The 56,764-nt window shown below is 63.9% G+C and carries 54 protein-coding genes, 1 tRNA gene and 1 pseudogene (2 of these 56 only partly in view); 23 read left to right on the top strand and 33 right to left on the bottom strand.

Annotation, left to right across the window (positions count from 1 at the left end; translation table 11 throughout):
• A protein-coding gene (locus H3Z74_RS05025) for an alpha/beta fold hydrolase (RefSeq protein WP_187762865.1) crosses the window boundary here: on the top strand, positions 1 to 861 show its 3' portion. It extends 186 nt beyond the left edge of the window; only the last 861 of its 1,047 coding nucleotides appear in the window; its start codon lies off the left edge, out of view; its stop codon occupies positions 859 to 861.
• 57 nt (positions 862 to 918) lie between these two features.
• A complete protein-coding gene (locus tag H3Z74_RS05020) occupies positions 919 to 1,452 on the top strand; it encodes a cytochrome P460 family protein (RefSeq protein ID WP_187762864.1) in 534 nt (177 codons plus the stop codon).
• A gap of 159 nt (positions 1,453 to 1,611) precedes the next feature.
• On the opposite strand, the gene H3Z74_RS05015 is transcribed toward H3Z74_RS05020, so the two are convergent.
• The 3 genes from H3Z74_RS05015 to H3Z74_RS05005 are packed head-to-tail and all read right to left on the bottom strand — an operon-like array spanning position 1,612 to position 4,133.
• Entirely contained in the window at positions 1,612 to 2,391 is a 780-nt protein-coding gene (locus H3Z74_RS05015) for an alpha/beta fold hydrolase (RefSeq protein ID WP_187762863.1), read from the bottom strand.
• Between the two features lie 25 nt (positions 2,392 to 2,416).
• Positions 2,417 to 2,830, bottom strand: a complete 414-nt coding sequence (locus tag H3Z74_RS05010; protein ID WP_187762862.1) for an organic hydroperoxide resistance protein — start codon at positions 2,828 to 2,830, stop codon at positions 2,417 to 2,419.
• Positions 2,831 to 2,858: 28 nt separating this feature from the next.
• Positions 2,859 to 4,133 carry an epoxide hydrolase family protein gene (locus H3Z74_RS05005; protein WP_187762861.1) on the bottom strand — a complete coding sequence of 425 codons (1,275 nt, stop codon included), beginning with the start codon at positions 4,131 to 4,133 and terminating at the stop codon, positions 2,859 to 2,861.
• 194 nt (positions 4,134 to 4,327) lie between these two features.
• Here H3Z74_RS05005 and H3Z74_RS05000 point away from each other — a divergent pair, with 194 nt between their 5' ends.
• The 3 genes from H3Z74_RS05000 (at position 4,328) to H3Z74_RS04990 (ending at position 9,235) form a co-directional block, all read left to right on the top strand.
• Positions 4,328 to 5,434 (top strand): redoxin family protein, encoded by a 1,107-nt coding sequence (locus H3Z74_RS05000; protein WP_187762860.1) that lies wholly within the window; start codon positions 4,328 to 4,330, stop codon positions 5,432 to 5,434.
• 13 nt (positions 5,435 to 5,447) lie between these two features.
• Positions 5,448 to 6,281, top strand: coding sequence for an oxidoreductase (locus H3Z74_RS04995; protein ID WP_187762859.1), 834 nt, complete (start codon positions 5,448 to 5,450; stop codon positions 6,279 to 6,281).
• A 71-nt stretch (positions 6,282 to 6,352) separates the two neighbouring features.
• On the top strand, positions 6,353 to 9,235 hold the full coding sequence (locus tag H3Z74_RS04990) for an ATP-binding protein (RefSeq protein ID WP_229726895.1): 2,883 nt from the start codon (positions 6,353 to 6,355) through the stop codon (positions 9,233 to 9,235).
• A 22-nt stretch (positions 9,236 to 9,257) separates the two neighbouring features.
• On the opposite strand, the gene H3Z74_RS24830 is transcribed toward H3Z74_RS04990, so the two are convergent.
• Positions 9,258 to 9,497, bottom strand: a complete 240-nt coding sequence (locus H3Z74_RS24830; protein ID WP_390901767.1) for a DUF3363 domain-containing protein — start codon at positions 9,495 to 9,497, stop codon at positions 9,258 to 9,260.
• A gap of 237 nt (positions 9,498 to 9,734) precedes the next feature.
• Positions 9,735 to 9,824: transfer RNA gene (locus tag H3Z74_RS04980), tRNA-Ser, on the bottom strand.
• Positions 9,825 to 9,992: 168 nt separating this feature from the next.
• On the opposite strand from H3Z74_RS04980, the gene hspQ reads away from it, so the two are divergent.
• A complete protein-coding gene (hspQ, locus tag H3Z74_RS04975) occupies positions 9,993 to 10,352 on the top strand; it encodes a heat shock protein HspQ (protein ID WP_229726894.1) in 360 nt (119 codons plus the stop codon).
• Positions 10,353 to 10,430: 78 nt separating this feature from the next.
• Here the strand turns inward: hspQ and H3Z74_RS04970 are convergent, their stop codons facing one another.
• Entirely contained in the window at positions 10,431 to 13,202 is a 2,772-nt protein-coding gene (locus H3Z74_RS04970; protein ID WP_187762857.1) for a TonB-dependent receptor plug domain-containing protein, read from the bottom strand.
• A gap of 241 nt (positions 13,203 to 13,443) precedes the next feature.
• Here H3Z74_RS04970 and rplU point away from each other — a divergent pair, with 241 nt between their 5' ends.
• From rplU to H3Z74_RS04955, 3 genes are all read left to right on the top strand, one after another.
• On the top strand, positions 13,444 to 13,821 hold the full coding sequence (rplU, locus tag H3Z74_RS04965; RefSeq protein WP_034156670.1) for a 50S ribosomal protein L21: 378 nt from the start codon (positions 13,444 to 13,446) through the stop codon (positions 13,819 to 13,821).
• Positions 13,822 to 13,834: 13 nt separating this feature from the next.
• Complete coding sequence (gene rpmA, locus H3Z74_RS04960) at positions 13,835 to 14,104, top strand: 50S ribosomal protein L27 (RefSeq protein ID WP_034156671.1); 270 nt, start codon at positions 13,835 to 13,837, stop codon at positions 14,102 to 14,104.
• Positions 14,105 to 14,271: 167 nt separating this feature from the next.
• Positions 14,272 to 14,817, top strand: coding sequence for a GNAT family N-acetyltransferase (locus H3Z74_RS04955; protein ID WP_187762856.1), 546 nt, complete (start codon positions 14,272 to 14,274; stop codon positions 14,815 to 14,817).
• 7 nt (positions 14,818 to 14,824) lie between these two features.
• Here H3Z74_RS04955 and H3Z74_RS04950 read toward each other — a convergent pair whose 3' ends face one another.
• On the bottom strand, positions 14,825 to 15,685 hold the full coding sequence (locus tag H3Z74_RS04950) for a metal-dependent hydrolase (RefSeq protein ID WP_187762855.1): 861 nt from the start codon (positions 15,683 to 15,685) through the stop codon (positions 14,825 to 14,827).
• 67 nt (positions 15,686 to 15,752) lie between these two features.
• Here H3Z74_RS04950 and H3Z74_RS04945 point away from each other — a divergent pair, with 67 nt between their 5' ends.
• The 9 genes from H3Z74_RS04945 (at position 15,753) to lptG (ending at position 25,525) form a co-directional block, all read left to right on the top strand.
• A complete protein-coding gene (locus H3Z74_RS04945; protein WP_187762854.1) occupies positions 15,753 to 16,340 on the top strand; it encodes a TetR/AcrR family transcriptional regulator in 588 nt (195 codons plus the stop codon).
• A 46-nt stretch (positions 16,341 to 16,386) separates the two neighbouring features.
• Complete coding sequence (gene obgE, locus H3Z74_RS04940) at positions 16,387 to 17,433, top strand: GTPase ObgE (RefSeq protein ID WP_187762853.1); 1,047 nt, start codon at positions 16,387 to 16,389, stop codon at positions 17,431 to 17,433.
• A 104-nt stretch (positions 17,434 to 17,537) separates the two neighbouring features.
• A complete protein-coding gene (gene proB / locus H3Z74_RS04935) occupies positions 17,538 to 18,644 on the top strand; it encodes a glutamate 5-kinase (protein WP_187762852.1) in 1,107 nt (368 codons plus the stop codon).
• On the top strand, positions 18,641 to 19,546 hold the full coding sequence (locus tag H3Z74_RS04930) for an NAD-dependent epimerase/dehydratase family protein (RefSeq protein WP_187762851.1): 906 nt from the start codon (positions 18,641 to 18,643) through the stop codon (positions 19,544 to 19,546). The genes proB and H3Z74_RS04930 overlap by 4 nt, the downstream gene beginning before the upstream one ends.
• A gap of 79 nt (positions 19,547 to 19,625) precedes the next feature.
• Positions 19,626 to 19,868, top strand: coding sequence for an acyl carrier protein (locus tag H3Z74_RS04925; protein ID WP_187762850.1), 243 nt, complete (start codon positions 19,626 to 19,628; stop codon positions 19,866 to 19,868).
• Between the two features lie 4 nt (positions 19,869 to 19,872).
• On the top strand, positions 19,873 to 21,135 hold the full coding sequence (spt, locus tag H3Z74_RS04920; RefSeq protein WP_187762849.1) for a serine palmitoyltransferase: 1,263 nt from the start codon (positions 19,873 to 19,875) through the stop codon (positions 21,133 to 21,135).
• A 51-nt stretch (positions 21,136 to 21,186) separates the two neighbouring features.
• Positions 21,187 to 23,133: an ATP-binding protein gene (locus H3Z74_RS04915; RefSeq protein ID WP_187762848.1), complete on the top strand. Its 1,947-nt coding sequence runs from the start codon at positions 21,187 to 21,189 to the stop codon at positions 23,131 to 23,133.
• Between the two features lie 95 nt (positions 23,134 to 23,228).
• The gene (gene lptF, locus H3Z74_RS04910) at positions 23,229 to 24,431 is read left to right on the top strand and encodes an LPS export ABC transporter permease LptF (RefSeq protein WP_187762847.1); all 1,203 of its coding nucleotides are present in this window, start codon (positions 23,229 to 23,231) and stop codon (positions 24,429 to 24,431) included.
• A complete protein-coding gene (gene lptG, locus H3Z74_RS04905; RefSeq protein ID WP_187762846.1) occupies positions 24,428 to 25,525 on the top strand; it encodes an LPS export ABC transporter permease LptG in 1,098 nt (365 codons plus the stop codon). The genes lptF and lptG overlap by 4 nt, the downstream gene beginning before the upstream one ends.
• Positions 25,526 to 26,032: 507 nt before the next feature.
• Here lptG and H3Z74_RS04900 read toward each other — a convergent pair.
• On the bottom strand, positions 26,033 to 27,133 hold the full coding sequence (locus H3Z74_RS04900) for a fatty acid desaturase family protein (RefSeq protein ID WP_187764173.1): 1,101 nt from the start codon (positions 27,131 to 27,133) through the stop codon (positions 26,033 to 26,035).
• A gap of 110 nt (positions 27,134 to 27,243) precedes the next feature.
• Here H3Z74_RS04900 and H3Z74_RS04895 point away from each other — a divergent pair.
• Positions 27,244 to 28,448: pseudogene (locus H3Z74_RS04895) on the top strand (N-acetyltransferase).
• 58 nt (positions 28,449 to 28,506) lie between these two features.
• Here the strand turns inward: H3Z74_RS04895 and H3Z74_RS04890 are convergent.
• The 7 genes from H3Z74_RS04890 to glnE form a co-directional block, all read right to left on the bottom strand.
• Positions 28,507 to 28,713, bottom strand: coding sequence for a hypothetical protein (locus tag H3Z74_RS04890; RefSeq protein ID WP_187762845.1), 207 nt, complete (start codon positions 28,711 to 28,713; stop codon positions 28,507 to 28,509).
• Positions 28,714 to 29,001: 288 nt separating this feature from the next.
• Positions 29,002 to 30,075: a transporter gene (locus H3Z74_RS04885; RefSeq protein WP_229726893.1), complete on the bottom strand. Its 1,074-nt coding sequence runs from the start codon at positions 30,073 to 30,075 to the stop codon at positions 29,002 to 29,004.
• Positions 30,057 to 30,827 carry an exodeoxyribonuclease III gene (gene xth / locus H3Z74_RS04880; protein WP_187762844.1) on the bottom strand — a complete coding sequence of 257 codons (771 nt, stop codon included), beginning with the start codon at positions 30,825 to 30,827 and terminating at the stop codon, positions 30,057 to 30,059. The genes H3Z74_RS04885 and xth overlap by 19 nt, the downstream gene beginning before the upstream one ends.
• Positions 30,828 to 30,833: 6 nt before the next feature.
• Entirely contained in the window at positions 30,834 to 31,175 is a 342-nt protein-coding gene (gene erpA, locus H3Z74_RS04875; protein ID WP_187762843.1) for an iron-sulfur cluster insertion protein ErpA, read from the bottom strand.
• An 86-nt stretch (positions 31,176 to 31,261) separates the two neighbouring features.
• The gene (locus H3Z74_RS04870) at positions 31,262 to 32,461 is read right to left on the bottom strand and encodes a M23 family metallopeptidase (protein ID WP_187762842.1); all 1,200 of its coding nucleotides are present in this window, start codon (positions 32,459 to 32,461) and stop codon (positions 31,262 to 31,264) included.
• 273 nt (positions 32,462 to 32,734) lie between these two features.
• Positions 32,735 to 33,205 (bottom strand): peroxiredoxin, encoded by a 471-nt coding sequence (locus H3Z74_RS04865; RefSeq protein ID WP_187762841.1) that lies wholly within the window; start codon positions 33,203 to 33,205, stop codon positions 32,735 to 32,737.
• Positions 33,206 to 35,890: a bifunctional [glutamate--ammonia ligase]-adenylyl-L-tyrosine phosphorylase/[glutamate--ammonia-ligase] adenylyltransferase gene (gene glnE, locus H3Z74_RS04860; RefSeq protein ID WP_390901768.1), complete on the bottom strand. Its 2,685-nt coding sequence runs from the start codon at positions 35,888 to 35,890 to the stop codon at positions 33,206 to 33,208.
• Positions 35,891 to 35,899: 9 nt separating this feature from the next.
• Between glnE and H3Z74_RS04855 the strand changes: the two genes are divergently transcribed.
• Positions 35,900 to 36,154 (top strand): hypothetical protein, encoded by a 255-nt coding sequence (locus H3Z74_RS04855; protein ID WP_187762840.1) that lies wholly within the window; start codon positions 35,900 to 35,902, stop codon positions 36,152 to 36,154.
• 37 nt (positions 36,155 to 36,191) lie between these two features.
• Here H3Z74_RS04855 and H3Z74_RS04850 read toward each other — a convergent pair whose 3' ends face one another.
• From H3Z74_RS04850 to H3Z74_RS04840, 3 genes are all read right to left on the bottom strand, one after another.
• Complete coding sequence (locus H3Z74_RS04850; RefSeq protein WP_187762839.1) at positions 36,192 to 36,833, bottom strand: sigma-70 family RNA polymerase sigma factor; 642 nt, start codon at positions 36,831 to 36,833, stop codon at positions 36,192 to 36,194.
• Between the two features lie 86 nt (positions 36,834 to 36,919).
• Positions 36,920 to 37,057: a hypothetical protein gene (locus H3Z74_RS04845; protein ID WP_187762838.1), complete on the bottom strand. Its 138-nt coding sequence runs from the start codon at positions 37,055 to 37,057 to the stop codon at positions 36,920 to 36,922.
• A gap of 98 nt (positions 37,058 to 37,155) precedes the next feature.
• Positions 37,156 to 37,953: a response regulator gene (locus H3Z74_RS04840; RefSeq protein ID WP_187762837.1), complete on the bottom strand. Its 798-nt coding sequence runs from the start codon at positions 37,951 to 37,953 to the stop codon at positions 37,156 to 37,158.
• Positions 37,954 to 37,973: 20 nt separating this feature from the next.
• Between H3Z74_RS04840 and H3Z74_RS24310 the strand changes: the two genes are divergently transcribed.
• From H3Z74_RS24310 to H3Z74_RS04825, 3 genes are all read left to right on the top strand, one after another.
• Positions 37,974 to 38,360 (top strand): NepR family anti-sigma factor, encoded by a 387-nt coding sequence (locus tag H3Z74_RS24310; protein ID WP_229726892.1) that lies wholly within the window; start codon positions 37,974 to 37,976, stop codon positions 38,358 to 38,360.
• Between the two features lie 7 nt (positions 38,361 to 38,367).
• Positions 38,368 to 39,957: a sensor histidine kinase gene (locus H3Z74_RS04830; protein ID WP_229726891.1), complete on the top strand. Its 1,590-nt coding sequence runs from the start codon at positions 38,368 to 38,370 to the stop codon at positions 39,955 to 39,957.
• Between the two features lie 280 nt (positions 39,958 to 40,237).
• The gene (locus H3Z74_RS04825) at positions 40,238 to 40,372 is read left to right on the top strand and encodes an entericidin A/B family lipoprotein (protein ID WP_187762836.1); all 135 of its coding nucleotides are present in this window, start codon (positions 40,238 to 40,240) and stop codon (positions 40,370 to 40,372) included.
• 80 nt (positions 40,373 to 40,452) lie between these two features.
• Here H3Z74_RS04825 and tatC read toward each other — a convergent pair whose 3' ends face one another.
• From tatC to ftsA, 15 genes are all read right to left on the bottom strand, one after another.
• Positions 40,453 to 41,235, bottom strand: a complete 783-nt coding sequence (tatC, locus tag H3Z74_RS04820; RefSeq protein WP_229726890.1) for a twin-arginine translocase subunit TatC — start codon at positions 41,233 to 41,235, stop codon at positions 40,453 to 40,455.
• Between the two features lie 52 nt (positions 41,236 to 41,287).
• On the bottom strand, positions 41,288 to 41,707 hold the full coding sequence (gene tatB / locus H3Z74_RS04815; protein ID WP_187762834.1) for a Sec-independent protein translocase protein TatB: 420 nt from the start codon (positions 41,705 to 41,707) through the stop codon (positions 41,288 to 41,290).
• 137 nt (positions 41,708 to 41,844) lie between these two features.
• Complete coding sequence (locus H3Z74_RS04810) at positions 41,845 to 42,075, bottom strand: twin-arginine translocase TatA/TatE family subunit (protein WP_187762833.1); 231 nt, start codon at positions 42,073 to 42,075, stop codon at positions 41,845 to 41,847.
• Between the two features lie 27 nt (positions 42,076 to 42,102).
• Entirely contained in the window at positions 42,103 to 42,681 is a 579-nt protein-coding gene (gene scpB, locus H3Z74_RS04805; protein WP_187762832.1) for an SMC-Scp complex subunit ScpB, read from the bottom strand.
• A complete protein-coding gene (locus tag H3Z74_RS04800) occupies positions 42,678 to 43,406 on the bottom strand; it encodes a segregation and condensation protein A (protein WP_187762831.1) in 729 nt (242 codons plus the stop codon). The genes scpB and H3Z74_RS04800 overlap by 4 nt, the downstream gene beginning before the upstream one ends.
• A gap of 440 nt (positions 43,407 to 43,846) precedes the next feature.
• Positions 43,847 to 44,854, bottom strand: coding sequence for a glycoside hydrolase family 3 protein (locus H3Z74_RS04795; protein ID WP_187762830.1), 1,008 nt, complete (start codon positions 44,852 to 44,854; stop codon positions 43,847 to 43,849).
• Between the two features lie 360 nt (positions 44,855 to 45,214).
• Positions 45,215 to 45,940: an SPOR domain-containing protein gene (locus tag H3Z74_RS04790; protein WP_187762829.1), complete on the bottom strand. Its 726-nt coding sequence runs from the start codon at positions 45,938 to 45,940 to the stop codon at positions 45,215 to 45,217.
• 3 nt (positions 45,941 to 45,943) lie between these two features.
• Entirely contained in the window at positions 45,944 to 47,668 is a 1,725-nt protein-coding gene (gene argS, locus H3Z74_RS04785; RefSeq protein ID WP_187762828.1) for an arginine--tRNA ligase, read from the bottom strand.
• A 199-nt stretch (positions 47,669 to 47,867) separates the two neighbouring features.
• On the bottom strand, positions 47,868 to 49,019 hold the full coding sequence (locus H3Z74_RS04780) for a DUF1501 domain-containing protein (RefSeq protein ID WP_187762827.1): 1,152 nt from the start codon (positions 49,017 to 49,019) through the stop codon (positions 47,868 to 47,870).
• Positions 49,020 to 49,022: 3 nt separating this feature from the next.
• On the bottom strand, positions 49,023 to 50,543 hold the full coding sequence (locus tag H3Z74_RS04775; RefSeq protein WP_187762826.1) for a DUF1800 domain-containing protein: 1,521 nt from the start codon (positions 50,541 to 50,543) through the stop codon (positions 49,023 to 49,025).
• Between the two features lie 126 nt (positions 50,544 to 50,669).
• Positions 50,670 to 51,833, bottom strand: coding sequence for a deoxyguanosinetriphosphate triphosphohydrolase (locus H3Z74_RS04770; RefSeq protein WP_187762825.1), 1,164 nt, complete (start codon positions 51,831 to 51,833; stop codon positions 50,670 to 50,672).
• Between the two features lie 29 nt (positions 51,834 to 51,862).
• Entirely contained in the window at positions 51,863 to 52,552 is a 690-nt protein-coding gene (locus H3Z74_RS04765; RefSeq protein WP_229726889.1) for an SPOR domain-containing protein, read from the bottom strand.
• 260 nt (positions 52,553 to 52,812) lie between these two features.
• Positions 52,813 to 53,895 (bottom strand): tetratricopeptide repeat protein, encoded by a 1,083-nt coding sequence (locus H3Z74_RS04760; RefSeq protein WP_229726888.1) that lies wholly within the window; start codon positions 53,893 to 53,895, stop codon positions 52,813 to 52,815.
• Between the two features lie 286 nt (positions 53,896 to 54,181).
• On the bottom strand, positions 54,182 to 55,669 hold the full coding sequence (gene ftsZ / locus H3Z74_RS04755; RefSeq protein WP_187762822.1) for a cell division protein FtsZ: 1,488 nt from the start codon (positions 55,667 to 55,669) through the stop codon (positions 54,182 to 54,184).
• A 111-nt stretch (positions 55,670 to 55,780) separates the two neighbouring features.
• Positions 55,781 to 56,764, bottom strand: the 3' portion of a protein-coding gene (gene ftsA / locus H3Z74_RS04750; RefSeq protein WP_187762821.1) for a cell division protein FtsA. Its footprint extends 279 nt past the window's final position; 984 of the gene's 1,263 nt are visible here — the last part of the coding sequence; its start codon lies off the right edge, out of view — the gene reads right to left on this strand; it ends in the stop codon at positions 55,781 to 55,783.

Here is a 56,764-nt window from a genome sequence, read left to right as displayed (position 1 = left end):
ATCGGCTATGTCGAGATGGGTCCGGCGGCCGGCCCAGCGGTACTGCTGTTCCATGGCTGGCCCTATGACATCAACGCCTTTGCCGAGGTCGCGCCCTTGCTCGCCGAGCGCGGCTATCGCGTGATCGTGCCGCATCTGCGCGGCTATGGCACCACCATCATCCGCTCGGGCGAAACACCGCGAAACGCGCAGCAGGCCGCCCTGGCGGCGGACGGACTCGCGCTGATGGACGCGCTCGCCATCGATAAGGCGATCGTCGCGGGGTTCGACTGGGGCGCCCGCACCGCGGACATCATGGCGGTGCTCTGGCCCGAGCGCTGTACCGCGCTCGTCTCGGTCAGCGGCTATCTGATCGGCAGCCAGGCAGGCAACGTCAAGCCGCTGCCGCCACAGGCCGAGCTGCAATGGTGGTATCAATTCTATTTCGCGACCGAGCGCGGCAAAGCTGGCTATGCCGCGAACACCAAGGCGTTCAACAAGCTGATTTGGGAATTGGCTTCGCCCAAATGGATTTTCGATGCTGCGATCTATGACCGTTCGGCTGCCTCGTTCGTCAATCCCGACCATGTCGCGATCGTAATCCACAATTATCGCTGGCGGCTGGGCCTCGCCCAAGGCGAACCGCACTATGATGCAATCGAGGCGAGGCTGGCCGCCGCACCGCCGGTGACGATCCCGTCGATCACCATGGAAGGCGACGCGAATGGCGCGCCCCATCCCGATCCCTCGCAATATCGCGCCAAGTTCACTGGACCCTATGAGCATCGGTTGATCAGCGGCGGTATCGGTCACAATCTGCCGCAAGAAGCGCCGGTTGCCTTTGCCAAGGCAGTGCTCGACGTGGCGAAGCTCTCGCGCTGAACGCCCTGGCCGGGCGCGTCCTTGCGGCGCACCCGGCGATCGTTCGAGGAGAATAGCATGAAGCGCCTTTCCATCTCCAGTCTTGCGTTCGCGATCTTGTCGTTCGGGGTATCGGCGGTCTTCGCCGCCCAACGCCCCGAGGATCAGCGCTCGCCGGTATATGGCGTGAAATTGCCCGAGGATTACCGCGACTGGACGCTGATCAGCGTCGCGCACGAAGCGGGCAGGAACAACGACATCCGCGCCATCCTGGGCAACGACATCGCAGTGAAGGCGTTTCGCGCGGGAAAGCGCCCCTTTCCCGACGGCTCGGTGATCGTGAGGCTTGCCTGGCAGTATCAATCATCGTCGCGCAACGACACGGTGTTTCCCGCACCGCAGTCCTTCGTCGCCGGCCCGCCAACCAACATCCAGGTCAGCGTGAAGGACTCGAAGCGCTACGCCGCGAGCGGCGGCTGGGGCTATGGGCAGTTCGAGAATGGTATGGCGAACCAGGATACGATGCTCACACAGTCCTGCTTCGCCTGCCACGTGAAGCTGGATGCGCTCGAGAAGAACGCGGATCTCGTTTTCACGGCCTATTCCCAATAGCAGGCGACGAACGCGTTGATGCATGCGGCCACTGCCCTGCTGCAGGCCTGTTCGTACCGTTACAGCGAAAGAGGCGCCCACGACCGGCAAAGGGGGGAGCGAAGCCGGTCGTGGGCACGAGGCGCTGGGGCAAGGGGGCTTGGACCGCCGGCGCTCGTATCATCGGGCGGCGGCGGCAGCCTTTTCGATCAGGCCAGCCACCGCGGCCGCGTTCGACACCATCACCACGTGCGACGCGCCCTTGACCACGAGCGTCCCCCGCGACTGGGCCCGATCCGCCATGAACTTGAGGGCGACAGGCGGGATGTTGCGATCCTTGTCGCCATAGACGAACCAGGACGGGATGTGCTTCCAGGCCGGCGCGGTCGAAGCCTCGCCCAGCGCCGCCTCGGCGACCGGGCGCTGGCCCGCGGCCATCAGCCGCGCCTCCGCCAAGGGCAGGTCCGCCGCGAACTGATCATGGAAGCGCGCCTGAAGGATGTAGAGATCGTTGCCGCCGTTCGTGAGCCTGACCGGCGGGGCCAGGGTCGGCGCAAGCGTGCTGCCGGGGAACTTGCCAGTAAGCCCCAGCGCCGTCTCGCCTGTGTCCGGCGCAAAGGCCGCGACATAGACCAGTGCCCTGACGTTCGACGCGCCTTCGGCTGCCTCACTGATCACCGAGCCGCCATAGCTATGGCCGACCAGGACGACCGGGCCCTTTATGCTCTTCACGAGGTCGCTGACGACATCGGCGTCGGCGCGCACGCCGCGCAACGGATTGGGCGCCGCAACGACGGAGTAGCCGTCGCGCTCAAGAACTGCGATCACGCCGTTCCAGCTCGACGAGTCCGCAAATGCGCCATGGACAAGCACGACCGTCGGCTTGGCGGTCTGGGCCAGTGCCGGTGCGGCGAGTGCAGAGGCGACGAGCAGCAGCCCGCCGGCGAGCAGTCTATTCATAGTCGATCTCCTGGTGGGATAATGGTCAGACAAGCGCGACGACCGCGTCGATATTGCCCTTGATCGCCTTCGAGTACGGGCAGGTACGATGCGCGGCCTCGATCAGCTGGCGGGCCATTTCCGCATCCACGCCGGGAACGCTCACGTTCAGCCGGGCGGCGAGCGAATAGCCGTCCTCGCCGTGCCGCAGATCGACCGTGGCATCGATCGCGAGGTCGGCCGGCAGAATAACGCCTTTGGCCTTGGCCGCGATCGCCATTGCGCCTTCGAAACAGGCGGACCAGCCGGCGGCGAACAACTGCTCGGGGTTGGTGCCGGGGCCGGTGCCGCCAGGGGTGGCAAGCTTGACGTCGAGGCGGCCGTCCGAAGCGCGTGCAACGCCGTCGCGGCCGCCAGTCACATGCACGTGCGCACTATAAAGAGTCTTGGTGTCGGACATCGGTCTGCTCCTTGGGTTTTTAGGGATCTCAGCGCAGCGTGCGGAAAGCGGCGCGCACTTCCTCGGTAAAAGCTTTGGGCTGTTCCCAGGCGGCGAAATGGCCGCCTTTGCCCGCCTCGTTGAAGTAGAAGAGATTCTTGTAGCAACGCTCCGCCCAGGTTCGGGGCGCGCGAAAGATCTCGCCTGGGAACACGCTCACCGCGACCGGCATGTCGATGATACCGCGCGCGTTGAAATTGTTGGAATGATCCTCCCAATAGATCCGCGCGGCGGACGCGCCTGTCCCGGTCAGCCAGTAAAGCGAGATATCGTCGAGGATCGCATCACGGCCGAGAACCCGTTCGGGCTCGCCGCCGCTGTCGGTCCATTGCGCGATTTTCTCGTACATCCAGGCCGCCATGCCGACCGGGGAGTCGACGAGCGAATAGCCAATGGTCTGGGGCCGCGTATTCATCATCGCGGCATAGGCGGCATTGTCGCGGTAAAAGGCTTCCAGCTGATCGAATGCACGGCGCTCCTTTGCTGAAAGGTCTGCCGGGGCGGGGTCGCCGGCGGCGAGGATTCTGGCGACGTCCGCAGGGACAACCGCGGGCATGTTGAGGTGGATGCCGAGCAGGCCGGGTACATGCTGAAGCGCCATGCGCTGGGAGATGACCGAGCCGCAGTCTCCGCCCTGGCTGACATAGCGGTCGTAGCCAAGGCGGTGCATGAGCAGGCCCCAGGCACGGCCGATATGGTCCGAGCCCCAGCCGGGCGTTGTCGGCTTGGCAGAGAATCCGAAACCCGGAATCGAGGGGATCACCAGGTGAAACGCATCTTCCGCCTTCCCGCCATGCGCAGTCGGATCGGTGAGCGGATCGATGACCTTGAGGAACTCGAGGACAGAGCCCGGCCAGCCATGGGTCAGGATCATCGGCATGGCATTTTCGTGCCGCGAGCGAACATGGATGAAATGAATGTCGAGACTGTCGATCTCGGTCATGAACATCGGCAACGCGTTGAGCCTGGCCTCGATCCCGCGCCAGTCATAACCGCGCGCCCAATACCGCATCAGCGTCTCGAGCGTTTGCCGCCGTACCCCCTGGCTGTCATCGGGTACCGGCTGCGCGTCCGCCCAGCGCGTGCCGGCGATCCGGCGCTGCATCGCCTGGATTTCTGCTGTGGGCACAGCGACCTTGAACGGGCGGATCGCACGGCTGCTGCTCGTCTCGGCCAACAGGCGGGCTGGAATGGCACTCGCGGCGGCGGCGATCGCGGTGCCGGCCACGAACTGGCGGCGCGACGCCCTGATATCGGCGAACATTGGCTTCTCCTGATCTGGTCGCGGCCAGATCTAGAGGGAGCGACGGCCCGGCACCCGTTAAGTGGCGTGATGCGCTGTTAGCGTTCGCGTGCGATATCTTCTCTCAGGAACTAACACCCGTCAGGCGCGGACTAACAGGCAGCGGCGCGCTTGCGCCCTACATCTGCCGGGAACCGCACGCATAAGGGCTCCCCATGATCCAGAAACGCTCCATCGGCTTTGCGGCCGCTGCCATCATCGCCGGGGCCGCAACCACCGCAATCTGCTTTGGCGACGCGCTCGGTCTCGCACGGTCTGCGGCCACCGACAGCGAAGCGACGGCCGCCGCGCCCATCGGCACTACCTCGCACCCGATCGAGGTGCTGCAGGGCAAGCCCTGGCTCGTGCCCGTTGCGGATGGCACCAAGGCGCTCGGCGGCAAGGTCGTTGTGGTCAATTTCTGGACCTATTCCTGCATCAACTCGCTGCGCGCCCTTCCCTATCTGCGCGCCTGGAACGCACGCTACGGGACCAAGGGTCTACAGGTGATCGGCGTCCACGCGCCGGAGTTCGCTTTCGAGAAGGATCCAGCGAGGGTCCGCCTCGCCATGAACCAGCTTGATGTCCGCTATCCGAACCTTCGGGACAATGACTATGCCGTGTGGCGCGCATTCGCCAACCAGGGATGGCCCGGATTCTACTTCATCGATGCGACGGGCAAGGTTCGCGGCTATCAGCTGGGCGAGGGCAAATATGACGAAGCCGAGCAGCTGATCCGCAAGCTGCTGACGGAGACGGGTGCCGATGTCTCCGACATTCCCCTCATCCCGGTCGAGGCCGGGGGCATTGAGGCACAGGCCGATTGGGCCGACCTCCGTTCGCCCGAAGCCTATATCGGCTATGACAAGGCCGCTAACTTTACCTCTCCAGGCGGTTTCGGGAAGGATACGGCGCGAACCTATGCCAGCGCCGCCACGCTCTCGCTCAACCAATGGGATCTGGCAGGCCGCTGGAGCGTCGGCGGCGAGCATGCGACACTGAACGGCGGCCCCGGCGCGATCCGTTTCCGCTTCCATGCCCGGGACGTCCATCTTGTGCTTGGCGGGGCGGCCGATGGCCGGCCGGTCCGATTCCGCGTGACGATCGATGGCCGGGCGCCCGGGAGCAATCACGGCACTGACGTCGACGCTGCCGGTTGGGGCGAGGTGAAGGAGGACCGGCTATATCAGCTCGTCCGCCAGCCCGGCGCGATCGCCGACCGCACCGTCACGGTCGAGTTCTCGCGCCCGGGCGTGCGCGCTTATGTCTTCACCTTCGGCTGATGGGAGCAACATCATGACTAGAACCTGGCTGGTGACCGGCAGTTCGCGCGGCTTCGGACGTGCGCTGTGCGAGGCGATTCTCGATGCGGGCGACAACCTGCTGGCGACGGCGCGCGACCCGGCCCAACTCGCCCGGCTCGGTGACGGTCGCCCGGGCAGGCTCGCCACCGCGCGGCTGGATGTCACATCCGAGGATGATGCCGCAGCCGCGGTGGCCGCCGCGATCGCCGAGTTCGGCACGCTGGACGTACTGGTCAACAACGCGGGCTATGGTGACGTCGGTTCGGTCGAGGACACGTCGATCAATTCGTTCCGTCGCCAGATCGCCACCAACCTGTTCGGCACGATCATCATGACCAAGGCGGTGATCCCGCACATGCGGCAGCGGCGCAGCGGCCACATCGTCCAGTTCTCCTCAGTTGGCGGCCGCGTCGGCGCTCCAGGGCGCGCGCCCTATTCGGCGGCGAAATGGGGCGTCGAGGGTTTCTCGGAAGTGCTCGCGCAGGAGATGCGACTGGTCGGCGTTCGGGTGACGATCGTCGAACCCGGCGGCTTCCGCACCGATTTCGCCGGCGCCTCGACGACGCTCGACGCTGGCCGCGCCGAGTATGACGCGGTCGTCGGCAATGCCGCGCGGATGCAGGCCGCCTATCACGGCAGGCAGCCTGGCGATCCGCATCGCGGTGCAAAAGCAATCCTCGAAATCGTTGCGGCCGAAGCATCACCGCTTCGTCTCCCCCTCGGAAGTGACGCAGTCGCGGCAATCGAGCGCAGCGACGAGGCCCGGCTCGACGAGCTGAACCGCTGGCGCGCGCTCAGCATTTCGACCGATTTTCCGCAAGGATAGGAGATCGCGGGATTGAGGCGCAGCGCCGCTCGCGGCATGGTCCGGCCGAACGGACAGGGATTCGGGGGATCGTGGCAGATTTGGATCAGCAGGCTGGCGCGCCCATATGCTTCGGGCCGTTCCGCCTGTCGCCGGGCGAGCGCCTGTTGACCAGGGACGGCGAACCTGTCGAGATCGGCGGCCGTTCCTTCGATCTGCTTGTGGTGCTGACCGAGCAGCCTGGCCGGGTCTACTCCAAGCGTGATCTTCTCAAGCGCGTCTGGTCCGATGTCGTCGTCGAGGACGGCAGTCTCCGCTTCCACATGGCCAGCCTGCGCAAGCTGCTCGGCGACGGCATCGACGGTGCGCGCTATATCGCGACCCAGGTCGGCGTCGGTTATGCCTTTGTCGCGCCGGTCGAGCGGCAAGGCGATACCCCCCTGCGCCGCCTGGTGGAAGAGAATGCCAGGGCGCCCGCGAGCAGCACCAATCTGCCCGCGCGCCTCGCCCATCTGATCGGGCGGGAACGCGACATCGCCTTTCTGGTGGAGCGCGTCGTCGATACACCGCTCTTTTCGATCGTCGGCGCGGCAGGCGTCGGCAAGACCTCGCTCGCGGTCGAGGTCGGCCACAGGCTCACCGCCGCATTCGAGGACCAGGTCGCTTTTGTCGATTTCGGCATGCTCGAAAACGAGGCGGTCGTGCCCTCGATGATCGCCGGCGCAATGGGGATCGCGGTCCAGAGCGGGGATCCGCTCGCGGTGATCCTCGGCCATTTGCGCGAACGGCCTTATCTGCTCATCCTCGACAATTGCGAGCATGTCATCGAGCCGGTCGCCAGCATCGTCGAACGGATCGTCGAGGATGCGCCCCTGGCGCGCGTACTCACCACCTCGCGCGAGCCGTTGCGCGTGCGCGCCGAGCATGTGCTGCGCCTCGATGCGCTGGGATATCCCGAGGAGCTGGCCGGGCTGACGCTTGACCAGATCCTTTCCTATCCCGCAGTGCAGCTGCTGTGCGAGCGCGCCACCGCCGCCGACAGCGCGCTCGTCATCGACGAGGAGGCAGCGCGCCTGATTGCCGAGATGTGCCAGCGTCTCGGAGGGATGGCGCTGCCGATCGAGCTGGCCGCGACGCGCGTGGCGACGCATGGCGTGGCCGCCGCCGCGCGCCAGTTGGGCGAGCGGCTCAGCCTTGCCTGGCCGGGGCGGCGCACCGCCCAGCCGCGGCAGCAGACGCTGCGGGCAATGCTCGATTGGAGCTACGATCTGCTCTCCGATGCCGAACGCACCGTGTTCGAACGCGTTTCGGTCTTTGTTGGCCCGTTCTCGATCGACGCTGCGGTGGAGGTAGCAGCGGATGTCGGCATCGGGTCGGACGAGGTCGCCATTGCCCTGGACGAACTCACCTCAAAATCGCTGATCGCTCCAGACCGTACACGCCGTACGGTCAGCTACCGGCTCCTCGATATGACCCGCGCCTATGGCCGGGAGAAGCTGCTCGCGCGCGGACCAGCCGAGCAGAATGCAGTTGCGCGCCGCCACGCCGCCTTCTTCCTCGCCGAGCTCGAAGTGGCGGAGCAGGACGATGGCTGGCTGCAGGACACGAAACCTCTGCGCCAGCAGCTCGGCAATATCCGCAGCGCGCTTGACTGGAGTTTCGCGCATGGCAGCGAGCGCGGGATCGCCGTGCGCCTGGCCGCGGCCAGCGCGCCGGTCTTCCTCACGCTTTCGCACATGATCGAATGCCGCTCGTGGTGCGCCCGCGCGCTCGCGGAGATCGACGAGCCGGAGCGCGGTACCGCGCTCGAGCTCGAGCTCCAGGCAGCACTCGGTATCACGCTGATGTTCACCAGGGGCAATAGCGAGGCAGCGGGACAGGCGCTTGACCGCGCGCTGGAGATCGCGACGAGCCTCGATGACAAATGGAACCAGCTGCGCCTGCTCGGCCGCCTTCACATCTTTCACGAGCGTATCGGCGAATATGAGGCCGCGCTGCGTCATGCCGAGCGAGCCGTGGAAATCTCCGATATCCTCGGCGTGCCCGAGGCGATCGGCATCGCTTATTCGCTGTCCGGTATCTCGCACCATCTGCGCGGCGACCAGAAGCGAGCGCGGCGCGAGCTCGAACTTTCCTTGCAAAAGAGCCCGCCTTCGACACGCAGCCGGACGATCCATTATGGCTTCGACCACCGAAACCGCTCCGGCATCGCGCTAGCGCGCACCTTGTGGCTCACTGGTCATTCCGAACAGGCCGGCCACCTCGCGCGGCAGACTGTCCGCGAGGCTGCGGCGCTCGCCCATTCCGTGACCCATTGCATCGCGCTGATCTGGTCGCTGTCCGTCTTTCTCTGGATGGAGGATATCGCCACGGCGGAAAGGGATCTTGCGACCTTTACCGAATGCGCGGAGCTTAACGCGCTGGGACCTTACGTCGCGGCCGCGGCAGGCTTTCGCGGTGAACTGGCGATCCAGCGCGGGCACGCCGGCGACGCGTTGCTTGCATTGGAGGAAAGCCTCGCCCGGCTACGCGCCGCACATTATGAGCTACTGACAACCCCATTCTCGATCGCGCTTGCGCGTGGCCTCATCCTGAGCGCGCGGCTGGATGAAGCGCAGGAACTCATCGCCGCCACGCTCGCCCGCTGCAACACGAATGGCGAACGGTTTGCGGTGCCGGAACTACTCCGGCTCAGGGCGCAGCTACTGCGATTGTCCGGCCAAGATGCGAGTGAGAGCCTCGCCGTCCTTGACGAAGCGCTCACGCTCAGCCGGGAACAGGGGGCTCGCGCCTGGGAAATGAGAATTGCCGTCGATCTCGCCGAAACTCTCGACGCCGGGCAAAGAAGGCAGGAAGCGGTCGCCTTGCTGGGGACGGTCTGTTCGGAAAGTTCGTCGGACGACGCTGCAGCACAGCGCGCTCGCCGGCTATTGGAGTCGCTATTGTCTCAAGGAGGCGCGGCCGGAACAGTCTAGCTCAGCACTCAGCCAACACCATTCACTTAACAAAACAGGCCGTGTCGGCTGAGCGCAATGTCGGAATCTGGGCCGCTAACGATCCCGCTGGCGATGTCGGATGCGGATCACGACATGCTCGGCCCTCACGACCGCGCCCGATCGACAAGCTGACGCCGTCGTCGCGCAGGATGCCCGACACCGGCTTGCCGATCTGCCGCTCCAGCACCGGCCGCCACGGCACGAGCGTGAACTCGCGCGATTTCTCGATCCTGAGAGGCACGAGATCGGTAATGGCCGGTTTGCCCGGGGCTTGGCGGCACGAACCTTCGCGTCGGTGAGCAATGCCGGTCTCCTGGAAAGTAGCACGATTTTCCGACCGCGCGCACCGCGCTGGAGTACCCGAATTTGCCGAAACGGGCGCGAACGGGCGCGGCCGAACTGATCGACCAAGCGTCGGTTTTCAGTAGGAAAAAGTCGATCCCAATGGACCAGTGGGGAACCCCTGTGGAGGGCCCCATGGCGGAGAGGGTGGGATTCGAACCCACGGTACCCGTGAGGGCACGCCGCATTTCGAGTGCGGTACATTCGACCACTCTGCCACCTCTCCGCGAGGTCTTTTGATGCCTCTCCGGACAAAAGTCCGAAGCGATACCGGTCGATGAAGGCGGGCCTCTAACGCACCACGCATTGGCTGACAAGCTGGTGTAACCGTATCATCGCTTGTGCGGAGCAAAACAGTGACTAGATTGTGACCATGCCCCGCTCACATATCCCGATGACGCCGGCCGACAGCAATGTCGCCATGCCCCCCGTCGCGCATGCCCGCTTCACGATCGGCGATGTCGTGCGCCACCGCGTGTTCGATTTCCGCGGCGTGATCTTCGACGTCGACCCGATCTTCGCCAATAGCGAGGAATGGTATGAGGCGATTCCCGAGGACATCCGTCCGCGCAAGGACCAGCCTTTCTATCATCTGCTCGCCGAGAATATGGAGTCGAGCTACGTCGCTTATGTCAGCCAGCAGAATCTGATCCCCGATGAAAGCGACGAGCCGATCGACCATCCAGCAATCGCCGGGCTGTTCACGGACTATGCCGATGGGCGCTACACATTGCGGCGCGAACACCGACACTGAGTCGCGCCAGCCTGCATGGATCGAAAAAGGGGGAGCCGAGGCTCCCTCTTTTCTTTCTGGCGACATGCCGGGGTATGATCAGAAATTGACCGCAACCCGGGCGTAGACGAATCGCCCGTTGAAGCCGAACGGCGCAAGCCCCGTATAAGGCAGGTACTGGAAATTCGCCGGATAGACCCCGCCCACCGATGCCGGCCGCGCGCCGGTCGGGCGGCGATCAGGATAGACGTCGAGGATATTGTCCGACCCGACCGCCAGGGTGAAGCGCTTGGCGAAGGTGTAGCGGATTTCGAGGTCGGTCACGAACTTGGCGCTGAGGATCTGGTCATCCGGGCCAAGCGCAGTCAGGCTGGTCGAGGCGGCACCGAGCGGCAAAGCCGCATCGGGCGAGATGACCTCACCATAACGCGTGGTGCGTGCGGTAATGCCGAAGTCACCGATATTGCCGTCCGCGCTGAGCACCAGCTTCGACGATGGCTGGCCATCGGTGAAGCGAATGCCTTCGACCCGACCGAACAGAACGATATTGGGGATCGCCGCGACCGGCCCGAGCGTGTTGAGGCGACGGTCGATCTTGTTGTCACTATGATTATAAGCAGCCGTGAAGTTCCAGTTGCCGAGGCCCGAGATGTTGGTGCGGTAGCTGATCACCGCATCGACACCTTTGGTAGTGGTGTCGAGGCCATTGATGAAGAAGCGCGCTGCACCAACGCTCTGGAAGCCATTGGCGTCGAGGATCGCCTTTACCGCTGCGTTCACCGCCGCTGTGCCACTGCCCGCCGCGCCGAGATTCTCGGTCAGCACGACCCGGTCGCGAATCTTGATGTTGTAGTAATCGACCGTCAGGTTCAGCCCGCGCAACGGGTTGGCCGTGGCACCGATGCTCAGATTGACCGACTTTTCGGGCTTGAGCGGTTTGGCGCCCAGCGCACGGGCGACCGGACTGTCGACCGCGAGCGTGCTGATATCCACCGGCAGACCGCCGATGAAGTTGGTCGAGGTGGTGGTGAAATATTGCTGCTGCAACGACGGCGCGCGAAAGCCGTTCGATACCGATCCGCGAAATGCGAAACCGGGCGCGAATTCGTAGCGCGCCGCGAATTTGACGTTGGTGGTGCTGCCAAAGTCGCTGAAATGCTCATACCGGCCAGCCAATGTTGTGGTGAGCCCGTCGACCAGCTCGGTGTCGAGCTCGAGATAGCCGGCATAGCTGTCGCGGCTGCGATTGGTAATTGCCGAGACCGGAATGCCGGGAAAGCCCTGCGCGCCGGCTGCCGCGGCCCGACCGGGGAAGCTGCACACCCCGTTGCCGGCATTGAACACCCCGACCAGCGTGATGCAGTTTGCTGCGGTGGTCACGACCGACGGGCGGAAGAGCGGACCGGCGGCATAGGATTGCGTGTCGCCGGCGCGAATCTTGAAATTCTCGTTGCGATATTCGGCGCCTGCCGCGACGGTCAGCGGCCCTGCAAAACCGACCTCGAACGCCTTGCTGAAATCGAGATTGGCGACGACTTGCCGGAAGGCCAACCCGCCGGCGTCGAAATCGCTCTGGCTGGCCGTGCCGAATGAGGTGTTGAGGCTGTTCTCGACGCGGTAATCGAAGGAGTTGCGGCCATAGCCAACCGACAAATCGGTGGCCCAGCCAGCGACATCACCCTTGACGCCCAGCGTGCCGGCATAATCGTCCAGGTTGGTATTGATGAGCGGCAGGAAGCCATCGGGACGCAGCGCGGTGAAATTCGCCGCGATCGGGGCGGTGTCCGGGGTGATAGTCGAATAGTCGCGGTTGCCGGCATTGTTGGCCTGGCGATAATTGGCCGCGCTCAGGCCATCACGATGGCTGTACGACCCGAACGCATAGGCGTCGAAATCGCCGACCGGAATGCTGGCGTTGACGAAGACATTGTAATCCTCGGTCTTCGCGTCGCCATAGCGGAAGCTCAGACGGTTGAAGGTCAACTCGCGCGGGTCGAACGCAGCGGTGGGGCGGTTGTAATTGGGGCGGATATCCGCCGCCGAGCGATTGGTCGCATTGCGGTCGCGATATTCTCCGGTCAGGTTGATGAACCCCTCACCGATCGGAATACCGATATTGGCGGCAAAGGTCGTGAACTCACCATCGCGCGCCTTGCGCTCGCCATTGGTATTCACCGCGAAGGTGCGGGGGTCGGCGCTGTCGAGAAAGGGTTGCCCGCCGACCGTCTGGAGCCCGGTGACATTCTGCACGCCATCGACGGTGGTGATGTACTTGCCGAAGCTCGCCTGCGCCCGTCCACCCTTGCTGCCGCGCTTGAGCTGGATGTTGATCACGCCGGCAATGGCATCAGAGCCATATTGCGAGGAGGCGCCGTCGCGAAGGACCTCGACCCGCTCGATCGCCAGCGCCGGAATGGTGTTGAGATCGACCGCCGCCGAACCGCGCCCGATCGTGCCGTTGACGTTGAGCAATGCCGAGACGTGGCGGCGCTTGCCATTGACCAGCACCAGCGTCTGATCGGGGCTAAGGCCGCGCAGCGTTGCCGGGCGGAGCACGTCGGATCCGTCGGAGATCGACGGCTGCGGGAAATTGAACGAGGGCACGAGCTGATTGAGAATCTTGTTGGTTTCACCCAGGCCCGACGACGACAATGCTTCGGACGAGATCACATCGATCGGAACGGCGCTGTCCGACGCGGTGCGATTCGCGACACGCGTACCGGTGACAATGATCGGATCGTCGATGTCATCGGGCACCGCCGCCTGCGCGGCATCGTCGACCGTAGCGGGCGTGGTCTGGGCATAGGCTGGAAGGCCCAGTGCCAGCGTGGAAGCCGACACCGACAGCAAGGCTATCATTGAACGACGCATCTGTTTTCCCCCGATAAAACGGACATATGTCCGAATCGGAACTAGCTTATGCGGTCATTTTCATGTCACAATGCGGAAACTGATCCAAAGACAATGAATTGCATGAGTGTTGCCATGCAGCCACAGCCCAAAAACGGCGCTTCGCGGTTGACAGCAGCGCCCTCCTCGCCTAGCTGGCCACTCTTTCCCGCGTCGGGCTTGCTCGACGTGGGTCATTATCGTTTTGAAAGTGATGTAGGCCATGTTCGCAGTCGTGCGCACGGGCGGCAAGCAGTATCGCGTCGCCGCCGGAGACAAAATCGTCGTCGAGAAGCTCGATGGTGAAGCAGGTTCGTCGATTTCGTTCAGCGACATTCTGCTCGCCGGCGAAGGCAGCGAGCTGAAGTCGGTCGAGGGGCTGACCGTCTCCGCCGAGATCATCGCTCAGGCGAAGGCCGACAAGGTTATCGTCTTCAAGAAGAAGCGCCGGCACAATTACCGCCGCAAGAACGGCCATCGCCAGCAGCACACGATCCTGAAGATCACCGCGATCGGCGCCGCCGAGAAGAAGGCGAAGGCAAAGAAGGCCGATGCGGCCCCGGAAGCAGCTGGTGCGGAAGCGCCGGCAGCTCAGGCGTAAGGAGTAATTCGAGATGGCACATAAGAAAGCAGGCGGTTCATCGCGCAACGGTCGCGATTCGGCCGGTCGTCGCCTTGGCGTGAAGAAGTTCGGTGGCGAAGCGGTCGTCCCGGGCAACATCCTCGTGCGTCAACGCGGCACCAAATTCTACCCGGGCACCAATGTCGGCATGGGCAAGGATCATACCCTGTTCGCGCTGACCGGCGGCCGAGTGACTTTCAAGGAAGGCAAGCTCGGACGTAAATTCTGCTCGGTAGAAATTATGGCGGCCGCGGCCGAATAAACGGGCAACCGATCGGGTTGCCCAGCAGGGCGACCCGGGTTTCCGACAGGAAACCTTGAAAAGGGAGACGGGTCGCCCCGCCTCCCTTTTTTCATGCTCCCTCCCCAACCATTGTCGCTGGCACGTCACGCAGACGTGGCAGCGGCGGCGCGACGAGGAGAGTATCGATGTTCGCTCGGACCAAGAGATTGACGCTGCGGCCCGGCTGGCCGGAAGAAGCCCCCGAACTGGCCCAGGCCATCGCCCATGAAAGCGTGGCGATGAAGCTTGCCCGCGTGCCCTGGCCCTATCACCAGGATCATGCCGCCGACTGGCTGGCACGACCGCGCACCGCCACCAGCACGGAATTCGTCATCGTCAGCCATGAGCATGGCCATGGCATCGTCGGCGGCATCGGCCTGCACGAAGAAGAGAACGGGCTGTTCAACCTCGGCTACTGGCTGACGCCGGATGCCTGGGGACGCGGTTACGCGACCGAAGCCGGGCGTGCCGTGCTGCACATGGCGCGGCATGCGCTGGGACTGAAGCGGCTGACCTCGGGCCATTTCGTCGACAACCCGGCATCGGGCCAGGTGCTGCACAAGCTTGGCTTCCGCGAAATCGGGCGGGCGCCCCTCTTCTGCCTCGCTCGCGGGCGCGAGGTGGCGAGCGTCAAGATGGAGCGCGACCTGAGCGAAGACGACCGAGGCGCGGACATGTGCCTAGCGGCCTGATCCCCGATCAGGCCGCTACGGCTTGGCGCGGCAATATTGCGTCGGCATAATCGCTTTCGGCGAGCGCTATCAGCTTGCGATCGTCATGATTCCATGGGTGAAAGCCGGGCAGGAAAAAGGACAACCACGCGCCGAGGATCTTGCGCGCCATGCCGGGGCGGCCCAGCGCATACCAGATGATCCCGCGATGCGCGCGCCAGCCCGTGATGCCGTCCTGACGCAGCAGTTCGAGCATGCCGCGATACCGGCCTTCGAAGAATTTGAACGTGGTGCCGAGCATGACGAGCGCCTTGATGTACCAACGCCTCAAGCGCGACCAATCCCTCGTCGCATGGAGCCAGGTGTCATAGGCGACACCCTTATGCTCGATCTCCTCCGCGGCGTGCCAGCGCCACAGCGCGGCCGCCTGCTCGTCACCGCCGGCCAGATGTCGCGGATTGGCGATCAGCTCGTGCGCCAGCATCGCGGTGAAATGCTCGAGCGCCATGGTCGCGGCAAGGCTGGCGATCGCCGGACGCCCCTTGGTCATCGCCAGGGCTTCATCGATATGCCGTTCGAGCTTCGACACATCATATCCCTGGTCGGTGACGTGCCGATTGAAGGCGACATGCTCGCGGGTGTGGATCACTTCCTGCTTAATGAAGGCCTGAATCTCCGCGGTAAGCCGCGGCGACGCGCCGTCGCGAAAGTTGCGCACGCTGTCGACGAAGAACCCCTCGCCCTTGGGAAAGGTGACCGACAGGGCATTGTAAAAGGCCGTGGCGAACGGGTCGTTGTTGAGCCACCAGCGCTTGATCGATCGACCGCGACCGAAGCGCAGATCGCGCGGCGTGATGGTCAGATCGGCGGGAGTTGTTGCTTTCGCCACGAAAACCTCCAAACAGGAATGTCGACGGTTCAACTTACATCACTGTCAATAGGACATATCTACACTCGTGTCAATAACTCGCAGACGCCTCAGCCCGGAAGAATCACGCGACGCCGCGATCGAGGCCGCGCGTGCGCTACTCGTCGAGGCAGGACCCCAGGCGGTCACGCTCAAGGCGGTTGCGGCACGGATCGGGCGAACACATGCCAATCTGCTGCATCATTTCGGCTCGGCGGCCGACCTGCAAAAGGCGCTGATCGCGCACCTTGCGGGTACGATCACCGCCCAGATCGGCGAGGCAGCAAAGCGCGCCCGCGCCAGCGATCAGAATCCGCGCGAAGTCGTCGACATGACCTTCGATGCCTTTGCACGCGGCGCCGGCGCGATGGCGAGCTGGATGATCCTGACCGGCAACGAAGATGCGCTCGACCCGATCCTCGAGGCAATCCATCGCCTGGTCGACGACCTGGCTGAAGATCATACCCACCCCGGCCCGTCGATCCATGAAGAAACGCTGCAGTTGGTGCTGACCGCGCTCGGCGACGCGCTGCTCGGCGGACCGATGGCGAAGGCGCTGGGCCTGCCTCGGACGGCGGCTCGCGAGCTGGCTGTGAAGGCGCTGATCGCCTCGCACACGGGCGTTCCGGTCGCCTGACGTCGCCAAGCTGGCGATTGTGCGCCTTTCGAGCTAAGGGGCGCCCATGCATTTTCTCGACCAAGCAAAGATCTTCGTCCGATCGGGCGCGGGCGGCGCCGGCGCCGTTGCGTTCCGACGTGAAAAGTTCATCGAATATGGCGGCCCCAATGGCGGCAATGGCGGCAAAGGCGGCGATATCATCTTCGAAGCGGTTGCCGGGCTGAACACGCTGATCGATTTCCGTTATACCCAGCATTTCCGCGCCCCGCGCGGCGCGGGCGGATCGGGCCAGAACATGACCGGCGGCGGCGGCGATGACATCATCATCCGCGTCCCGGTCGGCACTCAGGTCCTGTCCGAAGACAAGGAGCAGGTACTGGCCGACTTCACCGCACCCGGTGAACGCGTCGTGTTCCTGCGCGGCGGCGATGGTGGACGCGGCAATGCCAGCTACAAGACATCGACCAACCGTACACCGCGCCAGCACGGCACCGGCTGGCCGGGTGATGAGATGTGGGTCTGGTTGCGGCTGAAGCTCCTTGCGGATGCCGGGCTGGTCGGCATGCCCAATGCGGGCAAATCGACCTTCATCAACGCGGTCACCAACGCTCAGGCCAAGGTTGCGGCCTATGCCTTCACCACCACCCGCCCGCAACTGGGCGTGGTGCGCCACAAACATAACGAGTTCGTCGTTGCCGACATCCCAGGCCTGATCGAGGGCGCAGCCGACGGCGCCGGGATCGGCGACCGTTTTCTGGGGCATATCGAGCGCTGCCAGGTGCTGCTGCATCTGGTCGACGCGAACGACAAGGATGTCGCGGAAAGCTATCGCATCGTCCGCGACGAACTCGAAGCCTATGGCGGCGGGCTGATCGACAAGCCGGTGGTCGTCGCACTCAACAAGATCGATACGCTCGATGACGAGTTGATCGCCGCCCTGTCGGCTGAACTCGAGGAAGCAAGCGGTGCGGAAGTGATTCCAATCTCGGGCGCCGCCGGCACCGGCGTCGACTGGGTGCTCGACAAGCTACTGGAAGTGATCGGACCGGGTCCGGGCCGGGTCGGCGAGGACGATGAAGGCGAGGATGCCATCGAATGGTCGCCATTGTGACGACGCCGACGCGTTCGCGGTCGAATCGCTGATGGCCTGATACCGAGGCGCGGATCACGAAGTTGCGCATTGGCGCGGAGGTGACGGCACGCTAACGCACGCCGATGACTCTCTTCCCGCCCCTTTCCTGCCCCAGGCTGACCGTCAAGATCGGGTCGGCGCTGCTGGTCGACCCCGATGGCGGGGTACGGCGGGACTGGCTCGCGGGTATTGCCGCCGATATTGCCGAGCGTGTCGGCGCCGGGCAGCAGATCGCAGTCGTGTCGTCGGGGGCGATCGCGCTTGGCGCGCGACGGTTGAAGCTCACCAAGGGCGGACGCGCGAGCCTTGAAGACGCGCAGGCCGCGGCCGCCGTGGGGCAAATCGCGCTCAGCCAGGTCTGGGCCGAAATGCTTGGCGCCGAAGGGCTGACCGCGGCGCAGATGCTGGTAACACTGGATGACCTCGAGGATCGCCGTCGCTACCTCAATGCCGCTGCCACGCTCGATCGGCTGCTGGGCCTCAAGGTCGTGCCGATCCTCAACGAGAATGACAGCGTCGCGACCGAGGAGATCCGTTTTGGCGACAATGACCGGCTCGCGGCACGTGTCGCGCAAGCCGCCGGCGCACAGGGCGTGGTGCTGTTGTCGGATATCGACGGGCTGTACGACCGCAATCCCGCCCTCCCCGGCGCCGTTCATATTGCGCGAGTCGAACGGATCGATGCGGCGATCGAGGCAATGGCCGATCGTGGCTCCGCTTCGGGCATGGGGTCGGGGGGCATGGTTTCCAAGATTGCCGCGGCCCGCATCGCCAACGCGGCGGGCGCGCACCTTGCAATTGCGAGCGGGCGCGTCGATCGCCCGCTGTCGAGCGAAGCGCGACATACCTTGTTCGTCGCGGAGAAAAGCGCCCCGGCACGCAAGGCATGGCTCGCCGGCGGACTGACCGCGAAGGGCATGATCCATATCGATGCGGGTGCGGCCAAGGCGTTGGCGGGCGGAAAGAGCCTGCTCGCAGCGGGAGCGACGCGAATCGAGGGCAGCTTCGCGCGTGGCGACCTGATCGCCATCTCCGGCCCCGATGGCGCACCCTTCGCGCGCGGTCTGAGCGAATATGACGCGGCCGATGCGGTTCGCATTACCGGCAAGCGCAGTGACGAGCTTGGCGCGATCCTCGGCTATGCGCCGCGCGCCGCGCTGGTTCATCGCAACCATATGGCGCTGCTATGAGCATCATCGCGATCACCGGCGGGACCGGCTTTGTCGGCGGGGTGCTGATCGACCTCGCGCTCGCCGCCGGGCACCCGGTGCGTGCCCTTGCGCGCCGCGATCAGCCGGCGCGAGACGGCCTGACCTGGATCGCCGGATCACTCGAAGATACCGATGCGCTGTTTCAACTGGCGACCGGTGCGGATGCCGTGGTCCATGTCGCCGGCGTGGTAAATGCGGCCACACCGGCCGGCTTCATCAGAGGCAATGTCGAGGGGACGGCGAACATGCTCGCGGCGGCGGCGACGCTCGGCATTCGTCGCTTCGTGCATGTTTCCTCACTCGCCGCGCGCGAACCGCAGCTATCCAATTATGGCCATTCGAAGGAACGCGCCGAGGCGGAGGTGCTGCAATCGGACCTCGACTGGACGATCGTTCGCCCGCCCGGCGTTTATGGTCCCGGCGATATGGACATGCTCGACATGTTTCGCGTGGCGAAGCGCGGCATCGCACTGCTTCCGCCACCAGGCAAGATATCGCTGATCGAGGTCAGCGATCTCGCCCGGTTGCTGCTCGCTCTGGTGTCGCACGACCCTGGACGGATCATCCTTGAAGCCGATGACGGCGCCGAGGACGGGTGGACGCATGACGCCTTCGCTCGCGCGATCGGTGCGGCGGTCGGGCAGCGCGTGCTGCCGCTGGCGCTGCCCAAGACACTGCTGTCGCTCGCCGCGCGGGGCGACCGGCTGCTTCGCCGCGACAAGGCCAAGCTGACGCCGGACCGGGTGGGCTATCTCAGCCATCCCGACTGGCGAATCGATCCCGAGCGGCGTCCGTCACCCGACCTGTGGCAGCCCCGGATCCCGACACCGCAGGGCCTTGCCGCGACCGCGGCATGGTATCGCGCCAACTCACTGCTATAACACCGCCGGAAAGCCGCCGCATTTGCTTGTCACGGATGGCGCCGATCCATCACACCCGATATGTCATGTTAGGAACATCATGAGCGACCGCAGCCAGATTTTCGACACCGTCGTCGCCCAGATCGAGCCGTTCAACAAAAAGGGCACGGCACTGTCGGACGCGACGACGTTCCAGGGCGATCTCGAATGGGACAGCCTGACCGTGATGGATTTCGTCGCGGCGATCGAAGACGAGTTCGAAATCATCATCACGATGAACATGCAGGCCGAGATCGAGACCGTCGGCCAGCTCGTCGATGCCGTTGCGAAGCTGAAAGCCTGACCCGATGACCGATGCCGGCCAGACCACCGAGAAACTGCCCGCCGATCCGGCCGTGATCGCGCCGGAACGCGACCTGATGTCGAAGTTCGACGGCCTGATCGCCGAACGCCAGGCGCTGATCGACACCGGCGTCACCGATCCGTTCGCGATCGTGATGGAGAAGGTGAAATCACCGACCGAAGCGGTGATCAACGGCAAGGACACGATCCTGCTCGGCACCTATAATTATATGGGCATGACCTTCGATCCCGACGTGATCCAGGCGGGCAAGGACGCGCTTGACCAGTTCGGCTCGGGCACCAACGGGTCGCGCATGCTCAACGGCACGTTCCGCGACCATATGGATGTCGAGGAAGCGCTGCGCGAATTCTATGGCGTGACCGGAGCGATCGTCTTCTCGACCGGCTATATGGCCAATCTCGGCATGATCTCGACGCTCGCCGGCAAGGGCGAATATGTCATCCTCGACGCCGACAGCCATGCCTCGATCTATGACGGCTGCCAGCAGGGCAATGCCGAGATCGTCCGTTTCCGCCACAACAGCGTCGAGGACCTCGACAAACGGCTCGGCCGCCTGCCCAAGGAGCCGGGCAAGCTGGTCGTGCTCGAGGGGGTCTATTCGATGCTGGGCGATATCGCGCCGCTCAAGGAAATGGTCGCGGTTGCCAAGAAGCATGGCGCGATGGTGCTGTCCGACGAGGCGCATTCGATGGGCTTTTACGGCCCCAATGGCCGCGGCGTGTATGAGGAGCAGGGCTGCGAAGGCGATGTCGATTTCATCGTCGGCACCTTCTCCAAATCGGTCGGAACGGTCGGCGGCTTCTGCGTCTCCAATCACCCGAAGTTCGAGGCGATCCGCCTCGCCTGCCGCCCCTATATCTTCACGGCCTCACTGCCGCCGTCCGTCGTCGCCACTGCCGCCGCGTCGATCCGCAAGCTGCGCTACGCCCATAACAAGCGCCAGCATCTATGGGAAAATGCTCGTAAATTGCATGGCGGCCTGACCGCGATGGGTTTCAAGCTCGGCACTGAAAAACCCGACAGCGCGATCATTGCGGTGATCCTGGAGGATCAGGAGCAGGCGGTGACGATGTGGCAGGCGCTGCTTCACGGCGGCCTGTACGTCAACATGGCACGCCCGCCAGCGACGCCCGCCGGCACCTATTTGCTGCGCTGTTCGCTCTGCGCCGAACATACGACCGAGCAAATCGATGCGATCCTCGGCATGTTCAAGGCAGCCGGCCAGGCCGTGGGCGTGATCCGCTAGACGATAACGGCGGCTTCCCTAGAGTTGCGTGAAAGTGTAGATTTGCACGTAATGAGTGGGATCGAGGGCGAGATAGAGGTTTCGGCAAAACCGCCGACACCCTGGCGCACCATCATGCTGGTCGTGGTGGCGCTGCTGGGCGCGATCGTGCTTGTCGCGCTGATCGTCACCCTGGGCGAGGCGAACCGCCAGCGCGACCGGGCGATCCGCGCCCAGTCGCACAGCTATGAAGTGATGATCCTGGCGCGCACTTTGTCGGGGACGATCGCGCGGTCCGAGGCGTCGCTCGGCCGCTACGTGATCAGCGCCGACAAGTCGCTCGGGCGGCTCTATTTCGACGAGTGGCAATTGGCCGGGCAGCAGATCACCCGGCTCGACCAGGTCACCAATGACAATCCCCCGCAACAGGCGCGAATCGACGCATTGCGCCGCGCCTATAATGCGCGCGGCGCCGAATTGTCGCTGACCGCGCTGAGTACCAATTACGGCCAGAACAACCAGGCGCTCGCGCGCTATTATCAGGCGCGCAAGGCGATCTCGCTGACCGAGATCAACCAGCAGCTCGACGGCATCATCGCCCAGGAACGCCTGCTGCTCGACCGCCGGACCGGCGCGGCAATGCGCTCGGTCGATCAATCGAACAGCGTTGCCAAGGTGCTGGTGGTATTCGGCATCTTGATCGTGCTTGGCGCGATCGCACTTGGCTGGCTGACCGTCGAAGCACTCGGCCAGCGCGCCAGCGCCCGGGCCGAGGCCGAGGCCGAGCGCGAGCGCGCGCATGAACTCGAAGAGGCGGTGACTCAGGCGACCGCCGAACTACGCCAGCAGGAAGGCAAGCTCCGCCAGGTCCAGAAGATGGAAGCCGTGGGCCAACTTACCGGCGGTATCGCGCATGATTTCAATAATATGCTTGCGGTAGTTCTCGGTGGACTGGAACTCGCCAAGCGGCAATTGCACAATCATTCCAGCCCGGCACTGCGTCATATCGAAAGCGCGATGGAGGGCGCGAACCGTGCCGCCGCGCTGACCCGGCAATTGCTCGCCTTCTCGCGCGAGGAATCGCTTCGCCTCGAGCCGATCGCGGCCGGCGAGCTGATCACGGGCATGTCCGACCTGCTCGACCGTACGCTTGGCGACGCGATTACGGTGGTCGCGCGCGATATCGGCCGGGGATGGCTGACTCATGCCGATCGCCATCAGCTTGAAAATGTCATTCTCAATCTCGCGGTCAATGCGCGCGACGCGATGGAGGGTCGCGGTACGCTGACCATTGTCACGTCCGGCACGGCACTGGCCGAACATGCGGTCGGGCGCTGCCCGGCAGGCGAATATGTCACGATCGCAGTGTCCGACACGGGCTGCGGCATGACGCCGGAAGTGATGGAGCGCGTGTTCGAACCCTTCTTCACCACCAAGCCGGTGGGCAAGGGTACCGGCCTGGGCCTGAGCCAGATTTTCGCGTTCGTGCGTCAGGCCGAGGGTGAAATCGGCCTGCAGTCCGAACCCGGCAAGGGCACGACCGTGACCCTTTATCTGCCGCGGGACGCAACCGCTTCCGTATCGAAAGCCGAGCAGATTGCAGCAGTGCCCGAGCCCGTGGCGCCCTTGGCGCTCGATATCCTGGTGGTCGAAGACGATGAGCGCGTGCTCGCCGCGACGATGGGCGCGCTGGAGGAGCTCGGTCACCGCGCGATCGCCTGTGGCGACCCGCTGGCCGCGCCCGCACTGCTGCAGAGCACGGGGCATATCGACCTGATCATGTCGGACGTGCTGATGCCCGGTCAGACCGGGCCGGAGATGATTGCCGCACTGGCTCCGGACTATCGCCATGTCGCGGTATTGTTCGTGACCGGCTTTGCGGGCGAGGCGAGCGAAGCGGAATTCGGCGGCCATCATGTCCTGCGCAAGCCCTTCACCATGGCGGCGCTCGAGCGTGGCATCGTAGCGGCGATGGCAGTCGAGCGCCCTGCCGCGCCGCACAGTATCGCGGCCGAATGATTTTCCGGTGACGTAGCGTCGCGCCCCCGATATAGCCGGTCGATACGGTTCCGCCCTTCTCGCCCGCCTTTTCTTGAAAGCCCGTCCCCCGCCCGATGAAATCCATCGATCGCTACATGGTCCGGCTTGTCGCGGTGCCGCTGATCTCCACGCTCGTCATTTCGGCGATGCTGCTGGTGCTCGATCGCATGCTGCGGCTGTTCGACTTCGTCGCGACCGAAGGCGGGCCGGTGGCCGTGGTATGGAAGATGCTGGCCAATCTGCTGCCCGAATATCTCGGGCTCGGCATCCCGATCGGCCTGTTGCTCGGCGTATTGCTTGCGTTCCGCAAGCTGGCCACGACCTCGGAACTCGACGTCATGCGCGGCGTGGGTATGAGCTATTGGCGGCTGCTGCGCGTGCCCTACATGTTCGCGATCGTCCTCGCTGCGATCAACCTGGCGATCGTCGGCTTCGTCCAGCCCTATGCGCGCTATGCCTATGAAGGATTGCGCTTCGAACTGCGCACCGGTGCGCTCGGCGCCTCGATCAAGGTCGGCGAGTTCACGCATTTCAGCGACAAGATGACGGTCCGGATCGAGAAGAGCCGCGACGAGGGTCGCAAACTCTCCGGCATCTTCGTCAAGGCAGTGTCGAAAACCGGCAGTTCCTATGCCGTGACGGCGGAGAGCGGCAAGTTCCTGGCCACCGACAATCCGGAGGAAATCGTCTTCCAGCTCAGCAATGGCGTGCTGGTCAATGAAGCACCGGGAATCGCCACGCCGCGCGTGCTGACCTTCAGCACGCACAATTTGCCAATCCCGCTGCCCCAATATGGCAACTTCCGCCGGCGCGGTGAGCGCAACCTGGAACTGACCCTGCCCGAACTGGCGCGGATTGGCCGGGACCCGGGATCCAATGCGGAACTGCGCGACACCAGCCGCTCGGCGTTCCATTTCCGCGTGGTCGAAGTATCGACGATGTTCCTGCTGCCATTGCTCGCGCTGGCGCTGGGCGTACCGCCGAAGCGGTCATCCTCGGCACTTGGCGTGTTCCTGGCGATCGTGATGGTGGTGACCTATCACAAGGTGAACCAGTATGCCGAGGCGATCGGGGGCCTGGGCCGGATCGATCCGCTGATCGCGCTATGGACGCCGTTCCTGTTCTTCGCGGCGCTGGTGCTGTGGATGTTCTACACCATCGCCTATGTGCCCGATGGCCAGCCGATCGGCGCACTCGAACGCGTCTTCTCCAAGATCGGCAAGGCGATCGGGCGGTGGATGCCCGGACGACGCATTCCCGAGGCGAGTGCGCCATGAGCTTCCTGCGATTCTTTCCGTCACGCGTCGTCGCCATCTACATGGCGCGGCTGTTCGTGGTCCGGACCTTCGCGATCCTCGCCGCCATGGTGCTGGTGCTGCAGGCGCTCGACCTGCTCGGCCAGTCGGGCAAGATCCTCGAATATGCCGGCAATGGCGATGCCGAGGTGTGGCGATATGTCAGCTTGCGCGCGCCGCAGATCATCGCCTTCGTGCTGCCTTTCTCGGTGCTGCTCGGCACCATCCTGACGCTGACCACGATGAACCAGAATAGCGAAATCATCGCACTCAAGGCATCGGGGCTGTCGGCGCACCAGGTGCTGGCACCGCTGATCATCGCCAGCTTTGCCGTGGCGGTCATTTCCTTCACCTTCAACGACCGCATCGTCTCGCGCGCTACCGCCACGCTCAATCAATGGCAAAAGGTCGATTACGGGCCGCTGCCGATCGATCGTGGCGACCGCATGAATGTGTGGGTGCGCGACGGCGACGACCTGATCCAGGTCGATCAGATCAGAGGCAGAGGCGCGACCGCCCAATTGCGCGGCGTGAGGCTGTACGACCGCGAAAAGGGCAATCTGGTCGGGATTATCGAGGCGGTCCGCGGGACCTTTACCGGCAAGGCCTGGCGGATCGAAGGTGCGAAGCGCTTCAACGTCCAGACCGGCAAGCTGATCAGTCTCGGCACGATCGTGGTCGCGCAGGGCGTCCGACCCGATCAGTTCACGCTGGCGAGCGTCGACGCCGACGGCCTGTCGTTCGGGTCGCTTCGATCGGCGATCAGCGACCTGGCCGACGCCGGACGACCGACCCAGGCGCTGGAAGGCGCCGCATGGCACAAATTGTCGGGGCCGTTATCGTCGGTCCTGATGCCCCTGCTCGGCGCAGTCGCGGCGTTCGGCGTGGCACGGTCGGGCAAGCTGTTCCTGCGCGCCGTGATCGGCATGATGCTTGGCTTCACCTTCTTCGTGGCGGACAATTTCGCCCTGGCGATGGGCAATCTCGGTGCCTATCCGCCCTTCCTCGCCGCCTGGGCACCGTTCTTCCTGTTCCTGCTGATCGGCGAAGCGGTGCTGGTGCGTACCGAGGAATAGGAACCACCGACGCTGACCCGGAATACAGCAGGCTGTGTTCGACACTGAGAAAGAGCGTGCCGGTATAAGTCCGGCATGGGCGAACATGCCGGATCCAGTTGCAGGGTTGAATCGCTACCGGAGACAGGGGCTGCGGGGACGAGCGATGGGGAGATATGGGACACCGGATATGTCCCATATCTTCTCGCCATGATCCCGATGAGATGATCCCTATAATTTGCTGCCGGGGACGGGGCCACAGGGGCTGGCAAGGAGATATGGGACACCGGTCGTGTCCCATATCTCCTTGCCAGCCCCTCGACGAGGCTCCTTCAAAATTCATTATATATCAGCTACTTAGATAAAGAGAACCACCCTCCCACGCGGAACCGGCGGAGATTTGGGACATCAAGCCCATCGATCGCCGATGGGACTCCCGCGCCGATGCTCTTCTCCTGAGATTTCGATGTCGCGTCGCCCAAGCGGTCTCCGCCCGGCACGACCCGATCAGATTAAACGCTCAGCGCCCTAGCGCACACCCATGGTGCTGCGCGCGATCTTGGCAACCAGGCCGGGAAGGCCGGGATAGCTCGCCTTGTGATAGGGAGACTGCGCATCCAGCGCCGCCGAGATGCGGCGATGCGCCTCACCCAGCGCATGATAGGGCACGCCGGGAAGCAAATGATGCAGCGCGTGATACCGCAGGCCGACTGGCGCCCACAGCATCGGCAGCAGCGCCGGCGGAGGCACATTGACCGTATCGAGATACTGAGCAGTGACGGTCATCACCTCACCCTCATTCTCCCACAGATGCGCAACCAGGGTGCGAATCTGGTTGATCACCGCGACGCTGGAGGCGACGGCGAGGAAGATCAGGAAGGCGCGCAGCGGCACCACCCCGGTCGCAACCATGGTCAGCAGCGAAATCGCCCAGACGCTCGCCGCAGCCTCCTGCCACAGCCATTGCTTGCGGGCAGCGCCTTCGGGTGCACGACGGCGGAACGAGGGGTTGATCGACAAAGCCGAATAGCGCTCGACCACCAGTTTCCGCACGGCCGGGAACATCGCCGAGAGCGGCGACAGAATCGCGAAGCGTACCAGCAGCGCCACCGGCGCGAGCAGGGCAGCCAGCACGAACAATGGCAGAGTGTAGGGCTTCATCAGCGCGAGCGGCAGATATTCGGGATCCTCGGCGGTACCGTAGCGCGTGCGCGCATGGTGCAAATTGTGCACGCCTTCGTACATGAAGGACGGCACCAGCAGCGGGATACCAGCCAGTGCGTTCCAGCCGAAACGGAAGCCGGGCAGCGACGCATGCTTGAAGTGGGTCAGTTCGTGAATGAAGCTTTCCGCACGATACAGAGCGAGCACGGCAACGACGCCGGCCGCGATCGCCCAGCCAGTCGGGGCAACCAGGATCGCCGCGGCGAGTGCGCCGAAGCCGATCACGACCGAGGCAAGCAGGTCGGACCAGTAGATCCAGGGCCGCGGCGCATTGAGATCGCGCGTGAGCTCCGCCGCGGTGCGCAGCATGGCCTTGTCGTCGGCAATGTCCTGCGCACGGACGCGGGCCGCGTCAGCCGGGCGTGCCGCTGGCGCACGCCGATCGATGGTAAGCGAGGTGTCCATGGGGCCGTGCATTGCACAAAGATAGTGGCGGGATGGTGGCAATAACAGGTGCGGCGCTGTGGCAGCCCATGTCCATGAGCGTCCGGACATGGTGCCCGCTTGACAGAATGATGCACAAGCGGGACTGCACTCACCTTCTGCAAAGAGGCGATCACATCTTGGCCACCCTGCCCCTCTCCATCCGCCCCGTCGCCACCAAGCGCGACCGCAAGGCGTTCATCGACATCGCCTATCGGCTCAACCGCGACGACCCCAATTGGGTACCGCCGCTGAAATCCGAAGAGGCGGGCAAGATCGACCCCAAAAAGAATGGCTGGTTCAGCCATGCAATCGGACAATTGTTCATCGCGACGCGCGGCGACCAGGTGGTCGGGCGCATTTCCGCGCATATCGACACGCTGGCGCTCACCTTGCCGCCCGAACAGGGCTTCGGCCCGGGCGTGGGGTGCTGGGGCATGATCGAGGCGGAGGATCACAACGCCTGGCGCGCGCTGATCGCGGCTGCCGAGGGCTGGCTCAAGGCACAGGGCATGACGCGCGCCCTGGGGCCGATCAGCCTGTCGATCTGGGAAGAGCCCGGCCTGCTGGTGGAAGGGCATGATCACCCGCCAACGGTCATGATGGGCCATCACAAGCCGCATTATCAGGCTTGGATCGAGGAAGCCGGCTATAGGGGCGTGAAGACGCTCTATACCTATGAGCTCGACATCACGAAAGAATTCCCCCGATCGTGGGGCGCATCGTCGCCGCCGGGGAGAAAAATAGCCGTATCGTGATCCGCAAGGTCAACAAGGCGAAGTTCGCCGACGAGGCGGCGACCATCCTGGCCATCCTCAACGACGCATGGTCTGACAATTGGGGCTTTGTGCCGCTGACTCAACCCGAGATCGACGATGTCGGCAAGAAGCTGAAGCCGATCGTTTTCGAGGATCTGATCCGCATCGCCGAGGTCGATGGCGAACCTGTGGCGTTCATGATCACGCTTCCGGATCTCAATGAAGCGATCAAGCCGCTCAACGGCAATTTGCTGCCGTTCGGCTGGGCAAAGCTGCTGCTCTGGCTGCGCGCACCGAAGGTGCGCACGATGCGCGTGCCCTTGATGGGTGTGGTCAAACGGCTGCAGGCGTCACGCCTTGCCAGTCAACTCGCCCTGATGATGATCGAATATATCCGACGCGATGCAGTGGCGAACTTCGGCGCGTCACGCGGCGAGATCGGCTGGATCCTCGACGATAACCAGGGAATGCGATCGATCGCCGAGATCATCGAGTGCACGGTCAACAGGCGCTACGAGATTTACGAAAAGACGCTGTGATGCTCGGGGGCGCAACCCGCGGTCCGGCAACCGGACCGCAGGCCGCTCCCGCCTCCGATCACTTTTCGAGCGGATCGAAACCACGCTTCAGCCAATCCTCGCGGGTCAGGCACAGGGTCGTTTCCAGCCGGCTGCCGGTACGCGTGTCCTTCACGCAATATTTGGCCGTCTTGGGCTTGGCATTCGCCTGATCGGCCTGGGTGGGGCTTGCAGCGGGTACGGCCGGCGCAACCGGACCTTCGGCGAGCGCAGGGGTTGCAGTCATCAGCACGGCACTTGCAAGGGCCAAAAGAACAGAATTAGTCATCATTTCCTCCGCTTGGTGCGGACCGTTACTCCCGGCCGCATCTGTGTTACTGCATTAGCCATGCCAAACACTCTACAGATGCAATTTCAATGAGTTAGCTGATTTTCAGCCGGAAAGATGTCCGAAATAATCCCGTTGATCAGCAATTTTTGCTGATCATTGGCATTTTATCCGAGCGCCGTTTCAGTCCACCCGCGCGTCGATCAAAAGATGCGGTGAATTTTTAACGCGCGCGTGGCCGACTTCCTAAAAGCGACGCGATATTCCGAGATAAATCTCGCTATCAGGACTCGCATGATTGAGGCCAATCGCACCGCCAATGTCGAGTTGCAGCGCGTCATTCGCCATCCACCCCAACGACAGGCCAGCCAAGGCCTGCGTCGTCGCCCCGGAGGGATCGTCATCGCGCAAGGCCTGGAATTCGACCGTGCCCGTCACCGCCGGGGTGATCGCAACCCCCAGCCCCATCGTGCCGCTGAATGCCAGGTGCCGGCCGTTGCCATCCTGGTCCACAGCCGCATCCAGTTCGGGCGAGAGTTCAAGATTGAGCGCATCGCTCAAATCATAGGTTACCGGTACGACCAGGCCGGCGCCCCAATCCCCTGCCCCGACCGGTCCGCGCCCGACCGGTAAGGTCACGAACGGATGAACCGCGACCGAAAATCCGCTGCCGTCGGGATTGTGCACATTCGCCTTGAAACCAAGCAGCACATCGCCGACCCGATTGGCGCGATCGATCGCCGCGCTGTTCTTGTCGCGGGTCCGTGCATGGCCAAACGGCGTCCAGCCCAGCTGCGCTTCGATCGTGTCGGTCAGGCCGATCCGGACCAGCGTATCGCCGATCAGGATCGTATCGCTACGCGTGCTCGAATCGTCTTCGCGGGTCCAGTCGACAAGCCCTGTTTCAAGCGAGATGCGTCCAGGTGCGATCGTGCAGGCGGGCGTGCCGATGCCCGGGCGTTCGGGGCAATAATCGCGCTCCGCCGCCTGGGCGGTGCCCGACAGCAAACCCATCGAAACCGCGATCAGTAAATATTTCACGCCAATCTTACCGGGGTGGGATCGCCGAATTCGCGTCGCAACGCTGCTTCCGCCGTCGTCAGCCAGGCGACCGAGTATCGCGTCATCGTCCATCGTCGCGATCAGCGCAACGAGATCCTCCGGACTCCGCTCAATTGCCGTCGCCAGCAACCGCATCGTCCGTGCCCGCGCGCGAAACGCAAAATCGTCGAGCCGGGCCGTTTCGAATTCACCCTTGCGGTGGAGCATCTTCTGCAAGTCGAAGCTCACCGTGGCACCGGTCAGCGCAGCCGCGCCCAAGTCGGCGCGTGGTCGCTCGCTTTTTCGCGTGCGCGATACTCCTTGTCGACACCGGCATCGACCAGCCGGTCGGCAGCCATAGGACTCAGCAGCAAATGGTCGATCCGAAAGCCCGCATCGCGTTGCCACGCGCCGGCCTGATAATCCCAGAAGGTCCACACGCCGCCCCTGGGATGGCGGGTGCGCAGCGCATCGGTCCAGCCCTGCGCGACGAGACGCCGGAACCCTTCACGGCTTTCGGGCTGCATCAGCGCATCATCCTGCATCGCGCGCACCGAAAACGTGTCGTCGTCATTGGGAATGACATTATAGTCGCCTGCCAGCACCACCGGCTTTTCTTCAACCAGCAATTCGCGCGCGCGCGCAGCGAGACGATCGATCCAGCGCAGCTTGTAATCGAATTTCGGCCCAGGTTGCGGGTTACCGTTGGGTAAGTAGATCGACGCAATCACCACGCCATCCACCTCAGCTTCCAGATAACGACTATGGTCGTCCTCGGTTTCGCCGGCCAGCCCGCGCTGCCGCTCGATCGGGTCGCTGCCCCTGGCGAGCACCGCGACGCCGTTCCAGCTCTTCTGGCCGTGCCACACGGCGCCATATCCCGCCGCGCGGATGTCCGCCTCGGGAAAGGTCTCGTCGCTCGATTTCAACTCCTGCAGGCACACCACATCGGGCTGCTGCTCGGCGAGATACTCGACCAGACGCGGCAAGCGCGCCTTGATGCCGTTCACATTATAGGTGACGATCTTCAAAGCGGATCAGACCGAAAAGCTCGAGCCGCAGCCGCAGCCCGACGCAGCGTTGGGATTCTCGACCTTGAACGCCGCACCACCAAGCGATTCGACATAGTCGACCGCACAACCGCGCACGAGATCGAGACTGACCGGATCGACCACCAGCTTGACCGCCTCGGTTTCCGCCACCGCATCATCATCCGCGACCGCATCGGCGAGTTCGAATTTGTACTGGAAACCGGAACAACCACCGCCATCGACCGCAAGCCTGAGGATGGCAGGCTTTCCCTGTCGCGCGGCAATCGCGGCGACGCGCGACGCGGCCGACGGCGTCAGGGTGATCTCGGCTTGAGCTAATGTGGCCATGAATTGGAGATAGGCGGTCGCGGGGGTGACGGCAACCGGCCGATCACTTCTTCCCTTCTCCCGCGATCGGGAGAGGGAAGGAAAACTTACTGGCCCGCAGGGCCGCCGATGGATGTCGGCGTCATCTTGAGCGCACGATCCTGCACCGCCTGCAGATAATCGGCGGTCTGCAGGAACGGGATCGGGTTGACCGCATGACCGTCGATGCGGACTTCATAATGAAGATGGCTGCCGGTCGAGCGGCCGGTCGAACCCATCAGCGCGATCAACTGACCACGCTTCACCCGGGTATTGGCGGCGACGAGGATCTTCGACAGATGGCCGTAACGCGTCTGGATGCCCTTGCCGTGATTGATCTCGACCAGATTGCCGTAACCACCGGCGCGTTCGGCGCGACCGATGATGCCGTCGGCAGTGGCGTAGACCGGCGTGCCGAGCGGGCCCGGAATATCGACACCGGCATGCATCGCCGCCGTGCCGCGAAACGGATCGGAACGGACGCCATAATTGCTGGTGAAGCTGAGATGCTCGACCGGCTGGGCCGATGGAATCGCGATCACACCCTGTTCAAGCGAATCGAGCTTCTTCCAGGTCATGAACAGCGAGCGGAACTGAACGTCGGCGCGGGCCTCGGCGGTCGCTTCTGCGCTGTCGGCGGCTTCGAACGGGCCACCCATCGCCGGCATCTTTGCAGCGCGGGTCGCAAAACGCTCCGGCGCGATGCCGAGGCGACGGACGTGCTGGATGGTCATTGCATAGCGTTGCTCGGCGGCCTGGCGGGCCTTCACGGCGAGCGAAATCTGACGGGCCTCGACCTGCTGCAGCGGCTTGATCACATCGGCAGCGACCTTGGCATCGGCGGGATCGATGGCCGGTGCGGTCATCGACAGCACGCGCGGATCGCCCTTGCCGGTCATGACCGCAGAGATCAACGCCTGCCGTTGCTCGACCCGGGTGGCATGAGCCTGGGCGACATTCTTGATCGCGGCCACATCCGCCTGCATCTTGGCGACGCGGGCCTGCATCTGCGCAACCTTGGCTTCGGGCGACAAGGGGGCATCGACGATACCGCTCAGTGCCACTGCGCCGACTGCGGCCTGCGCCACGCCATATGCCGAAAAACACAGGGTGATGCCGGCAACCCCGGCCATCAGGGCCTGGGTGCGGCCTCCGATGCTGAACCGGCGAAGGTCACGGCCGTCGTGAAAAATCACGTCGCGAGTGGTAAAATACGCCTGGAACCGCGCGATAAACTTCGCGGCTGACGCAACTGAATTTGTGCTCATTGAGTCCCCAGCGACCTATTTTGGAGTTGCCGAAACATGCCGACAGCTCTTTTTTCGTCTCGATCGCAGCCCCTCCGCGTTCTTGACGACCGGGTTCTGACTCACGTTGTCAGTGTACGGCAAGGGCTGGAACGGGTTAGCGGGGCAAACCGGCTGAGTCGCACGGCGAGTCGTTGAACACTCGCTTAATCGCGCCCAAAATTATCCGTGAACCAATGTCGCATTGGTGCGTTGTGCGCCGAATCTCTCGAGCGGATCGACCGCTTTACGGCCTCAATCGAGCCCCTTGACCGCCTCGAGTACCGCTGCGGCGTGGCCCGGCACCCGCACCCGTCGCCACGTTCGTACGAGCACCCCTTTCGCATCGAACAAAAAGGTCGAGCGGTCGATGCCCATATAGGTTCTGCCGTACAGGCTCTTTTCGATCCAGACGCCGAACGCCTCGATCGCCGCGCGCTCATCGTCGGTCGCAAGCGGCACGGTCAGTTCATATTTGTCGATGAATTTCTGATGCTTGCCCGGCGTATCCAGCGACACACCAAGGACCTCGGCACCGAGCGCCCTGAATTCCGGATAGAGTTGACTGAAATCCTGCGCTTCGCGGGTACAGCCGGCGGTATCGTCCTTGGGATAGAAATACAGCACGAAAGGCTTGCCGGCATAGCCGCGCAGATTGACCCGCCCGCCACTCGGCGTCGCCAGGCCGACATCCGGGAGTTTCGAGCCCTCCTCGATTTTTGCCACTCACGCTCTCCCCGATACCGCCTGCCAGAAATCTTCGACTTCCTGCCGCGTCCGCTCGAACGAGGCAATGGCTGCGTCCCAGCTTTCCATCCCCAATGCGCGCGCGATCAGCGCCTGGGTCGCCGGCGCGGGCGTCTCCGCCTCCGGCGCGACAAGCCGCAGCGTGACGATCATGCGGGTGAGCAGATCATGCGCCGCCTTCATCGCGGCGGGCGCAAGACCGGCGGCAATCAGCCGGTCGATCGCCCGGCCGAGATGCGGGTCGAACCCGTCGAGATGGGTCAGTTGGGCGACGTGCACGGCGAATTCGAGATCCACGAGCCCGCCCGGCAGAAGCTTGGCGTCGAGCGGCCCCTGGGGCGGTTTGTGCGCCGCCATCTCGCCACGCATCGTCGCTGCCTCGGCGATGATGTCGCGCCGCGGCCGGTTACCCGCCAGCACATCGTCGATCACGGCAACCACTGCCGCGCGCGCCGCCGCCGATCCGAACACCGGCCGGGCCCGCGTCAGCGCCATATGCTCCCAGGTCCAGGCGCTTTCCCGTTGATAGCGCGCAAAACCGTCCAGCGAGACGCTGAGCGGGCCCTGCGTGCCCGACGGGCGCAGCCGCGTATCGACCTCATAGAGCGGCCCGGAAGCAGTCGAGACCGACAGTGCCGCGGTAAGACGCTGTGCAAGCCTGTTATAGTAAAGCACTGCACCCAAGGGTTTTTCCCCGTCGGATTCAGCCGAAAAATCCCCGGTAAAAAGATAGATCAGGTCGAGGTCCGATGCATGAGTCATCACCCCGCCGCCCATGCGCCCCAGCGCCAGAATGACCAGCTCACTGTCCGGTACCCGGCCGTGCCGAAGCGCGAATTCGGCGACGGTCGCATGCGCCAGCGCTTCGATCGCGGCCTCCGCGACGCGCGCATATCCCGCCGCCACGTCGAGCGGATCGCTCGCGCCGGCAACGATCTGCGCGCCCAGGGCGAAGCGTTTTTCGCCGACGATCTTGCGGACATGATCGAGTTGCGCCTGATAATCGGCATCCTCCTCTCCTGCCGACATCTCGGCCGCCAGCACATCGACCGGCCCGACCGGATCCAGCGCGGTCGCATCGATCAATCCGTCAAGCAGTTCCGCCCGCCGCCCGAGCGCCTCCGCCAGCGGTGCTGCGTGGCTCAGGATCGCACCGAGCAACCGCGCCAAAGCGGGCCGCGCCTCGATCAGGCGCAGGAAATTGATCGCACTTGGCAGGCGCGCGAGCATCGCGTCGAGCCGCAGGATCGCGGCATGTGGATCCGGCGAGGTGCCCAGCGCCTCGATCAGCCCGGGCAGGACGGCTTCCAGCGCTTCCAGCGCCGCCGGACTGCGCAATGCGGCATAGCTACCGGCGCGCCATTGCACGATCCGCTGAACCGCACCCTCGATATCGGCAAATCCCGCGGCGGCCAGTTGTTCGGCAAGCCGGTCCGTGTCGCTTGACAGCGAGCTATTGTCCTCAGGTTCGATGGAATCATAGATTCGCGCGGTGCTCGCGACATGCGGGCGCAGCAGGTCGAGCAATGCATCCCCATTTTCGACGCCGTGCAGCTGGGCGACCCCATCCAGCGCCGCACCGACCGGCAGGTGGTGCGTCTGACGATCATCGACCATCTGGACGCGGTGCTCGACGGTGCGAAACAATGTGTAAGCGGCGGCCATCGCCATTGCCTCGTCGGCCGGGATCCATCCCGCTTCGGCCAGCCGCGCCAATGCGTCACAGGTGGCGGGAGCGCGTAACACCGGATCGCGACCGCCATGAATAAGCTGATGGATTTGCGCGAAAAATTCGACTTCACGGATACCACCCCGGCCGCGCTTCAGGTCGAAACCGGGTCCGAACGCCTGGCCTTGCGCATGATGGTCGCGGATGCGGCGCGAAATGCCCCGGATCTCCCCGATCGCCCCGAAATCGAGCGCGCGCCGCCATACGAATGGCCGCACCGCCTCCAGGAACCGGCGGCCCAGATCGATATCGCCGGCGGCCGCACGCGCGCGGATAAAGGCGGCGCGTTCCCATGGCAGCGCCTGCGATTCATAATAGGAAATCGCCGCATCCACCGGCAGCGCGATCGGCGTTGCCTCGGGTGAAGGCCGCAAGCGAAGGTCGACGCGCAACACATAGCCGTCACCGTCGCGGGCCTGGAGCAATTCGACCACCCGCTTGCCGATCCGTACCGCTGCCTCCTGTGGTTCTTCACGCGCGCGGCGCGGGAGTATCTCCGGGTCGAAAATCAGGATCGGGTCGATATCGGACGAATAGTTGAGCTCGTGACTGCCTTGTTTGCCGAGCGCGATCGCTGCGAAGCCGGCCGGTTCCGCATCCGGCGTGCGCTCCAGGATCGCTGTGCGGATCGCGGTATCGAGCGCACGGTCGGCAAAATCGCTCAACGCGCCCGTGACCGCGGTCAGATCGAGCACGCCGGCGAGGTCGCCAAGCGCAACGATCAATGCCAGGCGGCGGCGCTCCAGCCTGAGACGGCGGGCGATCGGCATGGCAGGGTCGACGATCGACACCGCATCCAGCGCCGGCAATATCCCGTTTTGTGCAAGCGCCGCGATCTCGGGTTCGCGCCCCATGATCATCGCCAGGAACGGCGCCTCGGCCGCGGCTCGCGCTGCGGCGCCGATGATCCGGGGGTCGGGCGTCATGCTGGTCATGTATTCATTATGGGCATCGGCCGGGTGGTGAAGTCTTGGCAAGCAACAAATATCAATGCCAGGCGTTTAGCGGTCATGTCGAAGCCTTTATCACCGACCTCAGGAGCAAATTCCGCGGGCATATTCATCGTTGAGCCTCCGCGCGCCAGCGATATGATCGGCCGGGCGTTACGGTCGGCGTTCCAGCATGATGGCATGCCCGAAGACTTCGCGGCACTGCTGAAGAACCTCGATCAGGTGGAAGCGACGCCCGCTCGTTCCTGAACGACCTCAAGTCGAACCACGCCGACTTGAATCAGAGTCAGCCCCGGTCTCGGCTCAATTCTTCGACATCACCCATGATCGTGTCGAGCGCGGTCATCCCCGCTTCGTTATTGTGCGTCCGCCGGGACGGTAGCGATCCGTCGTTGAGGATCGTTTCGAGCGCAACGCGCCCGCGTGCGACGCGGCTTTTGATCGTGCCCACGGCGACGCCGCAGATCTCTGCTGCTTCTTCATAGGCAAACCCGCCCGCACCGACCAGAATCAGTGCCTCACGCTGTGGCTGCGGCAAATGCAGCAGCGCGCGCTGCATATCACCCAGTTCGACATGCTTGTCCTGGCTTGCCGGTGCGGCAAGAATGCGATCGGCGACAAGATCGTCCCATTCGCCTTTGAATCGTGCCCGGCGCATCTGACTGAGATAGAGGTTGCGCAAGATGATGAAGGTCCAGGCACGCATGTTGGTGCCGGCCTGGAAGCGCTGCCGCGCCGCCCATGCCTTCATCAGCGTTTCCTGCACCAGATCGTCGGCAAGGTCGCGGTTGCCCGACAGCGAGCGGCCAAAGGCACGCAAGTGCGGAATGACCTGCGCCAGCTCCTTCTTGAACTCGGGATCTGAAAGCGGAACGTGCTCCACCGGCTCCTGGCCGATGTCGTCGTCGTTCGCGTCGGCCTCAGTCATGCATATCCGTTTCGTATCGCTGGCGACAAACATAGGACGAGTGCCGGGCAAAAGCCAGCACTCGCCCATATTTCAATTGCTTGGACTCAGCGCCAAAGCAATAGAAGAGCAAAGATTATGATGACCAGCGGCAGCGAGATGCCGAGAATATAGCGCGTCATCTTCGGCGTCGCGCCCGCGCGGGCGTCCTGGCCATCGATATGGATTTCTTCTTGGTCGGTCATACAGGGTCAACCAACGAAAACCGTTTTGGGTCCGTATCGTTATCCTGCCGGGAGCATTTTTGTCTTGCTCCCTTGCTCGGGAGACGCCAGCCGCCCGATCAGGCGACTGGAACAGTCGCCTGATCGAAGAACAGCGCCTGGCTGATCGCCGCCTTGACCGTCGAACGCTGAAACGGCTTGGTAATCAGGAACGTCGGCTCGGGGCGCTCGCCGGTCAGCAGTCGTTCCGGGAAAGCCGTGATGAAGATCACCGGCACCCTGAACTCCGCCAATATATCCTTGACGGCGTCGATACCCGAACTGTCGTCGGCGAGTTGGATATCCGCCAGCACCAGGCCGGGCCGATCCTCCATCGCCAGCGCGACGGCCTCGTCGCGGGTCACGGCAACTCCGGTCACGTCATGGCCCAGATCACGTACGATCGCCTCGATATCCATCGCGATGATCGGCTCGTCCTCGATGATCAAGACGCGCGCGCGAGTCTGCTTGTCGATTTCCGACAATGCCTCAGCGACCAGACTGTCGACTTCGCTCGTATCGACTTCGATCAGATAGGCGGTGTCCTCCGGCGTGAAGCCCTCCATCGCGGTCAGCAGCAGCGCCTGCCGCGACAAGGGTGTCATCCGCGCCAACCGTGCGCGGGCGATCGATTCATAGTCTTCGCCGCCCGAATTTTCGGGGGTTTCGTCAAAATTGGTCGAATTCCAGATTGCCTGGAATGTCCGGTAGAGACCGAGCCGCGGATCGACGTCGCGCGGGAATTCGGCGGGGGCCGCGACGATCGCCTCCAGCGTGGCGCGAACGTAGCGGTCGCCGTGCGACTGGCTGCCGGTCAGGGCGCGGCCGTAACGGCGCAGGAAAGGAAGGTGTGGTGCAAGCTGCTGTCCAAGCGACATGGCTGTCGGGGTCTCCTGACGTGAAAGCGCCGCCCTTTTGGAAGGGGCGTGTCGCCAATGCAACGCGATTCAATGCCCGTACGGGAGTGCCGGGCTTTTTCGCATCGAACGTGGAACAATCGAGACGATCTTTTGTTTCATGCTATCGTCGCGGGCTGTATGCGCGACGGATCGACCGGATTTCTCCGGCCGGTATTTTCCGGTATGCCCGGTTTTTCGCCGGATGCTCAGGGGGGACGACATTGAGTTCGGGCGACGAGTCTTCAAAAACGCCGCAAGCTTCCGGAACGGCCAAGGTCCAGACCAAGGATCGCGACATGGGAGCCGCATTGCGCACCGTCTATCAAAAGACCGTGGAAGAGGACATTCCAGCCGAAATGCTCGACCTTCTGGGTAAGCTCGACTGACGCTCGCGTGATCGAACCGGCCGTCGAGCGCGCTACCGCGAGCCGCTCATCGCTACTCCTGTCGCAAATTCCGACCGGCGCGAAGATTTTCCTGATTCTGAGCACGGCGCTGCTTCCCCTGGCGATCATCGCCTTTTTCGCCACGTTGAAGACCACCCAGAACGCCGACGCCGATGCGCGCGTGCGATTGAGCGTCGCGATGTCGGAAAGCGCGCGCAAGCTGGCGATCGAACTGGTTGGCGACATGACCGCGCTGCGCGTTGCGCTCAACGCGCTCGACAACGACCCGGGCGATGCGCCGAACTGCGCGCGCGTACAGGGCGTTTTTGCGCAACAGGCAACGGCCGGCACGCGCTTCATGATTACCGACGATATCGGGCGCGTGCTGTGCGGTACTGCGCTCCCGTCTGAAATGGCGTTGACGCCGGCGGCCAGCGATGCCCCGATCGCGGCCCGCCTCGTGCCCGACAAAGGGCTGGTCCTGGCGATCAAGGGCGCCAAAGGCGCGGCCACGGCCAGCGCCTATTTTCCGGCCCCGTTCCTGGCGGATATCGCCCGGCCGAGCGGCTTTACCCCTCCCTATGGCGCCACATTGCTGCATGACGACGAAACTGTGCGGTTGGTCACCCTACCCTCGGCAGGACCGCTGGAACGGCGCGAAACCCTGAGCCAGCAGCTCGGTATCGGCGAACTCAGCCTGCAGATGAGCGTGCGCAGCCTGCCGATCACCTCTCCGCTGCTGATTGCCCTCCTCCTGCCGATCCTGATGTGGGCCGCCGCCGCAAGCATCAGCTGGTTCGTCGTCGATCGCCTGCTGATCCGGCCGCTGCGCCAGTTGCGCGCCAGCGTTGCCGCCTACGTCCCCGGGGAGGAGATCGATCCCGCCCAGTTGCGCGCCCTTCCCGCACAGGAAATCCGCGAACTCGGCGACACTTTCCGCACCATCAGCCGCACCGTTGCCGAGCATGAGGCCGGGCTGGCCGAAGGGCTGATCCGCCAAACCCGGCTGACCCGCGAAGTTCATCACCGCGTGAAGAATAATCTCCAGGTCATCGCCAGCTTGATCAATTTTCATGCTCGCGGCGCAAAATCGCGTGAAGCGACCGATGCCTATGCCGGAATTCAGCGCCGCGTCGACGCGCTCGCGGTCGTCCATCGTCACCATTTCGCGGAGATGGAGGAAAATCGCGGACTGTCGCTGCGCTCGGTGGTCGGCGAACTCGCATCGAACATCCGCGCCACCGCGCCGGAAGGATCCTCGCAGATTGGCATCGCCATCGATGTCGAGCCCTATCTGGTCAATCAGGACGTGGCGATCGCGGTCGCGTTTCTGATCACCGAGATCGTCGAACTGGCGATGAGCTGCAATCCGTCGGCGCAGATCAGGATTTCGGTGAAAGGCGCAGAAGCATCGGATCGCGCGATTCTGCGCATCAGCTCTCCCGCGTTGATCGAGGGCGACGCGTTGCGCGACATCGTGACCGAACGCTATGGCCGGGTGATCGAGGGATTGTCGCGCCAGCTCCGGTCGAAACTGCACCATGACCCGCTGATCGGCGCCTATGAAATCGCCATCGCCATCACCGGACGCGACTGAATCAAAAGATTCAAATGATTCGAATTTTTTTCAAAAATCGTGGAACCTGATTTGGGGAAGCACGTTTTGATCTTCGGATAGTGAATTTATGCCCCCCGCTCTCGCTATCCAAGACATGGGCCCGGACGCGCCAACCTCCCCCCCGGTGGTGCGTCCGGGCCCAAATCGTCTCCGCTGTTCCTGGTCCATATCGCGATGAGTTGCCGCCTGCTGCGGAACGAACCCCGTCCGTCGATCATTGATCCGGAAGGGCGACATGCCTTCAATCAGGAGATCACTGATGCGCAAGCTTATGGGAATTGCCGTTGTCGCGGCCGCGCTGATGGTCAGCGCATGCAATACCGTGGAAGGCGTGGGTCGTGACGTTTCGTCGGCCGGCGATACTGTTGCGAAGACCGCCGACGGCGCCAAGTAACCAGCTCACCACAGCTCACCCGTTCGCCAGCGATGGCGTGGGGCGAAACCCTCTCCCGGTACCGGGAGAGGGTTTTTTTGTCAGACGCTCTCGCTTGCGTCGGCCGTGGCGGCTTCCTTGGCGCGCTTGCGCTCGGTGAACCAGATCCCGATCAGGGCAATTTCATAGAGCATTACCAGCGGTATCGCGAGCAGCAGCTGTGACCCGATGTCCGGAGGGGTCAGCACCGCAGCAATCGCGAAAGCACCAACGATCGCATAGCGCCGCGCACCAATCAGTTGCTTGCGCGTCACGATGCCCGCGCGTTCGAGCAGCATCAGCAGCACGGGCAGAAGGAAGGACAAGCCGAAAGCGAACAGGAATTGCATCACGAAGTCGAGATAATTGCCGATAGCCGGCAATGCCTCCTGCTGAATCCCGCCAAGATCGCCTTGATAGGAAAGCAGGAAATGGAGCGCCATCGGCACCGCCATATAATAGGCCATCGCCGCGCCGGTGATGAACAGGGCCGGCGTAGCCAGGAGAAAAGGCAGCAAGGCGCGCTTTTCCTGGCGGTACAGCCCAGGGGCGACGAATTGCCAAAGCTGGTTCGCGATCACCGGGAATGATGCCATGATCGCCGCGAAGAATGCGACCTTTATCTGGACGAAAAACGCTTCGAAAATCTGCGTATAAATGATCTTGCTCTGGCCCGCGGCGAGCAGTGGGTGGAGCAGGAACGACAGGATCGTGCGCGAGAAATAGAAGGAGACGGCAAAGGTGACGACCAGCGCCAAAGCGCAATAAAGCAGCCGTCGCCGCAATTCGATCAGATGATCGAGCAAGGGCGCGCGCGTGGCGTCGATCTCACTGGTGTCGGTCACGGCTTGGGTTTCGCCTTGATCGGGGCTTTGCGAACGGCCTTGGCAGGAGCATTCACGACATCGTCGCCAACGGCCAGCGGGGTCGCATTCTTTTTGGGGGCCCGGGGGGTTTCGGTTTCGGCGCATCGATCGGTGCGGGCGCGACAACCGGCATCTCCACCATCTCCGGCGCGGCATCTTGCGCATCGCCACTGTCATTTTCCGGCGCCGGGATCGGCAACATATGCTGCGCCATCGGCGGATGCTCGCGCATGATCCGCTCATTTTCCTCGGCCCAGCGCTTTTCCATGTCCTGCAATTCGGCTTCGCGTACCATCGAATCGAAGCCCGAACGGAACTGACGAGCGACACCCCGAGCCTTGCCGACCCAATAGCCGACGAAGCGCATCGCCTTCGGCAAATCCTTGGGACCGATGACGACCAACGCGACGACCGCGATAAGGAGCAGTTCGGTAGGCGCGACGTCGAACATAGAAGGCCTTTAACGGCGGATTAGATCGGCAAAAGAGACCCCGCCTCCTTTGCCCCGAATCTGTTTTGAAGCATCCGTACCTTGTTCAGGCTCTTCGGCACCCTGCATCAGATCCGGGCTTAAGCGCTAGAAAGCCGTTAGCGTTCTTCGCGAAGTTTCTCGCCATCACGGTCGAAAGCGGGATCGGCGACCTTCTTGGCGTCGATACGCGACGGCTCAGGCTTTTCGTCTTCCTCGGCCATGCCCTTCTTGAAGCTTTTGATGCCCTTGGCGACATCACCCATCAAGTCGGAGAAGCGGCCTTTGCCGAACAAAAGCATCACGACCACGCCGACGAGGACCCAATGCCAGATACTGAGGCCGCCCATTACAAATCTCCTAATGTCCTAGCCTATCTAGTCCTCCTCGTCGGAAGATTCCACCTCTAGCTGCTCGAATGCCAAATCAACCGGATCGAGCAGGCCTGCCGCCTTGAGATCGTCGATACCGGGCAGGTCGCGCCGGCTCGAAAGGCCGAAATGAACCAGAAATTCCGGCGTCGTGGCATAGAGCAAGGGTCGCCCCGGCACTTCGCGCCGACCGGCGGGGCGGACCCAGCCCGCCTCCATCAGCACGTCGATCGTCCCCTTGGAGATCTGCACGCCACGGATCGCCTCGATCTCGGCGCGAGTCGCGGGTTCGTGATAGGCGATGATCGCAAGCGTCTCGATCCCGGCGCGGGACAGTTTGCGCGGCTCTTCGCGGTCCCTGCGCAACAGATGCGCCATGTCCGCGGCAGTCTGGAAATGCCAGCGGTCGCCGCGCCGGACCAGTTCGATCCCGCGCCCTGCATAAAGCGCCTGCACTGTATCGAGCGCCTCGCGAATCCCCGTCGCGTCGTTCAGATGCCCGCGAATCGCGTCCGCCGTCATTGGTTCGGTTGCGGCAAACAGCACCGCCTCCACGGCGCGGGCCAGGTCGTCAGGTGGGTTCATGCCGGTGCCCTGATATAGAGCGGCGCGAATGGCGATTTCTGGCGCAGCTCGACCCTGCCCTGCCGCGCCAGTTCAAGCGTCGCGACAAAGCTTGAGGCGAGTGCTGATTTGCGGAATATGCCAGTCGCGCTCTCGGGCAGGAAAGTCTCGATCACGCTCCAGTCGATCCGCTCGCCGAGCAGGCGCGATACGCGCTCCAACGCGGCATCCAGCGTCATCACCGGCCGGTTGGCGACGATGTGCATCACCGGGCGCGTGCGCGCAGTAATGCGGCCATAGGCAGAGATCAGGTCGAAGATTTCCGCCTGCCACAATGCCTTGCGTACGGTTCTGAGTCCCTCCGGCGCGCCGCGCAGGAATACGTCGCGTCCGGTCCGGTCGCGCGCCATCAGCCTGGCACCGCCCTCACGCATCGCGTTGAGCCGCTCGAGGCGCAATTGCAGCCGCAGCGCGAGTTCCTCCGGATCGGGTTCGACCTGCGGATCGCGCGGCAACAGCAATGCGGATTTGAGATAGGCAAGCCACGCCGCCATCACGAGATAATCGGCGGCGAGCTCCAGCTTGATCGCCTTGGCTTCTTCGATGAAGCGCAGATATTGCTCAACCAGTGCGAGGATCGAGATTTCGCGCAGATCGACCTTCTGATGCCGCGCCAGCGCGAGCAGCAGGTCGAGCGGACCTTCCCAGCCATCCAGGTCAAGCGTGAGGGTTTCGGGGTCGGTCATCGGTGACGGTGTAAGCGTGAAGCCGGGCGCGACGCAATCATGGCCTATTGAGCGCCGGCATCCGGCGGCCTGATGGTATTGGCCGGTGAGGTCGATTCAACCCCGGCCCAGGTCGTGACAGCCTGGCGGTGGACCGGATGCCAAACGGCATTCTGCCCCGCTCTTTGACATGACCGGAAAATACCAGGCGTCCGCGTCGGCTGTTTCAGCGATAACAGCGGTCAGGCGACCGCTGTTATCGCGTTGCTCCACCCCTGTTCGACCGCTGTTATCGAGAACAGCGGCAAAGAGCTCAAGCAGCTGGAAATAGGCAGAAAATCCGCACACTCGATCCAACTTAACAGGGGTGAGGTTTTTTTATTGAGCGAACAGCGGAAAACAGCGGGCAAATCCGGAAACTATAAGGGTTACGACTCGCACCCAGGCGGCTAAGTGATGGCCTAGGCCACCGCCAGCAATGCGTCCCGCTTCGCGATCAGCGCCGCCAGATCTCCATCCGCTCGCCCACCGGCAATCGTCGCCATCGCCCGGTCCAGCCGTGCACGCGAGATATCGGGGATATCACTTAGCCGTCCGGCGATGTCCTCCATCTCGTCCATCCGCCCCCAGCAATCGAGAACGATGTCGCATCCGGCAGCGATTGCCCCCGCCGCCTTGTCGCCCGCCGTCCCAGAGAGCGCCTTCATGTCGATATCGTCGGTCATCAGCAGGCCATCGAAACCGATCCGTTTGCGGATGATTTCCTCGATCACGATCGGCGACAACGTGGCTGGCCGTTCGGGATCCCAGGCCTGGAATACAATGTGCGACGTCATGCCCATCGGCGCGCCGGCGAGCGCCTTGAACGGAGCGAGATCGATCTCGAGCTCCTCATCGGAGGCTGTGACGGTTGGCAGGTGATAATGCGTGTCGACCATTGCGCGCCCATGGCCCGGCATGTGCTTGACCACGCCGACCACGCCACCGCGCTGAAGCCCATCGATGATCGCCCGGCCCATCGCGGCAACCCGCAGCGGTTCGCTGCCCAATGCCCGGATCGAAATCGCCTCGGTCGTATCGGGTTGCGCGACGTCCAGCAGCGGCAGGCAATCGACGGTGATGCCGACCTCGGCCAGGGTGAGCGCGATCGCCTCGGCATTGGCGCGTGCGGCCTCGATGCCGGAGATCGGTGCGGTTTCGTACAACGCATCGAACGCCGGACCAGCGGGAAAGGCCGGCCACTCCGGCGGCTGCATCCGTGCGACCCGCCCGCCTTCCTGATCGATCAGGATCGGCAAATCGTCGCGCCCGGCCATCGAACGCAACGCATCGGTCAAAGCGCGCACCTGTGTGCGGTCTTCGATATTGCGCTTGAACAGAATATAGCCGGCCGGGTCGGCGGCGCTGAAAAAAGCGCGCTCGTCAGCGGTGATGGTCAGGCCCGACAGGCCGTAGATGACGGGGATCATGAGGAAAGCGGCTCCAGCGCGACGCGCGGGCGGCGCGTACATCACCCCCTATATCAAGCCCCTCCCGTTCAAGGGAGGGGTTTGAGACACTTAGGGTCCAGACCCATAACTAATGAGGATCGAGACAGCCTTGTCCGGGATGCTGTGGGAGGAGGAGCGCGCTGCACGGGGCTGTTCCCCCGTTCGAGCGTTCCGACGCGCCACAGTGCCCGGACAAGGCTGCCCCGAAGGGGTGGGACGAAAAGGGCCGCTGGAGCGGTCGGGCGCTTGCTGGATAGACACCGCTATCCGGCCGCGCGCCCTCTCTCCCAGCGACCCTTTTCGTCTCCATCTCGACCTCGTTAGTTATGGGTCTGGACCCTAGTCATGCGCAACGTAGCATGCCTCGCCCGCGACCTTCAGCTTGCCGCACAGGCTCGATGCCTGACCGGCGCTGCCCGCATTGACGCGCAGCCGGTACGTCGTCCTGCCATTGACCTCCGCCTTCTGGACCGATTTGCCGAGCGGGGCGAGATAGGTGAAACGCTTCGAGGTCTTGGCCCAGGCGGCATTGGCTGAAGCCTCGTCGGGAAAGGATCCAAGCTGTACCAGCGCGCCGCCCGAAGCCCCGGCAGAGGCCGTAACCGCCGGGCCGGTCGGCGCCGCCTTCAGCGCACCGCCCGATGCCGGAACCGCGGTGATCGCCTTGGACCTGCCCGCGGTCGTAGCATCCGCCTTTGCCTTGGTGCCTGCGATCGGAGCCTCCGGGAGTGCGTCCACATTGATCTTGGCATCGCCCGACGTCGCACCATCGCTGGTCGCGATCGCGCTGTCGCCCTCGCCCTCGACCTTCAGGCCGCCGGGATCGTCAGGCTTGACCTTGTAATCGCCCTCCTGCGCATTGATCAGCCCACCATTGCCAGCGTCATCGCGCGACTTCTGATAATAGAGATAGCCGAAGATCGCCGCTGCGATAATGGCAAGACCAAGCGCGACGAACAGGACGATCCGAAGCATGCTGGGACCGTCGTCATAATCCTCATCGACGGTTTCAAGCCAGGGCAGCCGATCTTCGTCGCGCATGTCGAATTCGTTCGACGTCGCCATTTGTCACATCTCCTGGACTGCCTGCACCCCCATGATGCTGAGTCCGTTGCGGATAACCTGCCCGATTGCCTCGGCCAAGAAAAGCCGCGCGCACGTCAGCTCGGCATTGTCGGCAATCAGGAAACGGCGACCGGCATCGTCCTTGCCCATGTTCCATGCGGCGTGGAGGCTTGCTGCCAAGTCATAGAGATAAAAGGCAATACGGTGCGGCTCACGGGCCGCAGCCGCGGTATCCACGATCCGCGGGAACTGTGCCGCGAGCTTCACCAGCGCCAGCTCCTGCGTGTCAAGTTGGGACAGGTCGACCGTGCTGCACGTAATGCCGGCCTCCGCCACCTTCCGGCCGAGCGACGCGATCCGGGCATGGGCGTACTGCACATAGAAGACCGGATTGTCCTTCGACGCCTCGACCACCTTGGCGAAATCAAAGTCCATCTGCGCGTCGGATTTCCGCGTCAGCATGGTGAAACGGACGACATCCTTGCCGACCTCGTTCACGACCTCGGCGAGGGTGACGAAATTGCCCGACCGCTTGGACATCTTGACCGGCTCGCCGGCGCGCAGCAGCCGCACCATCTGCACCAGCTTGACGTCGAAACGGGTCTTGCCCCCGGTCAGCGCCTGCACTGCGGCAACGATCCGCTTGACCGTGCCGGCATGGTCGGCACCCCAGATGTCGATCAGCGCGTCGGCGCTTTGCGCCTTCTGGTAGTGATAAGCGAGATCGGCGCCGAAATAGGTCCACTCGCCCGAAGACTTGCGGATCGGCCGGTCCTGATCGTCGCCGAACCGGGTCGAGCGGAACAGCGGCAGCACCACCGGCTCCCAGTCTTCGGGCGTCTCACCCTTCGGCGCCTCGAGCACGCCGTCATAGATCAGGTCGCGGGCGCGCAGATCGGCCTCGGCTGCTTCGGGCTTCCCGGCCGCCTGCAACTCCGCTTCCGACGAGAACAGGTCGTGATGGATACCGAGCAGCGCGAGATCGGCCTTGATCAGCACCAGCATCGACGCAACCGCGCTCTTGCGGAACAGCGCCAGCCATTCGGCTTCCGGCGCATCGGCATAGATATTGCCGAACTCCTGCGCCAGCGCCTGCCCGACCGGGACCAGATAGTCGCCGGGATACAGGCCTTCCGGAATCTCTCCGACATCGACGCCGAGCGCCTCGCGGTACCGCAGGTGCACCGACCGGGCGAGGACATCGACCTGGCCGCCCGCGTCGTTGACATAATATTCGCGGATCACTTTGTGCCCGGCAAACTCAAGGAGGCTGGCAAGCGCATCGCCGACCACCGCGCCGCGGCAATGCCCCATGTGCATCGGGCCGGTCGGATTGGCAGAGACATATTCGACATTGACGGTAACGCCCTTGCCGCGCGCCGACTTGCCATAATCCTCGCCCTCGTCACGAATCGCAGACAATTCGGCGCGCCACGTGTCCTCGGTCAGCGCGAGGTTGATGAAACCCGGGCCGGCAACCGAAACCGTCTCGACTTCTTCGAGCTTGCCGAGTTCGGCAGCGATCTTCTCGGCCAGCGCGCGCGGATTGGTCGCCGCCGGCTTGGCCAGCACCATCGCCGCGTTGGTGGCGAGATCGCCGTGAGTCACGTCGCGCGGCGGCTCGACCGTGACCGCGGCGCGATCCAGCCCGGCGGGCAGGTCGCCCGACGCTACAAGCGTGTCGAGCGCCGCATCGAGATGCGCGGCGAAACGGGTATAGAGGGTCATGGCTGGTCCGGTCGATGTCAGAGGCGAGCGCGGCCCTTAGCGGAAGCGAGCGCCACCTTCAAATTTTCACCCTTATGGGCAATTCATACTGCTGGTGAGGGTTGGATCGGCGAGGCACAACCCCTTCTTGGTTGAGCCTACGAAATAGCGGTGCCCCGCCGATCCCCTCCCCGGAGGGAGGAACTTGTTACAGGCGCCCTCAGGCGCGGAGCAGCCCCTGCACCACAGGTGCGGGCGCTGTATTGGGGAAAAGCGTCATCATCGTGCGAGCCGGATCGGTTTCGAAATGACTTGCGACCGCGCCACCGATAAATGCGTCGAGTTGCATGGTCGGCTTGAGGTCGCGCCCATCATAAAGCGCATTCGCCCCTAATCCCGGCCAATCCGAAATAACCCGTCCCCCTTCTACGCTGCCACCCAACAGCATCGCTGAACTCGCAGTGCCGTGATCGGTTCCACCGGTTCCGTTCACCGCAACGGTTCGCCCGAATTCCGTGGCGATCAGCACCATGGTATCGGCCCAGAGCGGCCCCAGGCCCGCCTGTAACGCGCCGATCATTGCATCCAGCCCCTTGAGCTGAGTACTCAGCCGCCCACGCTGCTGCGCATGTGTGTCCCAGCCGCCGGTTTCGATCATCGCAATGCGGGCGCCAGCCGGGGCGGCAAGCAGCTTTGCGGCGAGTGCGCCGGTAGCGGCAGCGTTGCGGCCATTGTCGCTCGCAAGGCCCCCGGTCAGCTTGCGCGTGTTCAACGCTTCGCTCCACAGCGCATGGAGCTGGCTGTCGCCCTCATACAACATGGTCACGCGCTGCAGCAGGTCATCGGACGCATCGGGCAGGCTGGATGGCGCGTAGGACGAGACTTCATGAGACCCGCGGAGTGCCATCGGCACGGCCGACGCGACCGCGATCGCCCGAGCCTCTCCCGATGGAATCACCCCGAGCATGCGGTTCATCCAGCCGTCCTTGAGGCGGTAGGCGCCGGCGCCCCCGGTCTCGAGGACATTCTGTCCATCGAAATGCGATCGGTCGCGATAGGGCGAGGCGATGGCGTGTGCGAACAAGGCCTGCTTCCGCTGGTATAGCCCGCCGACAATCGCCAGCGCCGGATGCAGCGCGAACATCGAATCAAGCTTGGCGGCGTTGTCGAAATCCACCGCCAATGGGCCGCGCGCACCGGCAAAGCCCGGGTCCCCGACCGGCGCGATGGTGCCGAGACCATCCGCAGCACCGCGCTGGATGATGAAGACGAAGCGCTTGTCGGTCTCAGCCCTTGCCCAAGCGATGCGCGGCGCGAACAGCGCCAGCGTTCCGAGCGCACCGCCACCGATCAGGGAACGACGGTCGATCATGGTCTATCTCCGCATGAATTCCGGCGCAACGAGCAGCAAGGCGAGCGCCTGTCCGGGGCTTTCCGCGCGCGCCAGCGCCTGGGTGGTCGCGGCGCCAACGGCAGCGGGGAAAAGTTTCGGCGCCAGCGCGCGGGCGTCGATCGACCCGCCGGCGCGCGTCGCGAACCGCTCGGCCGCTTCGACCCGGCGCATCACCGCATCGGGGCCGGCCCAGCCGGCATTGATATCGTCATAGCCGGCGGGCGACCCCGGCCGCCAGATCGGCTGGCCGAGCTGATTGAGCAGCCCGGTGACGGCCTGCGGCTGGACTGTCTTCATATCCAGCGCGCGCATCACGGAGACCGACCATTCCCATGGCGATTTGAATTTGGAGTTCCGCTCTGCCCAGGCTTCGGGTGCGGCGATCAACGCACGATAAACCGTCGGCAGATCGCCACCCGATTTCAGAAATGCCGCTTCCAGCCGTGCGACCAGCGCCGGTGCCGGCGTGTCGCCGGTGAAGTGCCGGGCCAGCTTGGTGGCGATATGCGTGGCGGTCGCCGGGTGTGTGGCCAGGCCGGACAGCACCGCCTGCGCCTGCCGCTCGCCATCCTGCGCATAGCTTTTACCGATGATCGTGCGCGTGCCCGGCTCATGGATCTGCTCGACAAAAACGAAGTCACCCGGCGTGTCGTCGACCCCGACCGCGCGCGCCACCGGCCCATTGGTCAAGCCCGCCACCGTCCAGCCCGTCAACGCCCGCGCAAGCTCGGTCACATCCGCCTGGGAATAGCCGGTACGTACGCCAAGCGTGTGCAGCTCCAGTATCTCGCGCGCCAGATTCTCGTTCAACCCGAGCTTGCGGTTGGGCCGATTGGCGTAGCGGCTGCCGATCGGACTGTTCGGCCCGATCGATTCCGCCTGGTCGAGATAGAGCAGCATCGCCGGATGCCGCTCGACCGCCGCCAGCATGTCGCCGAACTTACCCAGCACATGCGGCCGGATCGCCTCGAATTCGAGCAATCCGGACAAGCCGATCACCGTCAGCTTGTCGGCCGACACCGCGAAATGATTGGCCCAGAAATGCACCAGCCGTTCCACGAACGGTGCAGGTCCCGTCAACGATGCGAGCGCACGCCCACCGACCGCGGCAACATAATTGTCGCGCCCCTGTCGCTGCGCGAATTGCCGCGCCTGTTTGATGGGATCCTTGCTGTCGCCCTCCATCTTGTCGGCTGCGCTGTCGATCTTGGCGGGATTATAACCGGTCATCATGACCTGGCTCTGCGCGGTCATCGCCGCTGCTCTATTGGCAGGAAGCGCGCGACGTGGACCGGACATCGCCCGCAATTGACGCGCTTCGATCAGGTAATCGGCCAGTTCGCCTGCAACCTGGCGCCGCCCGGGCATGGCGGCAATCGCCACTGGCCGCGCCTCATAACGGTCGAACTGCTCGAGCAGATATTTGACCGGCTGCTCCGGCACGACATCATCGGCTCTCGCGCCCAGCCCGAAGCGATTCAGTGCAATGCTTGCCTGCGACATCGCCTTTTCCCTGCCAGCCCCGGAACAACAAATAGGCCGGTTTTGTCGCAAGAGTGTGCCAGCGATGATTTTTGTCGTTCGTTTCGTACAGCTTGTCGCGAATTGCCGATAACGGACCGTCGAAGATCAGAATCCCTCGGGCAGATCGACTGGGCCAACGACCTCGGTATAACGGGTCACGGCGTAACGATCGGTCATGCCAGCGATGAAGTCGGCGATGTGGCGACTGCGCCCCGGCTCATGATCGGGCAGCCGCGAGGACCATGATTCCGGCATCAGCATCGGGTCGGCACGATAGGCCGCGAAAAGCCCGGCAACGACGCCGTGGGCAGCATTCGCGGCCTCCAGCTGACGAGGATGGTGATAGAGATTATCGTACATGAAGCGCTTCAACACGCGTTCGTCTTCGCGCATGTCGTGCGAGAAGCCGACCAGCTGTCCCGCCGCACGCACATCCGCCGCCGTCTCGATTCCGGCCGCCGTCAATCGCGCCCGCGTCTCTGCGATCACGTCATTGACCATCGCCCCGATCTGGCCCCGGATCAATTCACCTGACAAGCGGGCCTGCGGCACGTCGTCGAAGCGCCTGCAGGTATCGGCCCAGCCCCGTGCGATCACCGGCACCGCCATCAGTTGATCGAGGCTCAGCAATCCGGCGCGCAGGCCGTCATCGATGTCGTGATTGTCATAGGCAATGTCGTCGGCGATCGCGGCGACCTGCGCCTCCAGTGAAGGCCAGCGCCCCAGGTCGAAGGGAAAGGCCGCATCTGCCGCCGCCAGCGCCCAGCCCGGCTCGGCGATCGGCCCATTATGCTTGGCCAGCCCCTCCAGTGTCTCCCAGGTCAGGTTGAGCCCATTCCAGCGCGGATAAGGGCTGTCGATCTCCATCAGCGCGCGCAGCGTATTCCCGTTGTGGTCGAAGCTGCCTTGCCCGGCCAGCGCCGCTTTCAAGGCATCCTCGCCGGCATGGCCGAACGGCGGATGGCCGATATCATGTGCAAGGCATAACGCCTCGGTCAGATCCTCGTTCAGACCGAGCGTTCGCGCAATCGTGCGGCCGATCTGTGCGACCTCGATGCTGTGGGTCAACCGGACGCGGAAATGATCCCCATCGGGCGACAGAAAGACCTGGGTCTTGTGACGCAGCCGCCGAAAGCTGATCGAATGGATGATCCGGTCGCGATCGCGCTGAAATGCGTCGCGCGGCCCGCGCTCGGTGCTACCCTGCTCCTCGTACAGGCGTCCCTTGCTGCGCGCCGGATCGGAAGCCCAGGGCGCCATTATCCTCATGATGCCGGGACTATCCGCATTTGCCGCCCTCATTTGCCGCCGAGTCTGGTGACCTTCTGCCCCGCTTCGCTGGTGAAGGTGAAGCCGGAAATATCCGATTTGGCGATCAGGTTGACGAAGGCACGCGCCTCTTCATTGGTCCTGAACGGCCCTGCGAGCACTCGATTGGTCAAGCGAAGCGGGGTGGTCCAGCCCGACTTGCCCTTGAACGCCGCCGGTGCTTTGTCCCGTACCCGTGCCCATTCCCTGGCCAGGTTCGCCTCATTGGCGCCGCCCGCGACCTGCACCCAGATCCGAGATGGCTCGAGCAGCTTTGGGTCGTTCTTCTTCTTGAGCTCTTCGGCCTTTTTGGCATCGGCCAGTTTCTTGTCGGCAAGCTTCTTGTCCGCCAACTTCTTGTCGGCGAGCGCCTTGTCGTTAGCCTTCTTGTCCGCCGCCTTCTGGTCGACGAGCGCCTTGGCCTGGATCGCCGCCGCATCAGGAACAGGCCTGGCGACCGTCACCGGCTTCGGTTCGACTCGCGCGGGCGCTGCTTCGGCGAGCTTGACCGGTGCGGCTTCGGGCGCTCCATCCGCCCCCCTGGCTGCCTGGACCGGATCCACATCAAGCTCCGATCCCGGCACGGTGATATTGGCAATGATCTTCGCCAGGATCGAATCCTCGCCACGCCCTGCACCGGGTGGTTGCGGCTGGGGTTCGGGCGCGGGAGTCGCCGCCACCGGCTGGGCCGGCGGACCCGAAAGCGGTTGGGACGATGCCGCAGGCCCCTCGGCTTGTGGGGTAGCAACAAGAGCCGGCATCGACGGGGGGGGTCGGCTGAGTTACGGGCTTTGCTGGAAGCTGGGCCACGGGCAGGTTTTCAACGACGTCAGGGCCCTCTTCCGTGTCCGGGCCCGTCCCGTCCAGCGCGGGCGGTAGCGACCCCGACAGTTTCGTCTCCGCTGGCACGGGTGCTTGTGTGGCAACCGGTTTGTTCGCCTCAGGCGTCGGTCGGGCGACTGCGAGCGTCGGCGCCTGGTCGCGACGTGGAGCGGGCAAGGCCGTTATCGTTACCGGCCGGGCAGAAGCCATGGCAACCGGCGGTAGCTTGTCGCGCTCGCGGGATGACGTCCCCTGCACGACCTCGGTCCGGCCCGGTATCGCCTGGACCACCTCGGGCCGTCCCGGCAATTCCTGCACGACTTCGGTGCTGACCGGGGGGACCGACATAAGCGGGCGGTGCAGGCAACGGTACCGGTGGGGTTGTCGTGGCGGTCGCGAGCCGGACGGTTTCCAGACCGCGCCTTTTGTCCTTCTTGTCCTTCTTCCGATTGCGGCGATCACTCTTGTCGGTCGCTACCGGCACTGGCGGCTTTATCGTGCTCGCCATCACCACCGGCTGCCCCGGCTCAGGCTGCAGTGCCGGCATCGGTGGTGCCAGCCGTGCATCCATCATGCGCTGCGCCGATCCACGGACTTCGCCAAAGTGCACCGCGAACGCGCGATCGACGGCACCGAGTTGCGGCAGGCGCTGGAAAAAGGGCTGCAGGCCCTGGGCAAGCCCGCCCGGCATCATGCTCGTCGCGATCCGCTCCGCCCCTGCCGCGTCGCCCGTCATCGCGAGGATGAAGGCGCGCGCGCGCCATGCCGCACGGTCGCTGCGGCGGAGCAACGGGTCCAACTGGGACAGCGCTTCGTCCCGCCGCCCGGATATCCCCAACGACAGGGCATAACGCCGGATCGTTTCATCGACCGGCCCGTCCTTCAAGGCGACGCGATAATCGCGTTGCGCCCGTTCCTGTTCGCCGATCAGATCATAGGCCAGGCCGCGATCGGCGACGAAGCGCCGCACGTCGCCTCGAAACGATTCCGCCTCGGCGAAACGGCGCAGCGCTTCACCCGGCCGCCCGGATTGGACGAGCAACGTCCCCTGCCCCGCTTTGACCCGCGCGTTTCGCGGATCGATCCGCTCGGCGCGCGCGAAAAAGCCCGATGCAGCGGTAGCGTCGTCGAGTTTCAGAGTCAGTTCGCCGGCGCGGATCAGCGCATCCAGATCACCCGGATTGGCGGCCAACAGCCGCATCTCTGACGCGAGCGCGTCGGCATCCGGCGTCGGTGCCTGAACGATGGCGTATTGTGCGCATGCAGGCGTGGAGACCGCCGCCAGTGATATGGCGAACGCAAGCATTGCGGTTTCGGAACGTCGGAACAATCGCATCAGTCGGCCAGCCTAGACGATGGCTTCGCTGAACCGGCAATGTCCGGCGGCATGACCACGCGCCGAGCCGACGCGAACCGGCGGTGAACCGGCAGCGTCGGTGGCCTCGCTGTCGATTCCCGCGCGCAAAGGGCGCTCGGGCAAGGACAAGTTACTGATTATTCTGGCGATGCAGGAAACGCGGAATGTCGAGCGGATCCTTGTCGGCTGGCTCTTCTTCCCGCGCGGCACCACGCGACGCCCCTGACATGCGCTCGAACAAGGTTCCGCCCAGCTTGACGCGCGGTGCGGGCGGCGGCGCCGGCGCATCCGCTACGGGTTCTTCGGCGGGCGGCGTACCCGGCGACAGCCAGCGGCGGCGTGCGCCGCCATCGGTCGCTGCACCGACATCCTTGGCCGGCGCGGCATCGACGGGAGCGTCCTCACCGAACACCGGCAGCGGCGCCGCTTCGATCGTTTCGTCCAAAGCGGCAACTTCGGTTTCGCTGTCCAGCACCAGCTCATCGCTATCGGGCGTATCGCTGTCGTCGGTCGCGAAAGACTCGGCGACCGCCGGTTCTTCGAGCGGCGCTTCCGTCGCGACGGGCGCCACGATGACGGGCTCTTCGGTCTTTTTCGGCGCGGAAAAGGTGAAAGCGCGCGATGCGGGGGCTGCGGCTTCGGCCGGACGCGCACTCGCTTCGATACCGGTCGCGACGACCGACACGCGGATCTTGCCTTCGAGATCAGGATTGAACGCCGAACCCCAGATGATGTTGGCGTCTTCGTCGACCAGCTCGCGGATGTGATTGGCCGCCTCATCGACTTCCAGCAGGCGCATATCGTCACCGCCGGTGATCGACACGATGACGCCCTTGGCGCCCTTCATGCTGACGCCGTCGAGCAGCGGGTTCGCGATCGCCTTCGAGGCCGCTTCGATCGCGCGATTGTCGCCCGACGCTTCGCCGGTACCCATCATCGCCTTGCCCATTTCCTGCATCACCGAGCGCACATCGGCGAAATCGAGGTTGATCAGGCCGGGCATGACCATCAGGTCGGTGATGCCGCGCACGCCCTGCTGCAGCACCTCGTCCGCCATCTGGAACGCCTCCTTGAAGGTGGTGTTCGCATTGGCGACCAGGAACAGGTTCTGGTTGGGAATGACGATCAGCGTATCGACATATTTCTGCAATTCTTCGATGCCGGCTTCCGCCGCCTTCGCGCGACGATTGCCTTCAAACGCGAACGGCTTGGTCACCACACCGACGGTCAGGATGCCCATGTCGCGCGCCGCCTTGGCGATGACCGGGGCAGCACCGGTGCCGGTTCCGCCGCCCATACCGGCGGCGATGAAGCACATATGCGCGCCTTCCAGCGTCTTGACGAGCTGGTCGATCGTTTCTTCGGCCGCAGCTCGGCCGATTTCCGGCCGGCTGCCTGCGCCGAGGCCCTGCGTGATCTTCGCGCCGAGCTGAATACGATGTGGTGCGGTCGACTGTTTCAGCGCCTGCGAGTCGGTGTTCGCGACGAGAAAGTCGACGCCCTGCACCTCTGCACGCATCATGTTGGCAATCGCGTTGCCGCCAGCTCCACCCACGCCGATCACGGCGATGCGCGGGGTCAGTTCGTCAACCTCGGGCGGAAGAAATTCGATGCTCATGCGCCTGTCTCCACTGCGCTTCAAAAACCCCGAAGCGCCATTTACTCTTGTCCGTTCTGCACCATCGCTTGCGGTGGTTCCAGCGCGAAAGATACCACGTGTCGTATTTCTTTAATAATTAGCCCGTGCCATCGCGATCAAGCGTCGAATCACCGCAAAACCCTTCGGCCGGTGAACGGTCGTATGCCCGTTCGACAGTTCGCGCAGGTCGACCGGGTCGGACGCGGCATAATAAGCCAGGCCCGCCAGAGTCGCGAATGCGGGGCCGCTATGCGCCTCGGGCAAGGCGGTCAGTCCGCGCGGACGGCCAATCCTGACCGAGCGCCCCAATGCCTGTTGCGCATAATCGGCAATGCCCTTCAATTCGGCGCCGCCGCCGGTCAGCACGACCTGACGCCCGACCGGCCCGGAGAATTTCAGATCGACCAGCGCCTTTTGCACTTCGCCGATCAGATGATCGAGCCGCTGGCGGATCACCGCGATCAATTGAGCGCGAGTGATGCGGCTGCCCTCGCGCACATCGTCCTCGGCATTGAGCGGCGCGACTTCAATCATCTCGTGATTGTCGCGCGGGCTCGCATTAGCCGATCCATAGAAACATTTCATCCGTTCGGCCTGGGCCGGCGTCATGCCGAAGGTCGAGGCAATATCGCTGGTGATGTCCGACGCACCGAACGGGATCGAGGTCAGCCCGACCAGCATACCGCCGGCATAGAGCGAGACATTGGTCACACCCGCGCCCATTTCGACCAGCGCCACACCCAGTTCGCGCTCATCGTCCGACAGGCACGCCATGCCGGTCGCGACCGGCGAGGCGATGATCGACTTCACCTCGAGATGCGCATTGGCGACGCACAGACCAAGATTGCGCACCGGCGAGCCGTCGGCGGCAACGACATGGATATGTACGCCGAGCCGGTCGGCGTGCAGCCCGAGTGGCTTTTTCACGCCGGTCAGCCCGTCGAGCGTGTAGAGCGCGGGCTGCGCATGAAGCACCATGCGTCCAGCGGGGTCGATCGACTCACGCCCAGCCTGCAGCAGCGCATCGATATCCGACTGTTCGACGCGGTGGCCGCCCAGTTCGAACTCGATCGA

It is taken from the genome of Sphingomonas alpina (assembly GCF_014490665.1).
Classification (GTDB): Bacteria; Pseudomonadota; Alphaproteobacteria; order Sphingomonadales; family Sphingomonadaceae; genus Sphingomonas; species Sphingomonas alpina.
This window is presented reverse-complemented; position numbering and strand designations above follow the sequence as displayed.

Excerpts from the sequence above, each read along its gene's own strand:
- H3Z74_RS04955 (WP_187762856.1), top strand. The coding sequence starts at position 14,272 with ATGTTCGCTCGGACCAAGAGATTGACGCTGCGGCCCGGCTGGCCGGAA.
- H3Z74_RS04760 (WP_229726888.1), bottom strand. The coding sequence starts at position 53,895 with ATGCGGCTGTTGGCCGCCAATCCGGGTGATCTGGATGCGCTGATCCGC.
- hspQ (WP_229726894.1), top strand. The coding sequence starts at position 9,993 with ATGACGCCGGCCGACAGCAATGTCGCCATGCCCCCCGTCGCGCATGCC.
- H3Z74_RS04775 (WP_187762826.1), bottom strand. The coding sequence starts at position 50,543 with ATGTCGCAGGCAAGCATTGCACTGAATCGCTTCGGGCTGGGCGCGAGA.
- H3Z74_RS04845 (WP_187762838.1), bottom strand. The coding sequence starts at position 37,057 with ATGACCGACCAAGAAGAAATCCATATCGATGGCCAGGACGCCCGCGCG.
- lptF (WP_187762847.1), top strand. The coding sequence starts at position 23,229 with ATGAAATCCATCGATCGCTACATGGTCCGGCTTGTCGCGGTGCCGCTG.
- H3Z74_RS05000 (WP_187762860.1), top strand. The coding sequence starts at position 4,328 with ATGATCCAGAAACGCTCCATCGGCTTTGCGGCCGCTGCCATCATCGCC.
- H3Z74_RS04995 (WP_187762859.1), top strand. The coding sequence starts at position 5,448 with ATGACTAGAACCTGGCTGGTGACCGGCAGTTCGCGCGGCTTCGGACGT.
- H3Z74_RS05005 (WP_187762861.1), bottom strand. The coding sequence starts at position 4,133 with ATGTTCGCCGATATCAGGGCGTCGCGCCGCCAGTTCGTGGCCGGCACC.
- H3Z74_RS04850 (WP_187762839.1), bottom strand. The coding sequence starts at position 36,833 with ATGACTGAGGCCGACGCGAACGACGACGACATCGGCCAGGAGCCGGTG.
- H3Z74_RS04810 (WP_187762833.1), bottom strand. The coding sequence starts at position 42,075 with ATGGGCGGCCTCAGTATCTGGCATTGGGTCCTCGTCGGCGTGGTCGTG.
- ftsZ (WP_187762822.1), bottom strand. The coding sequence starts at position 55,669 with ATGAGCATCGAATTTCTTCCGCCCGAGGTTGACGAACTGACCCCGCGC.
- rplU (WP_034156670.1), top strand. The coding sequence starts at position 13,444 with ATGTTCGCAGTCGTGCGCACGGGCGGCAAGCAGTATCGCGTCGCCGCC.
- glnE (WP_390901768.1), bottom strand. The coding sequence starts at position 35,890 with ATGACCAGCATGACGCCCGACCCCCGGATCATCGGCGCCGCAGCGCGA.
- argS (WP_187762828.1), bottom strand. The coding sequence starts at position 47,668 with ATGACCCTCTATACCCGTTTCGCCGCGCATCTCGATGCGGCGCTCGAC.
- H3Z74_RS05010 (WP_187762862.1), bottom strand. The coding sequence starts at position 2,830 with ATGTCCGACACCAAGACTCTTTATAGTGCGCACGTGCATGTGACTGGC.
- erpA (WP_187762843.1), bottom strand. The coding sequence starts at position 31,175 with ATGGCCACATTAGCTCAAGCCGAGATCACCCTGACGCCGTCGGCCGCG.
- H3Z74_RS04970 (WP_187762857.1), bottom strand. The coding sequence starts at position 13,202 with ATGCGTCGTTCAATGATAGCCTTGCTGTCGGTGTCGGCTTCCACGCTG.
- H3Z74_RS04870 (WP_187762842.1), bottom strand. The coding sequence starts at position 32,461 with ATGAGCACAAATTCAGTTGCGTCAGCCGCGAAGTTTATCGCGCGGTTC.
- tatB (WP_187762834.1), bottom strand. The coding sequence starts at position 41,707 with ATGTTCGACGTCGCGCCTACCGAACTGCTCCTTATCGCGGTCGTCGCG.
- obgE (WP_187762853.1), top strand. The coding sequence starts at position 16,387 with ATGCATTTTCTCGACCAAGCAAAGATCTTCGTCCGATCGGGCGCGGGC.
- H3Z74_RS04795 (WP_187762830.1), bottom strand. The coding sequence starts at position 44,854 with ATGATCCCCGTCATCTACGGCCTGTCGGGCCTGACCATCACCGCTGAC.
- lptG (WP_187762846.1), top strand. The coding sequence starts at position 24,428 with ATGAGCTTCCTGCGATTCTTTCCGTCACGCGTCGTCGCCATCTACATG.
- H3Z74_RS04825 (WP_187762836.1), top strand. The coding sequence starts at position 40,238 with ATGCGCAAGCTTATGGGAATTGCCGTTGTCGCGGCCGCGCTGATGGTC.
- H3Z74_RS05020 (WP_187762864.1), top strand. The coding sequence starts at position 919 with ATGAAGCGCCTTTCCATCTCCAGTCTTGCGTTCGCGATCTTGTCGTTC.
- proB (WP_187762852.1), top strand. The coding sequence starts at position 17,538 with ATGACTCTCTTCCCGCCCCTTTCCTGCCCCAGGCTGACCGTCAAGATC.
- H3Z74_RS04790 (WP_187762829.1), bottom strand. The coding sequence starts at position 45,940 with ATGGCGACGTCGAACGAATTCGACATGCGCGACGAAGATCGGCTGCCC.
- H3Z74_RS04925 (WP_187762850.1), top strand. The coding sequence starts at position 19,626 with ATGAGCGACCGCAGCCAGATTTTCGACACCGTCGTCGCCCAGATCGAG.
- H3Z74_RS04800 (WP_187762831.1), bottom strand. The coding sequence starts at position 43,406 with ATGACCGACCCCGAAACCCTCACGCTTGACCTGGATGGCTGGGAAGGT.
- H3Z74_RS04915 (WP_187762848.1), top strand. The coding sequence starts at position 21,187 with ATGAGTGGGATCGAGGGCGAGATAGAGGTTTCGGCAAAACCGCCGACA.
- H3Z74_RS04855 (WP_187762840.1), top strand. The coding sequence starts at position 35,900 with ATGGGCATCGGCCGGGTGGTGAAGTCTTGGCAAGCAACAAATATCAAT.
- scpB (WP_187762832.1), bottom strand. The coding sequence starts at position 42,681 with ATGAACCCACCTGACGACCTGGCCCGCGCCGTGGAGGCGGTGCTGTTT.
- H3Z74_RS04770 (WP_187762825.1), bottom strand. The coding sequence starts at position 51,833 with ATGAGGATAATGGCGCCCTGGGCTTCCGATCCGGCGCGCAGCAAGGGA.
- rpmA (WP_034156671.1), top strand. The coding sequence starts at position 13,835 with ATGGCACATAAGAAAGCAGGCGGTTCATCGCGCAACGGTCGCGATTCG.
- H3Z74_RS04780 (WP_187762827.1), bottom strand. The coding sequence starts at position 49,019 with ATGATCGACCGTCGTTCCCTGATCGGTGGCGGTGCGCTCGGAACGCTG.
- H3Z74_RS04890 (WP_187762845.1), bottom strand. The coding sequence starts at position 28,713 with ATGACTGCAACCCCTGCGCTCGCCGAAGGTCCGGTTGCGCCGGCCGTA.
- H3Z74_RS04900 (WP_187764173.1), bottom strand. The coding sequence starts at position 27,133 with ATGGACACCTCGCTTACCATCGATCGGCGTGCGCCAGCGGCACGCCCG.
- H3Z74_RS04840 (WP_187762837.1), bottom strand. The coding sequence starts at position 37,953 with ATGTCGCTTGGACAGCAGCTTGCACCACACCTTCCTTTCCTGCGCCGT.
- H3Z74_RS05015 (WP_187762863.1), bottom strand. The coding sequence starts at position 2,391 with ATGAATAGACTGCTCGCCGGCGGGCTGCTGCTCGTCGCCTCTGCACTC.
- H3Z74_RS04930 (WP_187762851.1), top strand. The coding sequence starts at position 18,641 with ATGAGCATCATCGCGATCACCGGCGGGACCGGCTTTGTCGGCGGGGTG.
- spt (WP_187762849.1), top strand. The coding sequence starts at position 19,873 with ATGACCGATGCCGGCCAGACCACCGAGAAACTGCCCGCCGATCCGGCC.